Raw genomic sequence first — 47820 nt, forward strand, 5'->3', positions numbered from 1 at the left:
CTACTCGCTACTCGCTACTCCCTAAAGCATATCAACGGCTTTTTCTATCGCCGCTACGAGCTTTTCGACATCATCCATGTTGTTGTAAATACCAAATGAAATTCGAACCGTTCCTTTCACATTAAGTGCATCCATTAATGGGTGAGCACAATGATGTCCTGCACGTACCGCGATACCTTGCTGATCCAAAAGCGTCGCAATGTCTTGATGGTGAACGCCATCCATAACAAACGTAATCACACTAGAATTTGGTTTGTAACCAAGGATCTGGATGTCGTCCAACTGGATGAGGGCTTGATAGGTTTTCTGTTGTAGCTGGTGGATGTGCTCCTCGACATCTTGTTGTACAAAACCACTTAACCATTCTATTGCGGTGCTTAGTGCTATGGCTCCTGCCACATTTGGCGTGCCCGCTTCGAATTTGCCAGGCAGTTCTGAAAAAGTAGTGCCAGAGAAAGAGACGCGCTCGACCATTTTGCCACCACCATGCCAAGGTGGCATCGCTTCTAACAATTCAAGCTTGCCGTAAAGCACACCGATGCCCGCAGGGGCATAGAGCTTGTGTCCAGAGAATACGTAGAAATCCGCACCTAAAGATGAAACATCTACGGGTTCATGAACGATACCTTGTGCACCATCCACCACCACAATCGCATTCATCTGGTGGGCTTTTTCGATCACTTGCTCAATCGGCTGACGTGAGCCCGTGACGTTGGTTATCTGAGCTAATGCAACAATCTTGGTTTGTTCATTTAAAAGTGCATCAAACGCAGTGAGGTCAAGTTCACAATCCGATGTCATCGGTACTTTAACGACTTTAGCACCGGTTTGCTCTGCGACAATTTGCCAAGGCACGATGTTGGCGTGATGCTCCATTTCGCTGACTAAGATCTCATCGCCGGGCTTAAGGGTGCTTCTGGCGTAGGTTTGAGCAATTAAATTGAGCGCTTCGGTTGCACCGCGAGTCCAGATGATCTCTTTTGAAGACGAAGCACCAATAAACTGGGCGACCTTGTCTCTAGCGGCTTCAAATTGACTGGTAGCATGGGCAGTTAAGCTATGGCTACCACGGTGCACATTGGCATTCTGCTTCGAGTAATATTGGCTAATGGCATCAATAACCACCTGAGGCTTCTGTGTCGTCGCCGCGCTGTCTAAGTAAATCAACGGTTGTTGATTGATGGTTTGGGATAGCGCAGGAAACTGCTCTCGGATGTGATTGATATCAAACATCTGTTCTTACCTAAATCTTGAAAGTGGGTGCCAGCGTTATGCTTAGCGGTATTGTTATTTTATCGCGACTTGTTGACCGTTGCTGACTAATCTTGATGATTCCAGCTATTTTCTTGCTCTTTGACTTGAGCAAACAGCTTTTGGTTAACAGGAACCTTTATGCCGTGCTTAAGTGCTGTCTTGATTAGATGGCCGCTAATGAAGTCGACCTCTGTCTTGCGTTGGTAAAACATATCCTGCTTCATGGATGAGTTGTTCTGCGCCGTGGCTTGGATGACCTGCTTGACACTTGCTTCTAATCCGTCGAATGAACAAGCGATCTCTTCGGCTTGCATAACTTGTGTTAGCTCTTCAACGATAGAACTTAAAATACCCTCAAACCTTTGGTCTGCAAGTTCACCATTCTTGATTTGTTCCAACCCTGTCAGTGGATTGATAGCACAATTGATGGCGAGTTTAGCCCAAAGCGCGGTTTCTATTTGTGGGTTCCAACTCACAGCGGGGAGAGCATCATCCAATACATCAACCAAAAACGTGCACTGTTGACCCGTTTGGTTAAAAGCACCCAATTGGGTGTGGCCTAACCCTGTATGAGATACATGATTACGGCTGGGTTTGAATGCGGCTTGAGTCGTGGTCGCCAATACAACGGGGTAACCATCGACTTGAGTAGCAATATTATCGACCGCGCCCATTCCGTTGTGCATGAACATAAGAATGGTGTCAGGGTCGAGATATTGAAGTAACGGAGTGGTGGCTTCTTTTACTTGCCAAGCCTTGACCGTGACGATCACTAAGTCACTCGCAGATAGCTTTTCGATATTGTTGTTACTGAAGGAGAGTGAGGTTTGCTCATCAAGTGATAGGTCTATAGATGTGTCAGAAGAACGACTCCAAAAAGAGACATTATGACCAGCTTGAAGTAGTTTTATGGCCCACAAAGAACCAATCGCTCCGGGTCCAACAATCGTGATGTTCACAGCAATACCGAGATAAGAAAGTGATGCTGCAAGGATAGCGAGGCATTAAATGAAAGCAATAAAAAATGGCACCCGAGGGTGCCATTTAGGAAACTTTTCTTAGAAGTTCGATTAGAACTTGTAAGTTACTGCAACGTAGTGACCTACGCCAGAAGAGTCAGCTTGTGAAGAAGCATCCCATGGTAGGTCTGCGCCATCTTTAAAGCCGTATACATCGCTGTATAGTTTCAGGCCGTAACCAACTGCGAAACGATCTGAGTGCCAGTAGATACCGTTGAACATTGCGCCGCCGTTGCTTACTTGAGCGTACTCATCTTTCATGCCGAATTGGTAATCAATGTAACCTTGGTAAGAGATGAATGAACCGTTCTCGAAGAAGTAGAAAGGTTTGAACCAGTTAGTCGAGATTTGGAAACCGTTCCAATCTTTAACACCTGAATCGTATGTACCGTAAAGGTTTAGACCCATTTTACCGAACCATGGAACCATTACGTCAGAACCTAGACCAACTTTCTGAGTGTTAACACCACCGTTGTTACCATCCCACTCGAAAAGAGTTGAAAGGTATAGCTCTTCAACTGGACCGAAAGAAAGATCTTTACCAGTTAGGCCGTCAAGAGACATACGAGGAGCAAACTTCATGAAGATTTTGCCATCTTTGTCTGCTTTGTCGCTGCTTGAGTCTGATGTTAGGTTAAATACATCAACATAGCCGTAAAGGTCGAAGATTCCAGAGCGACCACCAAATTCCATCTCTAGGTAATCATGAGTAGATTCGTAAGGACCTTTCTCGTTGATTGCACCCATGATGTTGAACTGCATCCACTTGTAATCGTTTTTGTGGATGTCGCCGTCAGAATAATCTGCTGCCATTACTGGAGCAGAAGTTGCTGCAAGTAGGCCAAGAGTTAAAAGTGATTTACGCATAATGGAACTCTCTATGTTTGAAATAAGTAACCCGCTAATCCGTGCGTGTTTATATGTCCGAATGCCGAGCATCATAGCGATTTTGTTCTCAAATAAAAGTGAGACGGAGTGAAAATTGCAATTATTATAGTGAGGTTGATCACACTAACGATCTAAATGATGGAACTTTACGGTGGCAATGCATCCTGATGCACCTCTAATTCTATTGATTTTGTGAAATTCGATTATTTTGTGGATAAATAGGCGAAATACTGCGCTAAGCAAACGATTCTACTAATTAGAGTGATATGCATATCAAAATCAACAGTATTCTTTTCTAAGCGTTTTCTCTTAAAAAATGACTCATTCAAACCACCTCTTAATCTCGTCTTTGATCTATTTTTGACCAACAGCGTAGTGGAGTTGGAATCAATTGATGGACAACTCATGTGATGACTGCCTAGGGATTTGAACCTAGCTACTTTTTGAATCACGGAGAATTAAAGACAGTTCACTGCACTAGATTTTGCAATACTTTTTAAAGATTAGTTATTGGACTAATCATTTGTGTGACGAACTGGTCTAACTTTTTTGGAGAGAAGACCGATGAAATATTCACCTATACTCGCTGTAGCGATATCAGCCCTTTTCATTGTTGGGTGTGATGATGACGATGAACCAACAACTCAACTACAAGCTGTACATGCATCGCCAGATGCGCCTTTAGCTAACGTTTTAGTCAATAGCCAGGCTCGTTGGAGCGGTGTCGATTATGCTCAGGCATCCGGATACGCCTCAGTAGATCAAGGACAGACAACTCTTCAAGTCGATGTTCAACTCCCAGGTGACGCTGTTGCTACTGTTATTTCTCCAAGCCAATTCGATTTAAGCGGTGAATTAGATTACACCGTGATGGTTGTAGGCGACGCCGATGGATCCAACAATCCTGTAGAGGCTTTGGTTGTTACTCGCCCTGCTGCAGGAACGGCAACAAGTTCTAGTTTAGATGTGCAAGTGGTTCACGCTGCTACAGGTGTCGGCGATGTAAACTTGTATGTCACAGGTCCTAGCGATCCATTGGGTGCACCGTTGGGGACGTTGGCTTATAAAGATTTTACCGATGTGCTTAATATTCCAGCAGGGCAATACCGAGTGAGATTAGAAACCGTGAGCGGCAATGCTATTGCTTTTGACTCCGGAGAAATAACTCTGTCTGGCGGTAGCGAGCTAACGATCGCGGCTGTGCCAAGAGCTGACTCCAATAGCACTTCCCCAGTAAAATTGATGGTAATGGACGGTTCGGGCTCATCTTTAATCTACGATATGGCAGAAACGGCAGAAGTAAGAGTCGGTCATCTCGTTGATGGCGCCCCAGATGTAGATGTTTTTGTCAACGGAGCTGCATTTGCACCTCTTGCTGATTTGATGTTTAAAGAGATCCGCGGTTTTATCGATTTAGCCGCAGGAAGTTATGACATTGACATCTTTGCTGATGGCACTACAACCAATGCACTGATTGATGCAGATGGAGTCGCGGTATTTGCTGGTATGGATTACAGCATCTATGCAGTAGGGACGGTAACTCCACTGAGTTTGGAACCATTGGTTATTCCTGAAAACCGTCGTCCGGTTGCGACCAGCGCAGTGCTAAACATTACCCACGCCGCTGCTAACCCAATAGCGGCTTCGGTGGATATTTACTTAACAGAAAACGCGGGGATCTCTGGTAGCACTCCGGCGCTAAGTGATGTGAAATTCAGAGATTATGCGAATGGCATTTATGTTGCGGCGGGGTCTTACTTTGTGACGATTACTGTAGCGGGTCAGCCGTCAGTTGTGGCTATCGACTCTGCGCCCGCAACCTTAGCTGATGGTGTGGTGTATCAAGTCGTGGCGATTGATGATTCGATGGGTACGGGTTTTAACCTAATTGTCAGTGAAACAACAGACTAGATCTGAAGACAGAACGTAGAAGAGGGTAGATCAATGCTACCCTCTTCTTATTTGTTTTCTTTGACTCTATTCTTGGTTAGTTTTGGCTTTCTCTAATAAATCCGTGAAAAAGTGGCGTAACGAGTAGAGCATGATCAAACTTGGAATCACCATAAGTGCGGTCAGTATAAAGAAGGTTGACCAATCATTGAGGTAATCGACCAATTCACCACTAAATGAAGCCAGTGTTGTTCGACCGAAGTTACCCAAGGATGCGAGTAATGCATATTGGGTTGCAGAGAAGGCCTGCCCAGTTAATAACGTTAAGAAAGAGACAAAAGCTACTGTTGAAAAGGCGGTCGTGAAGTTATCGACAATAATCGTTGCCAAGAACAGTGTTTCACTTGGGCCTGCTTGAGCGATCCATGCAAACATTAGATTACTGGCTGCCATGGCAACACCGCCAATCATCAGTCCGCGTACAATGCCGAATTTTACATTGAAGACGCTGCCTACCAAAGTGAAGAATATGGTTGCGCCCCAACCAATTAACTTCGAATAGTGGCCGATCTGTTCGTTACTGAAACCTATCTCTTTATAGAAGGTGATCGACATGCGACCTAGGAAGGCTTCACCTATCTTAAATAGGAATACGAACAGCAGTAGGGTGATGGCAACTTGAACTCCGTTTCGTTTGAAGAAGTCATAAAACGGTTCTAACACGGTAACACTGAACCAAGCCACGACTTTCGAACCGACAACCTTATTGTGGCGTTGCTGAGCCTGTTCTTGTAGGGCTTCGCGTTGTGTATTTGGCTCTCCGACAAAAAGAGTAAACAGCATTAGTACGATAACGACGCCTGCCATTCCGTAATACACGCCATTCCAACCGATTGAGTCTGCGTTAATAAAGGCAAGGTAGCCTGGTAGAGAATACCCCGTCCACCAACCAATTACGGCCATTGCAGAAGCTTGCGGCAGTTTTGATGCTTCGGATTTTGGGAAGGTATCAATACGAAATGCATCAATCGCGATGTCTTGCGTGGCTGAGGCAATGGCAATAGCGAGCGCCAACATTGAAGTAAACGCCAAGTTCTCTGCGGGATTGACGCCTGCGATGAATAAGGTACCGATTAAAACAATGGATTGGCAGAAAAAGATCCAACTGCGTCGCTGGCCGAGTATTGCGTGAAGCACCGGCAGTTTTACTCGGTCTACCAATGGTGCCCATAGAAAGTTAATCGCATACACGGCAAACACACTGCCAAAGTAGCCGATGGCAGCACGCGTTAAACCTGCATCTTTTAGCCAACCAGACATATTGGATCCAATAAGAACCCATGGGAAGCCACTCGAACAGCCGAGCATAAACACCCAAAGTAGGCGTTTATCTAGGTAGCTGCGGAAAGTCTGCATCCAAGAAAGAGAGGGAGTGCCTGATGACATAGGGCGTCCTTGTGTAGAAAAACGCCCTTAAGAAATAAGGGCGTTAGATTGGATTACTTAAGAAGGGTCACTTTAGTGATGACGATTGGGTCAACTGGTATGTCTGACATGCGGCCCATTCGCTTGGTTGGAATCGTTGCCATCTTTTGAACAACATCAAAACCTTCAGTTACTTTGCCGAATACAGCGTAGCCTGGGTTGCTACCTTTTGCGTTCAAGAAGTCATTATCAGAGAAGTTAATGAAGAACTGACGAGTTGCAGAATCTGGCGCATTAGTACGAGCCATCGCGATTGTTGCTGTATCGTTCTTCAAGCCATTGCTGCCTTCATTCTTGATAGGAGCGTAAGTTGCTTGTTGATTCATCTCTTGATCGAAGCCGCCACCTTGAGCCATAAAGCCAGGAATAACACGGTGGAAGATAGTGCCTTCGTAGCTGCCGTCAGCAACGTATTTTAGGAAGTTCTCCGCACTAACCGGTGCTTGTTCTTGGTTAAGCTCAATAGTGAAGTCGCCTAATGTTGTTTCCACGTTTACTTTAGGACCAGCCCAAACGCTCACGCTCACTAGCATTAATGCGATAGAAGATAAAATACGACCCATTAGAAACGTTCCTTCATGTAAGTTTGTAGCTCTTGGTCGTTAGCGATCTCAGTAAGAACCAAGTTGATCACGTCATTAAGAACCATAGAGATGTCGTCGTTAGATGCACTCAATGCACCAGTGCGTGTTGCAGTGCCGTTGAATGTTTTAACTAGTTTGCCTTCAGGCGTTTCAGCGGTAACTTCAAGCGTTACTTTACCGTCCATTTTGTTTTCCATAATGGTGTGCTCTACGGTAACGAGTGCTTCTTGAATCTCTAAAACAATCGAGTTTTCACTGTTTACGCTCGCACGAAAACCTTGAGACTCTAACTGCTGTGCAACAGCATTTTCTAGAGAAATACGCATGTTTTGCTTAGCGTGAATTGGCTGAATGTTTGAACGGCCACTATCAACCAATGCAACATATTGAGCGGCACGAATATCTTTACTGGTTAGTGTGTATGTTTTGCCTTGTACAAGGTTGCTTGAGCTTAGTGAAGCTTCTGGCATTACATTGATCTGTTCTTGCTGAGGGGCTGAACATGCTGTCAAAGCCATAATAGAAGCAGCCAAAATCAGTTTTTTCATTCCTTTATCCTTTCTAAATTCACACCAGAAGCTCGGTATCTTAAATTCTTGTGAAGTCGTTTCTGCTTATTTATTAAAATTCGCAGGTTCTCTTGTTGCTTGTAATATCTCAAATTTTTGGTTTAGTTCAAGCGTTTCAACGTTAGCTTCACCAAATAGTCTTGCTAGTTTGACATCGTATCCGAGGTGTCGGTTGCCAATAACAATTAATTTGCCTCCATTGCTTAGAACATGCTTTGCATCACAGAACATTTGCCACGCAATGTGATCCGTAATCGCTTGTTGCTGATGGAATGGAGGATTACACATCACTAAGTAGGTGCTGTTTTTCTTGAAGCCATCTAAACAGTTGTTGGCGATGAACTGGAAGTTGCCTTCTTCACCAAGGTTATCTTTGACGTTTTGGCGCGCCGATTCCACCGCCATAAAGCTTTCATCCACACAGGTGATACGGGCTTGTGGGTTCAATTGCCCTGCTTTTACACTCAATACACCGTTGCCACAACCAAGATCGATGATATGACGTAGCTCAGGATCTTGAGGGATGTGCTCTAGCATATAGCGAGCGCCTTGATCGAGTGCTTCCCCTGAGTAAACATTTGGTAAATTTTTCAGGCGGATATCTTCACCGTCTACATCCCATTCAACAAAAGGCTCTACCGTTTGAATTGGCTGGCAGTTTGGATACGAGAATACTAAGCGGTGTTTTTTCTTCGCTAGTGATGTTTTGGTTTCGCCTAGGTATTTTTCGAACAGGTTAAGCGTAGAGGTGTGAATCTCTTTTACCTTGTTGACGCCGATCACTTGGCAGCCTTCAGGCAATGCCTGGCGTAGCTGACTCAATTGCCAGATTAGGTGACGATTTGTTTTTGGCAGCTGCATGATCACAAGATCGATACCGTGTGGGATATCATCCATCGTGTTCAAGAAGTTCACTCGGTTACTTTGATTGCGCTGCAAGTTTTTCAGGGCACCACGGTGAGAGATAAATGAGTCGCTCATCATAGTGACATCATGATCTTTCGAGAACCAAGCGGATAGGGCACCGAAGCTGTCGTTCATGATCAGGATGTGTTTGCCAGGTTCGAGGTTCATCTCTTCAACATGACTGATCAGGTATTCGTCGCCCGCATCCCAAGCTTGAAGGGTTTCATTTGAACGTTTCGGGAAACGATGTAAGGTTAAAGTTCTATCGTGAAGGGTAAGTTCGGTTTTCATTGCTTGAGATACTTATGTAAGAAATAACAAAGATATTGTCTCAAATGCAGGCTGAACAAGATAGAAAAAACTCAAGCAAACCTACGCCATTCGCTATCAAATACTCAGACAGTCGACCGCTTAGGGTTTATACTCATCCCACGGATAATGCCAATACGTTATTAAGGAATCACAATGATCCAAGAAGTTATCGAAACAAAATTGCACAATGAGTTTTCACCAAGTCATTTAAACGTGGTCAATGAGAGCTATATGCACAATGTTCCGGCTGGTTCTGAGAGTCATTTCAAAGTGATTGTTGTCAGCGATGTGTTTGAAGGTTTGCGTCTTATTGCTCGTCATCGAGCGGTAAATAAAGCTCTTTCAGAAGAGCTAGCGAATAATATTCACGCACTGTCCATTCACACTTATACAAAAGATGAATGGATGAAGCAGCTCGATAACGTGCCAGACAGCCCTATGTGTATGGGTGGTGGCAAGTAACACAGCGAGCATATTGACAAAAGGTGGTGATGCCGCCTTTTTTGTCGCCAAACCTATGTGTTTTTCGTTGTTATATCACTCAAACTGATGGCAATTTGAACGACTAAAAATACCTACAATGAGTAATGTTTTTATTAACAGTGTTTCAACATAACTCGTAAAATAATAGTTTGTGACAGAGTATTAATCTCTTGTTTAAAACACGTTTCAAAAGCCATTTTATCTGTGCGGCTCGTCAAATTTATACATATTTGAGAGTCCATATGCTTCAAATTTCACCAAATAAACGCGGTATTCAAGTTATTGGTCATGGCATCAAGTTGTCAAAAAATGCTAGAATACGGCACCTGATAAATCTCACATAATATTTGTGATGAGTTTATTAATGTAATGTTGCGATTTTGGTATCTCGAATTTACCAAAACCGGACACTGTAATGTCGTGTCTAAGGGCGATTTTAAAACGTCCTGAATTTACGCAATTAAAAGAATCTTTTTCCCGATAAAGTAGTGCAAGTGCGTATGATTACAATAAAGAAGGGTTTGGATCTTCCTATCGCAGGAACTCCATCCCAGGTGATTAATGATGGTAAGTCCATCACTAAAGTCGCCTTGCTTGGCGAAGAGTACGTTGGTATGCGTCCTACGATGCATGCTCGCGTTGGTGATGAAGTCAAGAAAGGCCAAGTTCTTTTTGCAGATAAAAAGAACCCAGGTGTTGTATTTACTTCTCCAGCAAGCGGTAAAGTTATTGAAGTGAACCGTGGTGCTAAGCGTGTTCTTCAATCAGTAGTGATTGAAGTAGCAGGCAATGAGCAAATCACGTTCAATAGCTATGAAGCTAACCAACTAGCAAGTCTTGACCGTGAAACGGTTAAAGCTCAGTTAGTTGAGTCTGGCGCATGGACCGCTTTGCGAACTCGTCCGTTCAGCAAGGTTCCAGCAGTTGATTCTGAAACTCAGGCTATTTTCGTTACTGCTATGGATACTAATCCGCTAGCAGCTGAGCCAGAATTAATCATTAACGAGCAGTCTGATGCTTTCGTTGCTGGTTTAGATCTTCTTTCAACTCTGACTAACGGTAAAGTGTACGTTTGTAAAAAAGGTACTAGCTTACCTCGTTCAGCTCAGTCTAACGTTGAAGAACATGTTTTTGATGGCCCACACCCTGCAGGTCTTGCAGGCACGCATATGCATTACCTATACCCGGTAAATGCACAAAATGTAGCGTGGAGCATTAACTACCAAGACGTTATCGCATTCGGTAAGTTGTTCCTTACTGGTGAGATTTACTCTGAGCGTGTTGTTTCTCTGGCTGGTCCAGTAGTTAATAACCCACGCCTAGTTCGTACTCAAATTGGTGCTAGCCTTGAAGAGTTGACGGACAGCGAGTTGATGCCAGGTGAAGTTCGCCTGATCTCAGGTTCAGTATTATCTGGTGTTCACGCTTCAGGTCCACATGCTTACCTTGGCCGTTACCATCAACAGGTTTCGGTTCTTCGTGAAGGTCGTGATAAAGAGCTATTTGGCTGGGCTATGCCTGGTAAGAACAAGTTCTCTGTTACTCGTTCATTCCTTGGTCACCTGTTTAAAGGTCAGTTGTTCAACATGACAACGACAACAAACGGTAGTGATCGCTCTATGGTTCCAATTGGTAACTACGAGAAAGTAATGCCATTAGATATGGAGCCTACTTTGCTGCTTCGCGATCTATGTGCTGGCGACGTTGATAGTGCACAAGCACTTGGTGCGCTAGAGCTAGATGAAGAAGATTTAGCACTGTGTACCTTTGTATGTCCTGGTAAGTACGAGTACGGTCAGTTACTTCGTGAATGCCTAGATACAATTGTGAAGGAAGGGTAATTTTCATGGGCCTTAAAAAGTTTATTGAAGACATCGAGCATCATTTTGAACCAGGTGGTAAACACGAAACGTGGTTTGCGCTTTACGAAGCTGCAGCAACACTTTTCTACACACCAGGTACAGTTACAAAGAAAAGCTCGCATGTCCGTGATAGCGTTGACTTAAAACGTATCATGATCATGGTTTGGCTTGCGGTATTCCCAGCAATGTTCTGGGGTATGTACAACGCAGGTGGTCAAGCTATTGCAGCACTAAACCACATGTATTCAGGTGCAGAACTAGTTTCTATCATTGATGGTAACTGGCACTACTGGCTAACCGAAATGCTTGGAGCCTCCTTAGGAGCCGATGCAGGTGTTGGCAGCAAGATGCTCTTGGGTGCGACTTACTTCTTACCTATCTACGCGACGGTCTTTATCGTTGGTGGTTTCTGGGAAGTACTGTTCTGTATGGTGCGTAAGCACGAAGTTAACGAAGGTTTCTTTGTTACTTCTATCTTGTTCGCGCTTATTGTTCCGCCAACACTTCCTCTATGGCAAGCAGCACTAGGTATTACCTTCGGTGTTGTAGTCGCTAAAGAGATCTTCGGTGGTACGGGTCGTAACTTCCTAAACCCTGCACTTGCTGGCCGTGCGTTCCTATTCTTTGCATACCCTGCTCAGATTTCTGGTGACGTAGTTTGGACTGCAGCTGATGGTTTCTCTGGTGCAACAGCGCTTAGCCAATGGGCTCAAGGCGGTGGTAGCGCGCTAATGAACACGGTATCTGGTGAGACGATCACTTGGATGGACGCATTCATTGGTAACATTCCAGGTTCTATCGGTGAAGTATCAACGCTTGCACTTATGATCGGTGCTGCAATGATCGTATACATGGGCATTGCTTCATGGCGCATCATTGCTGGTGTTATGATCGGTATGATTGCTGTATCAACATTGTTTAATGTGATCGGTTCTGACACTAACGCAATGTTCAGCATGCCTTGGCACTGGCACCTAGTTCTAGGTGGCTTCGCATTTGGTATGTTCTTCATGGCAACAGACCCTGTATCAGCGTCATTTACCAATGGTGGTAAGTGGTGGTACGGCATCCTAATCGGCGCAATGTGTGTAATGATTCGTGTAGTTAACCCTGCATACCCAGAAGGCATGATGCTTGCGATCCTATTCGCAAACCTATTTGCTCCTCTGTTTGACCACGTTGTAATCGAGAAGAACATTAAGCGGAGACTAGCGCGCTATGGCAAGTAATAACGATAGCATTAAAAAGACGCTGTTTGTTGTTATCGCATTGAGCTTAGTGTGCTCAATCATCGTTTCAACAGCTGCAGTTGTTCTTAAACCTAAGCAACAAGCTAACGCAGTTCTGGATCAGCAAACTAAGATCCTTGAAGTTGCGGGCATTGAACTTGCGGGTAATATCCCTGAACTGTACGCAGAGAACATTGAACCTCGTCTAGTTGATTTCGCTACTGGCGATTTCGTTGACGGCGATGCTGCTGCATACGACCAACGTAAAGCGGCAAAAGATCCAGCTCAGTCAATCAAGCTTTCAGCTGAAGATGACATCGCTAAGATCCTTCGTCGTGCTAACACGGGTACTGTATACCTTGTGAAAGATGGCGCTGAAACTTCTAAAGTTATCATCCCTGTTCACGGTAACGGTCTATGGTCAATGATGTACGCATTCGTTGCGGTAGAAACTGATGGCAACACAGTTTCTGGTATCACTTACTACGAGCAAGGTGAAACTCCTGGACTTGGTGGTGAAGTTGAGAACCCATCTTGGCGCGCTCAATTCGTTGGTAAGAAATTATTCGACGAAAACCACAAACCTGCTATTCAGGTTGTTAAAGGTGGCGCTCCTCAAGGTTCTGAGCACGGTGTAGATGGCCTTTCTGGTGCAACACTGACTAGCGTTGGTGTTCAACATACATTTGACTTCTGGTTAGGTGATATGGGCTTTGGTCCGTTCCTAGCAAAAGTTCGTGACGGAGGTCTGAACTAATGTCTAGTGCAAAAGAAATTAAAAAGAGCATCTTAGCGCCGGTGTTGGACAACAACCCAATCGCGCTACAGGTTCTTGGTGTGTGTTCTGCTCTTGCGGTAACCACTAAGCTAGAAACAGCATTTGTTATGACTATCGCGGTAATGTTCGTTACTGCTCTGTCTAACTTCTTCGTTTCTTTGATCCGTAACCACATTCCTAACAGTGTGCGTATCATCGTTCAGATGGCAATTATCGCATCACTAGTAATCGTGGTAGACCAAGTGCTTAAAGCATACCTATACGATATATCTAAGCAGCTATCTGTATTCGTAGGCCTAATCATTACTAACTGTATTGTAATGGGTCGTGCTGAAGCATTCGCAATGAAGTCTGCGCCAATCCCATCTCTAATCGATGGTCTTGGTAACGGTCTTGGTTACGGTTTCGTTCTTATCACTGTTGGTTTCTTCCGTGAGCTTCTAGGCTCTGGCAAACTATTTGGTATGGAAGTACTACCTCTAGTGAGCAACGGTGGTTGGTATCAGCCAAACGGCTTGATGCTTCTAGCACCTTCTGCATTCTTCCTAATTGGTTTCTTGATTTGGGCAATTCGTGTGTTCAAACCAGAACAAGTAGAAGCGAAGGGGTAAGGTAGTCATGGAACATTATATTAGTCTGCTAGTTAAATCGATTTTCATCGAAAACATGGCGCTTTCTTTCTTCCTAGGTATGTGTACATTCCTAGCGGTATCTAAGAAAGTTAAAACTTCTTTTGGTCTTGGTGTTGCGGTAGTTGTAGTACTTACAATCGCTGTTCCTGTAAACAACCTTGTTTACACACACATCCTGAAAGAAAACGCGCTTGTTGAAGGTGTCGATTTAAGTTTCCTTAACTTCATCGCATTCATCGGTGTTATCGCGGCACTTGTACAAATCCTAGAGATGGTTCTAGACCGTTTCTTCCCACCTTTGTACAACGCACTAGGTATCTTCCTTCCACTGATCACAGTTAACTGTGCAATCTTTGGTGGTGTATCTTTCATGGTAACTCGTGACTACAACTTTGCTGAATCTGTTGTTTACGGCTTCGGTTCTGGTGTGGGTTGGATGTTAGCTATCGTTGCTCTTGCGGGTATCCGTGAGAAGATGAAGTACTCTGACGTACCTCCAGGTCTTCGTGGCCTTGGTATCACGTTCATTACTGTTGGTCTGATGGCGTTAGGCTTTATGTCTTTCTCTGGTGTTCAACTGTAGGGTAAGCACCCAGTAATAAGGAATAACAAATGTTTAGTATTATTCTTGGCGTAGCGATGTTTACCATTATTGTACTGGCTCTAGTACTAGTGATTCTTTTCGCTAAGTCTAAGTTAGTACCATCAGGTGACATCACTATTTCAGTAAACGGCGACCCTGAAAAGGCGATCGTTACTCAACCTGGTAGCAAGCTACTTGGTGCCCTGGCTGGCGCTGGTATCTTCGTATCTTCTGCTTGTGGTGGCGGTGGCTCTTGTGGTCAGTGTCGTGTAAAAGTTAAGTCTGGTGGTGGCGACATCCTTCCAACTGAACTTGATCACATCACAAAAGGTGAAGCTCGCGAAGGCGAACGTCTTGCATGTCAAGTTGCTATGAAAACTGACATGGAGATTGAACTAGACGAAGATATCTTTGGTGTTAAAAAGTGGGAATGTACTGTTATCTCGAATAACAACGAAGCTACTTTCATCAAAGAACTTGCTCTAGCGATCCCTGAAGGTGAAGAAGTTCCGTTCCGCGCGGGTGGTTACATTCAGATTGAAGCTGAACCACATCACGTGAAATACGCAGATTACGATATTCCTGAGGAATACCGTGGTGACTGGGATAAGTTCAACTTGTTCCGTTATGAGTCTATCGTTAAAGAGCATTCGATCCGTGCTTACTCTATGGCTTCATACCCAGAAGAGAAAGGCATCATCAAGCTTAACGTGCGTATCGCAACTCCGCCGCCAAACAACCCTGACGTAGCTCCTGGTGTTATGTCTTCATACATCTGGTCTCTTAAAGAAGGCGACAAATGTACTATTTCTGGTCCATTTGGTGAGTTCTTTGCTAAAGACACAGACAATGAAATGGTATTCATCGGTGGTGGTGCAGGTATGGCGCCTATGCGTTCTCATATCTTCGACCAACTTAAGCGTCTTAAGTCTACTCGTAAGATGTCTTACTGGTATGGCGCGCGTTCTAAGCGTGAGATGTTCTACATTGAAGATTTCGATGGCCTAGCGGCTGCAAACGAAAACTTCGTGTGGCACTGTGCACTGTCTGATCCTCAACCAGAGGACAACTGGGACGGTTACACTGGTTTCATCCACAACGTACTGTACGAAAACTACCTGAAGGATCACGAAGCTCCTGAAGATTGTGAGTACTACATGTGTGGTCCACCGATGATGAACGCTGCTGTTATCGGCATGCTGAAAGATCTTGGTGTAGAAGATGAAAACATCCTACTAGATGACTTCGGTGGTTAATCCACTTAAGTGATTGATATTATGGCTGACTCCTACGAGTCAGCCATTTGTTTTTCTAAGACAGCTTTTGACAACATACTGGCTTATATAAGAAAGAGTAAGGCATTCAAAATACCTATTTTTTACTCTTATTTTTCCTTATATAAATCCTCAACATTAGACAGGAGTAAGCAAGTGAGAATTTGGCTTGTTGCATTAACTTCTTTGATTTTTCTTGCGGGCTGTGAGCAGTCAAGAGAGCAAGTGCATTTGAGTGGCCCAACGATGGGCACGAGTTACAATATTAAATACATCAATGGTGATGAATTTCCTGAGTCTAATGAAGTTCATACAGAGATCGATCGTCTACTTGAAGAAGTAAACGACCAGATGTCGACTTACCGTGAAGATTCCGAATTAAGCCGTTTCAACCAGCATAAAGGTGCGGATGCGTTCGAAGTATCTGAGCAAACAGCGACGGTTGTGAAAGAAGCGATTCGTTTGAACGGTCTTACTGAAGGAGCTCTGGATGTAACGGTTGGTCCGTTAGTTAACTTATGGGGTTTTGGTCCTGAAGCTCGTCCTGAAGTTGTGCCATCAGATGAAGAGCTGGCGGCTCGCAAGGCTAAGATTGGTATCCATCATCTTAGTGTTGAAGGCAACATGTTGAAGAAAGACCTACCTAACCTGTATGTCGATCTATCCACGATTGCAAAAGGTTGGGGTGTTGACGTCGTCGCTGACTACCTTGATTCTATCGGTATTCACAACTACATGGTTGAAGTTGGTGGCGAAATTCGTCTGAAAGGTTTAAACCGTGAGAACGTGGGCTGGCGTATCGCGATTGAGAAACCAAGCGTTGATGAGCGTAATATCCAAGAGATCATCGAGCCGGGTGATATGGCTATCGCAACCTCTGGTGATTACCGTAACTATTTTGAACGTGATGGTGTTCGTTACTCACACATCATCAACCCTGAAACAGGAAAGCCTCTTCACCATAAAGTGGTTTCTGTGACTGTTTTAAACCCGTCTTCAATGACTGCAGACGGCTTATCTACGGGCCTTATGGTCTTAGGTGAGGAAAAAGGAATGGAAGTCGCAAACCAACATAACATCCCAGTGTTCATGGTGGTAAAAACAGCAGATGGCTTTAAAGAAATTGCTTCTGAAGCATTTAAGCCATACTTAGGTAAATAAGGTAAGCGAGATAATTATGAATACATTTCTGATTACATTTGGTGTTTTTCTTGCAGTAATCGCAGCGATGTCAATTGGCTACATTATCCAAAAGAAAGTTGTGAAAGGTAGCTGTGGCGGTTTAGGTGCTGTTGGTATTGATAAAGTATGTAACTGCCCTGAACCTTGTGACGCGCGTAAGAAGCGTGAAGCACGTGAAGCTTACCGTGAAGAGAAGCTGGCTGAGCGTCAACAAAAAGAAGCGGCTTGGAGTAAAGACCGTATCGCTTAATTGGTGACAGTCATAGGGGATAGAGTTATCTATGCCCTCAAATTGAAAAGCTCAAGATTATCGTCTTGAGCTTTTTTAGTTTTGAGGTCTAGCAATTAATCTTGGTATACCAAAAATGGAAACAGAGGCGAATGACTATTGTTCGATTTGCATGCTGTTACGCGCAAACACTAGTTGGTTTCTACCTTGCTCTTTTGCCGTATAAAGAAGCTCATCAGCGGCTTTGATCTGCTCATCTAGCTTCGCGTCTAAATCGGTTACGCCGATACTGATACTGACCTTGATTCTTTGAGAGTCATGCTCAACAACATGGCTTTCAATGGCTTCTCTCATGGACTCTAAGTTGTCAACAAAGCTCTCAAACGAACCACACGACTGAATACAAAATTCTTCGCCACCGAAGCGTACAGCAACATCATCTTTAAAATGGTCTTTGATGATCTTGCCGACTTCCACGAGGACTGCATCACCACCATCGTGACCGTAGGTGTCGTTCACTTTCTTGAAGAAGTCGATATCCATCATGGCTATACTGCGCTGCTCACAACCTTTACATGTTTGATTGAACAGGTAACGACGGTTCCATAAGCCAGTAAGAGCATCCTCGTTGGCATGTCGAAATAGCTCGTTGGCCGCTTCTTTCATATCAAGCAGTTGATGGATACGGCAAAAAAATTCTTCTTGGTTAAAAGGCTTGTAAAGGAAGTCGTTAGCCCCCGCTTTAAGGAATCGAGCTGTCATGGTGCGATCATCGCTGCCTGATAACCCTAGAATAGCCAACTGGTTTCTGTCGTGATCGCGTCGTATCTCACGGATCATCGCTATACCGTCTTTCTTCGGCATATCATGGTCTGTAACAACGAACGTAATATCGGGATCGTTATGAAGGAGCTTTAATGCTTGTTCGCCATCTTCGGCTTGGATAGTTTGGATATATTGGTGTTCTAGAAGTTGAGCTATGTAACGGCGAACGACCGCTGAATCATCGACAACCAATGCTTTGTGATGGCGATTATTCGAAATTCTTTGAACCAGGGGAAGTAGGTAGCTTACTGATGACATACTGTCTTTAAGTATGTAATCGATAACGCCTTTGGCTAGGACTTGCTCTCGCAGTTGATTGTCGAACATCCCGGTCAGGACAATGATTTTCTGTTGATAGCCTAAGACGAGATCAATGATCTCACCGTCTTGCCCGTCAGGTAAGCAGTAATCTAATACGGCACACAAGAAATCCGTCTCTTGTTCCAAGATGTTTTTTGCTTCTGCAATCGATTCAGCAACTGCTACCTCATAACCGCTATTTTTCAGCTGTTGGTACAGGTAGTTGCGAAATGCTCGGCTATCTTCCACTACTAGTATTTTTTCACTCACAAGCGATCCCTACTTATAGACTAAATACTCGTTAACAATAGTATCAGAAGAGCTCATGGCTATTGAAGAGAAACCTCTTTAGCTGGACTCGAGATCGTTTTAAATCTGATAATAATTGGATTATACTGTTTATAGATACAGTTGTAAGGTCGAGTGATTCCTAGATGTGTAGCGCGGGTGAAGAGAAAGTAAGAAAAATAATTCATGTTGATATGGATTGTTTTTACGCTGCTGTAGAAATGCGTGATAACCCTGCTTACCGAAATCGCCCGTTAGCTGTTGGTGGGCATGAAAAGCAACGCGGTGTTTTGAGTACCTGTAATTACGAAGCCCGCAAGTTTGGTGTTCGCTCTGCAATGCCTACCGGAAAAGCCCTGCAGCTTTGTCCTAATCTATTGGTTGTGCCGGGAAGAATGTCGGTCTATGTCGAGATATCTAAAAAGATCCGCGAAATCTTCTCTCGATACACATCAATCATTGAACCTCTTTCTTTGGATGAAGCTTTCCTTGATGTCACCGATTCTAAGCGGTGTCATGGTTCAGCAACACTTATTGCCGAGTCTATTCGCCGTGATATCTGGAACGAACTGAACCTGACAGCTTCTGCAGGAATTGCACCGATTAAATTCTTGGCGAAAGTGGCCTCGGATCTGAATAAGCCCAATGGTCAGTTTGTTATCCCTCCACAAGACGTGCAATCAGTGATCGATGAGCTACCACTTGAAAAGATTCCCGGTGTTGGCAAGGTGAGCATTGAAAAGCTGCATCAAGCAGGTTTCTTTACTTGTAAGGATATTAAAGAGTCTGACTATCGAGACCTGCTACTCAAGTTTGGCCGTCAAGGTGCATCACTCTGGAAGCGCAGTCATGGCATTGATGATCGAGAAGTTATCATCGAGCGCGAGCGAAAATCGGTAGGCGTAGAGCGCACCTTCACTCAAAATATTTCAACTTACGCTGAATGTTGGCAGGTAATCGAAGACAAGTTATTTCCTGAACTCGAGACTCGCTTAGAAAAGGCTAGTCCAAGCAAAGCGATCATCAAGCAGGGCATTAAGCTCAAGTTCGCCGACTTTCAACAAACCACGATTGAGCACATCCACGCCTCTCTCGATCGTGAACACTTCAAAGAGCTGCTTAGTGAAATACTGAAAAGACAACAAGGGCGAGAGATACGCCTACTTGGTTTAAGTGTAATGCTGCAACCCAAAGACCAAATGCGTCAGTTGAGCTTCTTTTAAAGATAATGAGTGAGATGAATACCGACTACGCTTCATAGCCTAGTCGGTTTTTTATAAGTAAGAATTACCTAGGAAGTTGTTTTACTCGCGCTAAGGTATCACTGAACGGTTGCTGCTCTAGCTTGCCGTAACCGACCATTTTACTGGCTTTGAGTTTGGTTGACAGCGGGGTGGCGATTCCACATAAGAAGCGAGTAATTGCCTCATCGGTAATCAGTTGTTGGCTGTTGGAAATGAACTCATTTATCCATGCCATCACCGTCTCATCATCGACAGGTTCAACATCAACGGTTGGTAAGATTGCTACTTTTCCTCGGCATACAGAGCAGTGACCGCAGTTTGTTGGTGCTTTATCATCGGCAAAATAACTCGCAAGGCGTGAGCTTAGGCAAGTATCCGCCTCAAAGAAGTTCAGCATCTGGTTAAGACGGTTTATCTCGCTGTTTTCTTTTGCTTTAAACAACTGAGTAAGGCGCTCTGACAGTTGCATCATATCTTCAGAGGTATTGTGGATAGCGTAGACATCGGTGATCTGCTTGCTTTCTAGTTCAATCCAACCTTGTTCATTGAAGTAGTCGATAGCTGCAATCACACGCTGACGATCGGCTTGGAAGTGTGTCCAAAGCGCATCGAAGTCGACTTGGCACCACACTCTTGCTTGAGGAGAGCATTGGAAAATCGCTTCGACAAATTGACGACGTTCACTTTGAAATTGCTCTGTGATCTGCTGTTTCGGACGAATGAACTTAAATTTGTAGTCTGCGAAGTAGCTGTACTTGGGCTCAATCACACCTTCAATTTCGAGATACACCAGTAGTGTTTTTAGCGGTAACTGACGAATGTTGGATTCACGTGATAGTTGATTAAGCATGATCTCCCATTGATTCGAGCCAGAAGCGCCAATGTTTTGATTTTCGTAGATCTCTTTTAATACCGCTTGGATCGATATGTTGTCTGGCGTATCACCAAAAACGAAGTTCTCGAGTGTGCTTAAACCGTGTTTGTTAGCCAGTAAAATACATTCAGACGCTTGCCCATCTCGACCAGCTCTGCCGATCTCTTGTGAGTAGTTTTCGATCGATTTTGGTAAGTCAAAGTGAATCACTCGGCGAATGTTGGACTTATCCACGCCCATACCAAACGCGATAGTTGCGACGATACAGCTCACGTCATCATTCATGAATTGGTGTTGAATAGCATCTCTATTTTCAGGCTTAAGACCCGCATGGTAAGCCACTGCATTAACGCCAGCATTGCGAAGCTGCTGAGCCACCATCTCTGCCGTTTGTTGAAGGGTGACATAAACAATAGTCGGAGCGAGAGAAGCTTGGTTAACCACATTGCACAAGGTTTCTAGCTTACTGGTTTGTTCACAAGGTTGAATCGACAGATCGAGATTTTGACGATAGAAACCCGTAACCACAACGCGCTCCTCATCAATTTCAAACTTTGACTTCATATCTTGGATAACCGCTGTAGTCGCAGTGGCTGTCAGTAGTAGAACCTGAGGAATATTGAGCTGTTTTTGGTATTGAGGAAGCTTCAGGTAGTCGGGTCTGAAGTTGTGTCCCCATTCTGAAATACAGTGCGCTTCATCGACCACAAGCAGTGAGATCGACACTTGGGAGATAAACTGACGAAAGCGTTCGTTCTTCAAGCGCTCGACGGAGATCATGAGGATCTTGGTGTCACCGTTACGCACTGACTGCATAACCTGTTGTGTGGTTTGTCGGTCTTGGCTTGATTCGATTGCCGCTGCGCTAATGCCTTTACTGTGCAGGAAAGCGAGTTGGTCTTTCATCAAGGCTAACAGTGGCGATATCACCAAGGTTAAGTGCGGTAACTCTAATGCTGGTAATTGATAGCACAGCGATTTACCTGAGCCTGTCGGGAATATCGCGGCAGTCGAGTGACCAGATAGAACGTTATCAATGACTTGCTTTTGCCCATTGCGCAGTGAGTCGAATCCGAATACTTGTTTTAGCTTCTGCTCAATCATTTATGTTCTACCTGAGTTATTAAGTGTCGTATTGATGCTAAAGCGGGCGCCCATTCATGATAGCGTCGCTTGATGAATCAAATGTCTTGCACCTGATTGTACCTAATTCTATTCTGTAGCTCCTATAGAAAAGCACCCCAATAGTATGAATAAGTCTGAGCTTCGCCAAATAATCATAGAGCAACTTGAATCCCGATTACGTATCGCACAATCTGCTACTCAACGCGCTATTGATGCTGCGACAGATGAAGAGACAGTGCCTGAACATAAGTACGATACATTGGCATTAGAAGCTTCGTATCTCGCCCATGGTCAAGCGGTGAGGGTACAAGAGTGTGAAGACGATATTCAGTGTTATCGTAACTTAGTGTTGCGTGATAGTGAGAAGGTTACGGTGAGCAGTTACGTTGTGGTCATTGACGAGCATGATAAATATAAACACTTTTTTATGGGGCCGAGAGTCGGCGGACTTTCTGTCACGTGGAATGAGAATGAGATTGCCATCGTGACGGCAAATGCACCTTTTGGCCAGGCTCTAATGGGTAAAGAAGTTGGTGATGAGATTGAGTTTAAGGTCGCAGATAAACAGTTTTGCTACGAAGTTATCTCTATCGACTAACTAACTGACTAATAGATATAAAACGTTTCTCTGACAAAGGAGCATATACCAAGGGTATAGTAATCTGTCAGATTGATGAGAGGATGTTATGAAAAACAATGTATTAATTGCATCACTAACAGCGGTTATCGCTGTTGTGAGCTTGCCAACGTTTGCTGCTCAGTGTCGAGTTGATTTGAAGAATGAACTACGAATTGATGACCAAAAAGTCGAAATCCATCAAGTGAATGGTGATACGGCCGTTTTTGATGATAACAACGACCTCTATATTCATGGTGAGAAGGTTGAGCTTGATGCCGACCAACAAGCGGCGATTGAGAAATATCGCGAAAACATGAGTGAGTACTTACCTCGAGCGAAACAAATGGCCAACGATAGCTTAGCGTTAGCCAATGACGTGATTGATGATATCGCGGCTAGCCTGGATTCACCTGAGTCATTTGATAATGTAAAAGAATCAATGAAAACCTACTTTGCAGAACTGGAAGCGCGTTATTACAAAGATGGCGAATTAGTGTTGCCTGCAGAAAGCTTTGATTCGATGGCCAATGGCTGGTCTGAAGATTTCGAGAAGGCGAAAGAAATCTTTAACCAAGAATTTATCTCTAGCGCTTTTAATGCGATGTCAGAAAAAATGAAACAAGACGGTGGCCTAAACCTGACTGAACTGGCTGACAGTATGGCTGAATTAAAGCTGAAAGTTGAAGAGCGAATGAAAGAACACTCTCAACAAGTACAGGAGGAAGCGAATGAGTTCTGTGATTCACTTGATGAGATGGCAGAACAAGAGCAAGAACTGCATGAAATCATTCCGAACTTAAAAGATTACCAAGTCTTCACAATTTAATTCGAGTCTAGTGATGAATAGTAAGAGCACCGGTCGGTGCTCTTTTTGTTTGTATAAATGGAACCACACGGCGAGTATTTATCTCAATTCAATCCATTTCCTTCTTAAGCCTACTGCTTCGCTTTGTTGCTTATAATTGAACGATAAGACTGGTTTTTTGTTAATTTTGTTGTTCTAAATAGCGCATTGATTGTAAAAATCAGAGAATTGTTCATTTATTGGTTGTGCCTATCATTGCTTTTTATTACTGTACTTCTCAACTAGTTCACTGATTTTTAATGCGGGCGATATGGACCAACAATCTTCCTCTTCAAGAGAGCACTTTAGCTCTCGTTTAGGTTTTATTTTAGCAGCGGCTGGTGCAGCGGTTGGCTTGGGTAATATTTGGGGTTTCCCGACTCAAGTTGCTAGCAACGGTGGTGGCGCTTTCCTTTTAGTCTATTTGATCATGATCTTCGTGGTTGCTTTCCCTATGTTGGTGGTTGAGATGGCTATAGGCCGTCACGGCCAAGCAAACCCAGTTGATAGCATGCGATCTTTGACGACAAACCCTTTGGGTAAGAAAGTCGGTGAGTTTGTCGGTTGGGTTGGACTGAGTGTACCAAGCGCAGTGTTGGCGTTTTACAGTATTGTTGGTGGCTGGTTGATCTGTTTCTTAATTGGTGCGGTCGCGGATCTTATCGGCCTAGAAGCGATTGCTGATTGGTTTAAGGGCTTCAGTGTTGAGCGCAACGTATTTGGTACCGTCGCGTTCTATGTACTGACTATCTTGATTGTGCAGGGCGGTGTTAAGCAAGGCATCGAGAAATGGTCGACTCGTTTGATGCCTGCGCTGTTTGTTTTATTTGGCTTATTGTTTGTTTACATCATGACGCAATCTGGCGCGATGGAAGGCCTAAAACATTACCTTATTCCAGACTTTGAGAAAGTGTGGGATAGAAAACTGATTCTGGCGGCAATGGGACAGGGGTTCTTCTCACTCACTATTGGCGGTTGCTCGATGTTGGTTTATGGCTCTTACTTAAGCAAGAAAGAGAACCTACCAAAAATGGCGATGAACGTAACTCTGGTGGATACTGCTGTCGCTTTTATTGCTGGATTAGTGGTGATGCCAGCAATGTTTGTTGCGATGCAAAAAGGCGTTCAAATCTACGCTGAAGACGGCTCACTATTAAGCTCTGACACTCTAGTATTCACGGTTTTGCCGTTGATGTTTGATAGTTTAGGTGTGCTTGGACAGATCTTTGCGATTGTGTTCTTTTTACTACTAACGATTGCTGCGCTGACTTCTTCGATTTCGATGCTTGAAGGCCCGGTTGCGCTAGTGAGTGAGCGTTTCAATACTAGACGAACGCCAACAAGCTGGGTGATTGGTGGTGCTATCGCGCTGTTTAGTGTGGTGATTGTTTACAACTTTGCTGCGATGTTTGGCATGGTAGCGATGATTGCAACTCAGTATCTTCAACCAGTCGCTGCACTGATGTTCTGTGTGTTTGGTGGTTGGGTATGGAGCCGAGCTTCAAAAGTGAAAGAGCTTGAACAAGGCAGTCCTGATTTTCAACTTGGTTGGTTTGGTAAGGTTTGGCCAATGTATGTGAAGTTTGTGTGCCCAATTTTGGTAGCAACGGTTATCTGGGCATCTTTCGGTTAATGCAGAACCCTATCTGGGCTTTTTGAAATTACCTCCTCTGAACTTGAAATATTAAGCACAAAGCCACTCATAAAGAGTGGCTTTGTTGTTTTTATATAAAGCTTAGTGGCACGAAATATAAAGCTATAGCGGCACGAACAAGATAGAAAAAAGGCGCTGAACATAATATTCAGCGCCTTTGCATTGTTCGTTAAGCAATCGTGATTACTTAATTTCCATACCTTGAGCTTGCAAGTCCGCATGGTAAGAAGAACGTACAAACGGGCCACACGCTGCGTGAGTAAAGCCTAGCTCTAGAGCAATCTCTTTCAGCTCATCGAACTCAGAAGGCGGCACGTAGCGTTCTACTGGTAAGTGGTGACGGCTTGGTGCTAGGTATTGACCTAGTGTCAGCATAGTCACACCATGTTCGCGAAGGTCTTTCAGTACTTGAACGATCTCTTCTTTTGTCTCGCCAAGACCCATCATCACACCTGATTTTGTTGGGATATCAGGGTGCTGCTCTTTGAATTTCTTCAGTAGATCAAGAGACCACTTGTAGTTCGCACCTGGACGCGCTTTACGGTATAGACGTGGCGCTGTCTCTAGGTTGTGGTTGAAAACATCTGGCGGGTTGTCTTTCATTAGGTCAAGCGCAACGTCCATACGACCGCGGAAGTCTGGAACCAGTGTTTCGATACGAATATTTGGGTTGAGTTCGCGAATCTCACGGTTACAGTCAGCAAAGTGCTGAGCACCGCCGTCACGCAAGTCATCACGGTCAACTGAAGTGATTACAACGTACTTCAGTTTCATGTCTTGAATTGTTTTAGCCAGTTTCTTCGGCTCTTCAGCTTCAGGAGCAACAGGACGACCATGGGCAACATCACAGAACGGGCAGCGACGAGTACAGATAGCGCCAAGAATCATAAACGTTGCCGTACCGTGGTTGAAACACTCGGCTAGGTTAGGGCAAGACGCTTCTTCACAAACTGAGTGCAGGTTGTTTTTACGCATTGCTGATTTGATTTCTTGAATACGATGGCTGTCTGAAGGAAGTTTAATCTTCATCCATTCAGGCTTACGTAGAACTTCTTTCTGTTCAGCAGGCATATTCTTTACGGGAATTAATGCCATTTTGTCAGCGTCACGATATTTAACGCCTTTTTCCATTTGGATTGGTTTGCTCATGATTTTATGCTTCTGCTGTAATGTTACTGGTGGCTTGAATGTCTACTTGGTCATAGCCGAGTAGCTCTACGAGCTCTTGTATTAACTGTTGCTCAACGTTTTCTAGTTCACTTGGTCCGCCGAGTTGGCTTACCTGCGCCATTTCCATACCTTGGTAACCACATGGGTTAATACGTAGGAATGGAGACAGGTCCATATCGACGTTGAGTGCTAACCCGTGGAACGAGCAGCCACGTCGAATACGTAATCCAAGTGAACAGATTTTCTTGCCATCGACATAAACACCAGGAGCGTCAGGTCGGGCAGCTGAATCTATATTGTAAGCTTTCAGAGTATTGATTACGAGGTTCTCGATATGAGTAACCAAATCACGTACTCCGAATTTCTTGCGGCGGATGTTAATCAGAAAGTAAGCCACTAATTGGCCTGGGCCGTGGTAAGTCACTTGGCCACCGCGATCGCTTTGTATTACAGGGATATCACCGGCATTTAATACATGCTCAGCTTTGCCTGCTTGTCCTTGAGTGAAGACAGGGTTGTGTTCAACCAACCAAACTTGGTCTAGGTCTTCTTCCGTGCGTTCGTCTGTGAACTTATGCATGGCTTTCCATACAGGTTCGTAATCCTGACGGCCTAATTTTTTTACGATTAGCTTATTTTGCAAAGCTGCACTCCCTCAAGGATTAATAAAGTGAACGCATTATAAACGCGAAACATGATTCTAACTACAGACGGACTGCAAGGTTTTTCAACTTTCTTTGTATTTATTGAAAATTAAGTTGAATGAATTTGAGCTAGATAGGGCGCTTTAAACAAAAACAGCGGCAATAAGCCGCTGTTTTTCATGTGTAATCGGAGATTACAGAACCATACGAACGATTTCGATCTCGCCCAGTTCTTTATAAAGAGTTTCTACTTGCTCAATTGAAGTCGCAGTAATATTGATAGAAACAGAGTGGTAGTTACCTTTCGCACTTGGTTTTAGCGTTGGGCTGTAGTCACCAGGAGCATGACGCTGGATCACTTCTAGTACTAGCTCAGTCAGTTCTGGCTTAGCGTGGCCCATTACTTTGTAAGTGAATGAACAAGGGAACTCTAAGAGGTCTTTTAGTTTTGCATCAGAATTGATGTTCATGATTAGCTCCAAAAGGCTAGACTCTCGCAAATTGGCGAAATGTCGATAAAAAGCGTGTTCGGTCAACAGACACGAGTAATAAGGCGGAATATTACGTGTAAATATCACCGAACTCAAGATCAACAAAAGCCGCACATGGCGGCTTTTGGTTCGCTAATGAGTAAATCATGAACTTACTCATTAGGTTAGCTATACAACAAGCTTGGGTTTTACCTAGAACAAACCTTTTGCTTGTTTAGAATAAACCCTTGAACAGAAGAACTAGGTAGTCCCATAGACGGCTGAATAGGCTGCCTTGGTCTACATCTTCAAGTGCTAGTAGTGGGTATTCAGCAACGTCTTCACCGTCTACTTGGTAGAATAGTTTACCAACTACATCGCCTTTGCTGATTGGCGCTTCTAGCTCTTTCTCAAGAACGAAGCTTGCCTTCAGGTTCTTAGCTTGACCACGAGGTAGCGTTACGAAAGTATCTTCGTCGACACCCAGTGCAACTGTGTCCTTGCTACCCATCCAGATCTTCTCTTCTACGAAGGTTTCACCGGCTGTGTGTGGTGCCACTGTTTCAAAGAAGCGGAAGCCGTAGCTAAGCAGTTTTTTGCTTTCTGTTTTACGAGCATTCGCATTCTTGGTACCCATAACTACAGCCACTAGGCGCATTTTGCCTTCTGTCGCTGAGCTTACTAGGCTGTAACCTGCATTGCTTGTGTGGCCCGTTTTGATGCCATCAACGTTCATGCTCTTATCCCATAACAGACCGTTACGGTTGTATTGGGTGATGCCGTTGTATGTGAATTTCTTCTCTGAGTAGATACGGTACTCGTCTGGTACGTCGCGAATCAGCGCCTGACCAAGTAGCGCCATATCGTAAGGCGTTGAGTATAGGTTCGGGTTGTCTAGACCGTGCACGTTAGCAAAGTGCGTGTCTTTCATGCCGATAGAGCTTGCCCAAGCGTTCATTAGGTCAACGAATGCATCTTCAGAGCCAGCGATGTGTTCAGCCATAGCAACACATGCGTCGTTACCTGATTGAATGATGATACCGCGGTTTAATTCTTCAACTTTAACCGTAGTGCCCACTTCAACGAACATCTTAGATGAATCTGGGAAGTTTTTAGCCCAAGCATTTTCACTGATTACAACATCGTCGTTTAGGTTGATGTTGCCACGGTCGAGCTCTTGGCCGATCACGTAGCTCGTCATCATCTTGGTTAAACTTGCTGGAGAAAGCTGAGTATTCATCTCTTTCTCTGCTAGTACTTTGCCTGAATGGTAATCCATCAGAACAAAACCTTTAGCGGCGATTTGAGGAGCATCAGGAACAACAATAGGAGCGGCGAATGACGATGTAGCTATCGTTGCAGAAAGAGCAACAGAAGTAGCAAAAATCGATTTAACAAGTTTATTAGATTTAATCATTTTAAATGCAATTATTTGGTGAACTATTCATATATTAACAGAATCACTCTGTCACACCAGAGCGCTGATTACCAGAAGTAACTGTTAGATTAATTAGCGAGTTAGGGTGTGTTTTTTTATATAAGCTGACGGGTAACCCATTAGCTTAACTTGTTCTAATTTCTCTTGAGTCAGAGCATAGTCATGAAATGGCCCAATCATCAGACGGTAGTTGTCATCATTTGGCTGCAAGAACGTTGCTACTTCTAGCTTTTCGGCTAGATCTTTCGCTAACTTTTCGGTCCTATCTTCATGTGGAGATGTTGCGACTTGAATAATAAATTGCGGTAAAGCAGCCTTTTTATTTGCGTCGGTTGGCATAGCCACAGTAATGACTTCAATCTCAACATTTGCCGTGCCGGTTCTCAACACATCGAGCTTGTAAGCTGCCGCATAACTAAGGTCAATGATTCGGCCTTCATGGAATGGGCCGCGGTCATTGATACGAACAATTGTCGTTTTGTTGTTGTCAGTATTCGTCACTTTTACATAGCTTGGAATTGGCAATGTTTTGTGCGCCGCAGACATCGAATACATGTCGTAGATCTCGCCGTTCGACGTTAAGTGGCCATGAAATTTCTTACCGTACCAAGAGGCTTTGCCTTTCTCAGTAAACCCTTCGGTCTTCTTTACGATCTTGTAGTCTTCGCCACGTAAAGTGTAATCCGTGTTACCACCTAAACTATAAGGTTCATACTGAGGGTGAGCATCCTCGAGATGCTCTACTGAGATCGGTGCGTCTGGTGCAATATCTGAATCAATATCGTAGCGGCCTGTTGGCTGCTTTGAAGAACAACCATTGATTAAAATCGCTAGCCCCAAGATAGAGACTATTTTTTTGATTGGCAGTTCTTCAACCAAGGATGCTTTTTTTTGAAACGTTGTAATAGACATCGATTAGGTCGCCTTTGAGAATGCTTTTCTGTGTGTATGTATCGACATTAAAATACCAAAACCAGCCATAAGGGTAACCATTGAAGTACCGCCATAACTGACTAGAGGAAGAGGAACACCAACTACAGGTAGAATGCCACTTACCATGCCAATGTTTACAAAAATATAAACGAAGAAGCTCAGTACAATACTTCCGCCCATCATTCGACCGAATGCGGTTTGAGCTTGGCTCGCAAGCACTAAGCCACGTCCAATAATAAACAGGTAGATCGCAAGCAAGAACAAGATACCGATCATGCCCCATTCTTCGGCGATGACCGCAAAAATGAAGTCGGTGTGGCGCTCTGGAATGAATTCTAATTGAGATTGAGTGCCTTGCAGCCAACCTTTTCCTGATATACCACCCGAACCTATCGCAATCTTACTTTGAATGATGTGGTAACCCGCACCTAATGGATCTGATTCAGGATCAAAAAGGGTTCTAACACGCACTTTTTGATATTCACGCATCAAGAAGAACCATAGGATTGGGATAAATGCCCCTAATGCGATTGCCGCGCTAGCAATGATTTTCCAACTGATACCAGCCAGGAATATCACGAAGATACCAGATGCGGCGATAAGGATAGATGTACCTAGGTCAGGCTGCTTTGCGATTAGAATCGTCGGTACAAACACCATCACTAGCGAGATCGCTAATGTTTGGAATGTTGGTGGAAGTGAGCGCTTACCGATAAATCGTGCCAGCATCAAAGGCACCGCGAGCTTTAATAGCTCTGACGGTTGGAATCGAACAAAGCCGAAGTTTAACCAACGCTGGGCGCCTTTAGAGGCTTCACCAAAGAACAACACGCCCAATAGCAAGATGACACCACCTACAAATAGCAGTGGTGCCAAGGTTTCATAAGTACGAGGTGAGATTTGCGCTAGGAAGATCATCACACCTAAAGACAGAGCCATGCGCATCGCCTGGCGGTCCATCATCGCAAGGCTTTGTCCGCTTGCGCTGTACATGATCAGCAGGGCAAAGCCCATTAAAACCAGAATGCCAAGCAAAAGCGGCAGGTCGATATGCAGCCTTTCGAATAGGGCTCTATTTCGTCCAGTTGAAGGATCAAGTTTCATTATTTAATTGGCTCACTTTGATAATCTTCTGCAAGGATAATATGGTCTAAAATCCTTCTTACTACTGGGCCGCCGTTAGAAGAACCGCCACCTGCGTTCTCTAGAACGATAGTCACGACGGCTTCAGGATCTTCAAAAGGCGCGTAACCCGTAAAGAGGGCGTGATCGCGTAAGTGCTCTGCGATTTCATCCGCGTTGTACTCTTCATCTTCTTTTAAGCCGAATACCTGCGCGGTACCCGATTTACCAGCGGTTTGGTAAGACATTTTCTGGAATGAACGTCTTGCCGTGCCTTTTTTACCGTGGTTAGCCAGCCTCATACCTTCCTGAGCGATATCCCAATACTTCTTCTTAACCCCGGTTAGCGGTGGGTAAGTTTCAATGTCCGACATGATTTGTTCATCGAATGGACGACCGTTATCAATGGTTGAACGAAGTAGGTGAGGTGCGGTTACTTCACCTTCATTGACCAAAACTGATGTGGCTTTTGCAATCTGCATGGGTGTTGCAGTCCAGTAGCCCTGTCCAATACCAACTGGAATAGTATCACCTTGATACCAAGGCACACGGTGTCTGGCCATCTTCCAATCACGAGTTGGCATATTGGCTTTGCTTTCTTCGTAGATATCGATGCCAGTATAATCACCAAAGCCGAACATCATCATCCATTTGGATATGCGATCAATGCCGAGATCATAAGCAATTTGGTAAAAGAAGGTATCCACCGACTCTTCAATCGCTTTTTCTATATCCACGACACCGTGTCCCCAACGCAACCAGTCACGGAATGGTCTCGTTTTTGAGTTTGGTATCTTCCAATAGCCTGGGTCATTGCGCGTAGTGTTTGGTGTAATAACACCTTCTTGCAGAGCAGCAACAGCAATGAAGGGTTTGATCGTCGATGCTGGTGGGTAAATCCCTAGCGTGGCACGGTTAACCAAAGGGCGGTTTTTGTCTTGAAGTAGCGCGTTATAGCCTTTAGACGAGATACCATGCACGAATGCGTTTGGGTCGTAGCTTGGGCTCGATACCATGGCTAACACGCCATTGTCTTTCGGATCGAGAACGATAGCTGAACCACGGCGGCCATCAAGTAACTTATGTACGTATAGCTGTAGCTTGATATCTAAGTTAAGTACGATATCTTTGCCTGGAACCGAAGGGACAAATTTGAGGGTACGAATCACTCGTCCACGACTGTTAACTTCGACTTCTTGGTAGCCAGCTGTACCGTGCAACATATCTTCGTAATAACGCTCAATACCCAACTTACCGATATCACGTGTAGCTTGGTAATTGGCGTCTTTTTCTTCTCGCATCAAGCGCTGCATATCACGGTCATTGATGCGCGATACATAGCCTATTACGTGAGTGAGCACATCACCGTAAGGGTAGAAACGCTTCAAAGTTCCCGTAACTTCAACACCTGGGAATTTGTGTTGGTTTACAGAGAAGACGGCAACTTGTTCTTCAGACAGTTGATTAAGAATAGGTACTGATTTAAAGCGTCGTGAATTACGACGATCACGATTAAAGCGCTCGATACGCTCTGGCGGGATCTCAATTAATGCTTGCAGACGAGCAAGCGTGTCATCCATATCTTTAATTTTTTCGGGTATGATTTCTAGATTGAAAACAGGACGGTTTTCGGCAAGAAGTATACCGTTGCGATCGTAAATCAAACCACGGTTAGGGGCGATCGGAACGACCTTGATACGGTTGTCGTTAGAACGAGTTTTATAGTCTTGGTATTGATTGACCTGAATGTTGTACAGGTTAACAACCAACATCGACATCATGACTATGATCCCCGCAAACGCAACAAAAGCACGGCTAGTAAATAGTCGTGCTTCTGCTTTGTAATCGCGGATTTGGCTACGTTTACGTAACATTAACGCTTATTCTCGATGATAAGGGTGGTTAGCAGTGATGCTCCAAGCTCGATACAAGCTTTCAGCCATGATAACGCGTACTAATGGGTGAGGGAGAGTAAGCGCAGACAGAGACCAACTTTGGTCTGCGGCCGCTTTACATGCAGGTGCTAATCCTTCAGGCCCGCCAATTAGGATAGATACGTCACGTCCATCCAGCTTCCAACTTTCTAATTGCTCAGCAAGTTGAGGTGTATCCCACTTTCTACCTGGGATATCGAGCGTGACAATACGGTTGCCTTTTGGAACTGCAGCCAGCATCGCTTCACCTTCTTTTTGAAGAATGCGTGCAATATCTGCATTTTTACCGCGCTTTCCTGCAGTAATTTCAATGAGCTCTAATGGCATATCGTGAGGGAAGCGGCGTTTGTATTCTTGAAACCCTTCTTCAACCCACTTTGGCATTTTTGTGCCAACTGCGATTAACTGGATCTTCAAAGCTTAGCCCCAAAGTTTTTCTAGTTGGTACAGCTCACGATGCTCTTCTTGCATAACGTGAAGCATGCTTGTGCCCATATCTAGAACAACCCATTCACCTTCTTGCTGACCGTCCATACCTAGAGGTTGCATACCCGCTTTACGCACTTCATCAGCAACATGTTGTGCAATAGAGGCAACATGGCGTTTAGAGGTGCCAGTACAAACAATCATGTAATCAGTAACGCTTGATTTGCCTTCTACATCGATAGTTACAATCGATTCTGCTTTCATGTCGTCGGCTTTGTCTGCAAGAAAATCTTTTAGTTCTTCACGTAACACTGGGTGTTCCTTTAATCTGAATTTAGCTTTGTTTAGGGGCTGTCGACCCTAGAATATAACACGCTTTTATGCGTGGAATGGTATTGAAGCTGAAGGGATACAAAACTCTACGCTTAACTGATGAATTAGTGGCCAAGGCGACTGCTCATATTGAGTTTTTGTCATCAATTCAGCTTGAGTGAGCAACGCGAACAAAGAGTGTAATTGAGAAATCGAAACTCTTGTTAGCGCGGCGTTATAAAGAGGCTTTTTAGATTGCCAGATACGGTGTTTTTCGAAGACCTGACCAATCGGCATCTGTTTCATTTGTTGCTGCATTTGTAATAGCAGAGCAAGCTCTCGTTGTATGCTACGTAATAAAATGACGGGTTCGACACCTTCAGCTTCTAGCTGACGCAGGATTCGTTGTGCTCGGTTACCTTTGCCTGCCAATAACGCATCACTCCAATGGAATGGAGTAAAATGGTTGTGTCGACTCAGCGATTCTTCTAAGCGTACTAACGTGAGTTTTCCATCTGGGTATTGGAGAGCCAGTTTTTCTAGGCTTTGGGTGAGAGCAAATAGATTACCCTCATGCCATTGCGCCAGCATTTGAATCGCTTCAGGGTCTGGCGTTAAACCGATTTGACGGCAACGCGCTTGGACAAACTGAGGTAACCGACTGACATCTGGCGTTAGGCAACTGACCCAGTGACCCTGATTAGACAGTGCTTTAAACCATTTAGCACTTTCTTGAGCCTTGGTTAGCTTCGTGCCAATCAAGACCAACAGAATATCGCTGTGGATATGCTCTGAGATTGCCAGTAGCTCTTTGGCTATCGCAGCATTGACTCCTGATTCCGGCAGCTCAAGCTCGATGATTTGACGGCTAGAGAACAGGCTTAATGCTTGAGTACAGTCATAGACTTGATTCCAGTCCAGACTGTTATCAATAGCAAAGCGGTGACGTTCATCAAAGCCTTGCTGTTTTGCAACCTTTTGAATCGCTTCTCGGCTCTCTTGTAACAGAAGAGGCTCGTTACCGAAAATGAGGTAAACATTACTCAACTGTTTGGCAAGTTGCTCTGATAAGCGGTCAGCAAAAATACGCATCAAATAAACCTATTGTTCAGCTGATTCGACGGGCTCTGTCGTTTCAGTAGAACTTGGATCTATTTCGACGTTCTTGATGTTGTATTGTTTCTCAAGCTCTTTCACTTGAACATGTTCTAGCGCATCCAGATCCATGCTATCAGCTGCGATGTTCGCTTTTAGTCGAGCCATCTGACGAAGGATTTGACTTGTTGCAAGCTTACGCATCTCATCTTCGATCATGTCTCGTTCAACCGACTTCGCAAGTGCAGTTAGCGGGTTATCTAGGTAACTACGGGTTACGCTGGTTGAGAATGTCTTTGAGCCAAGGTCTGGGATAGTTACACGATATCTAGTGTGGAATGTCAGCTCTTTCTCTGCTGCACGAGTGTTTTGGTATAGAGACAGAGTTCGCTCACCAACACTCTCACTAATAATGTGCAGGTTAGGTGTGTTCTCTGCGGGCGATACGATTTCTACATCATTCATACGTAGCTGACCTTTCATCATACGTGTAAACGTACTGTATTGGTCGTAACTGGTCACAGAGATCTTGTTGAGTTCTTCTGGTACAGAATAGTCACCACGTAAGTGGAAACCACAGGCACTCAGTAGGCTAACGGTTAAAACAACAACAGTAACTTTCAATGAAGATAGTGAAATCAGGCGCATTATTTGATGGCTCTCATGAAGGTAGAATACTTATTTAAAGGCTTTAGTTCGTTTGAGTGGTTAGGCTCAAGTCTAAAGCGCTTAAATAAGTAGACAGGGCAATTAGCTACCCTGTCTACAGACTGCTTTTGATGAATTAAGTTCGTTAATTCTTTAGCAATTGCATTGTGCTAACGAAATTAGTTAGCAACGATGTTTAGAAGCTTACCTGGTACGAAGATAACTTTACGGATAGTTAAGCCATCTAGGAACTTCTTAGCGTTCTCATCGTTTAGACCAAGCTCACGAACTTGCTCTTCTGTTGCATCAGCAGCAACGGTTAGTTTCGCACGTAGCTTACCGTTGATCATAACAACGATAGTTTTCTCGTCTTCAACTAGCGCTTTCTCATCGAAAGTTGGCCATGTTGCTGAGTCTACGTTTGATTCACCCAGTGCAATCCACATTTCGTAAGAGATGTGTGGCGTCATTGGGTAAAGCATGCGAACAACAGCTTTTAGCGCTTCATCAAGGATTGCACGATCTTGTACAGACTCTTGAGGTGCTTTCGCTAGCTTGTTCATCAATTCCATGATCGCAGCGATTGCTGTGTTGAACGTTTGGCGACGGCCGATATCGTCCGTTACTTTCGCGATAGTCTTGTGGATATCACGGCGAAGTGCTTTTTGGTCACCAGACAGAGCAGAAGCATCAACAGATTCAGCAGCACCCTTAGAAGAGTGAGCGTGAACCAATTTCCAAACACGTTTAAGGAAGCGGTTAGCCCCTTCAACGCCAGACTCTTGCCACTCAAGCGTCATGTCTGCAGGTGATGCAAACATCATGAATAGACGTACTGTATCAGCGCCGTACTTGTCTACCATCTCTTGTGGGTCGATACCGTTGTTCTTAGACTTAGACATTTTGATCATGCCTGAGTGTTCAACTTCGCGGCCTTGGTTGTCGACTGCTTTTTCGATGCGACCTTTACCGTCACGTTCAACCGTTACGTCAGTCGGTGCAATCCACTCTTTGGTGCCTTTTTCGTTTTCGTGATAGAACGCGTCAGCCAGAACCATGCCTTGACATAGTAGTTGCTTGAACGGTTCATCAGACGTCACGTAGCCAGCATCACGTAGAAGCTTATGGAAGAAACGAGAGTAAAGCAGGTGCATACAAGCGTGCTCGATACCACCAACGTATTGGTCAACTGGTAGCCAGTAGTTTGCTTTCTCTGGATCTAGAATGTCGTCTGCTTGCGGTGAACAGTAACGTGCGTAGTACCAAGAAGACTCCATAAACGTATCGAACGTGTCAGTCTCACGTAGAGCGGGTTCGCCGTTGAATGTTGTTTCAGCCCAAGACTTGTCAGCCTTGATTGGGCTCGTTACGCCATCCATTACTACATCTTCAGGAAGAATGACTGGCAGTTGGTCTGCTGGTACTGGGTGAACTTCACCGTCTTCAGTGGTTACCATTGGGATTGGAGCGCCCCAGTAACGTTGACGAGATACACCCCAGTCACGTAGACGGAAGTTTACTGTCTTCTTACCTTTGCCTTCAGCTTCAAGCTTCGCAGCAATTGCATCGAATGCTTCTTGGAACGCAAGACCATCGAATTCACCAGAATCAAACAGTACACCTTTTTCAGTGTAAGCCGCTTCAGACACGTCTAGTTCAGAACCATCTTCAGGTTTGATTACTGGGATGATATCGATGCCGTACTTAGTTGCGAACTCGTAGTCACGTTGATCGTGAGCAGGAACCGCCATTACCGCACCTGTGCCGTAATCCATAAGTACGAAGTTTGCTACGTATACAGGAACAACACGACCGTTAAGAGGGTGGATAGCCGTTAGGCCAGTATCCATACCTTTCTTTTCCATCGTTGCGAGTTCAGCTTCAGCAACTTTAGTGTTACGACACTCTTCAACGAATGCAGCAAGCTCTAGGTTGTTCTTCGATGCTTTCTCTGCAAGAGGGTGACCTGCAGCGATACCAACGTAAGAAACACCCATTAGTGTATCTGGACGTGTTGTGTACACTTCTAATGGTGCTTCTTCGCCGTTAACAGCGAAAGATAGCTCAACACCTTCAGAGCGGCCGATCCAGTTGCGCTGCATGGTCTTAACCATTTCAGGCCAACCTTCAAGGTTGTCTAGATCGTCTAGTAGCTCTTGAGCGTACTCAGTGATTTTAATAAACCACTGTGGAATTTTCTTTTGCTCTACTGGAGTGTCACAACGCCAGCAACAACCGTCTTCTACTTGCTCATTTGCCAGTACTGTTTGGTCGTTTGGACACCAGTTCACTGAAGATGTCTTCTTGTAAACCAGGCCTTTTTCGTAAAGCTTAGTGAAGAACTCTTGTTCCCAACGGTAGTACTCTGGAGTACACGTTGCGAATTCACGGTTCCAGTCGTAACCAAAGCCTAGAAGCTTAAGCTGGTTCTTCATGTACTCAATGTTTTCGTAAGTCCATGGTGCAGGTGCTGTATTGTTTTTAACAGCGGCGTTTTCTGCAGGTAGGCCGAATGCATCCCAACCAATTGGCTGCATTACGTTTTTGCCTTGTAGACGTTGGAAACGAGATACCACATCACCGATGGTGTAGTTACGCACGTGACCCATGTGCAGTCGGCCACTTGGGTAAGGGAACATAGAAAGACAGTAGAATTTTTCTTTGTTTGGGTCTTCACTTACAACGAAAGTCTCGCTGTTATCCCAGTGTTGTTGAACCTTTTGTTCAATCTCTTGCGGGTTATATTGTTCTTGCATCGATGGTATCCGGTTATCTTGGAATTTGTGAGTTCGGTTAGAACAGAATCTTACAGATCGTCATAGAATACCTAAAGGAGCTGAGTACAACAATAGTTATACCCTTCATACTTGCAGTTACCGCTTAGTAGATTGTGTAATTTTCACTGAATTTCGCAGGGCAACTATACTTAAGAGTATGAATTGCATTTGTTTGTAAGCGGGAGTGCATTGCAGCGCATCCGTTTGCTCACTAAAAGGTTGGTTATCTTAAGGAGGTTGTTATGCCGAAGAAAAAAGCGCTCTATGAAGAAGTCGTCGAAGAGGTGATTGAAACGCTGAAGCATAGCCCTGAAGAGCTCAACAACAAAATCGAAACGTCGGGCAAGTTTGCGAAAGCAGCTAATGATATGACTAAAGATGAGCTTTCATTGATCTCTGCCTACGTGAAGTCGGACTTAAAAGAGTTTTCCGAAAGCTATGAAGAGAGTAAAAGCGGTCCATTCTATTTGATGATTGCGGACTCTATTTGGCAAGGGCTGTTGGATATTACTGATCGTACTAAGGTGGAATGGGTTGAACTGTTCCAAGACTTAGAACACCAAGGCTTGTATCAAGCGGGTGAAGTCATTGGCTTGGGAACCTTAGTATGTGACGAGTGTGGTCACCAAACCGAATATAACCACCCAACCAATATCATTCCATGCATTAAATGTGGTTCTAAAGGGTTTAGTCGTAAAGCCCTTAAACCGTAAGCTTCTGAACCATAGCGTATCAACGCAAAACCACAGCAATGAAAAAGGGTTGACCCGATCAGTCAACCCTCAAATCACTTTTCGTCGAATCTAGCTTTTTGGCTTTCTAATTACCCAACCAATCACCAAGCTGAGCATCGCCCAGATATACAGTGGCCAAGTACCTACTGTGTGATAAGGCGTTTGACCATCCGTTGAAATGAGTTCAGCTTTTAACACTGCCGTTTCAAACTGAGGTACTTGTTTGAGGATGTTGCCTTTGTAATCGGTAACTGCCGTCACACCATTGTTGGTCGAGCGAATAACTGGCTTACCAAGCTCCAGAGCACGCATCTGTGCGATTTCCATATGTTGCAGAGGGCCAATCGAACGACCAAACCACGCATCGTTAGAGAGCGTTAAAATAAAGTCAGTCTCGTCGGTTACGTTCTGTCTAACTTGATCATTAAAGATGATCTCGTAACACAACGCAGGCGCTAAGTGACGACCATTTGCCACGATGTTGGGTTGAACAAAGTCGCCACGGCTAAATGATGACATTGGCAAATTAAAGAAAGGTGCTAATGGGCGCAAGATATCTTCAAACGGCACAAACTCACCAAATGGTAACAGGTGGTGTTTATGGTAGCGTTCGTCTGGATCGTAGCTGTACTCACCATATGGATTCACGCCGATAGAAAGAACACTGTTGTAGTATTTCTTATCTTCAGACTGATTCAGTACACCGGTAATGATCGAGCTGTTGTTCATCTTCGCTGCGCTATCCAAGTTACGTAGGAAAGATGGGATCTCAACTTCGAATGCTGGAATAGCGGCTTCAGGCCAGATGATGATGTCCGCTCCCCAATTTTCTCTGCTTAGGTCGGTGTACTTCATCATGGTTGGCCAGCGATGACTCGGCAGCCATTTGCTGTCTTGATCGACGTTGCCTTGGATTAAGACGACTGACGTGGTTTTTTCAGGGTTCGGCGTGACCCAGTCGATGTTGCGAATACCAAAGCCTGCACTAAATACGACGGCGGGAATGAGAGCGATGCTCCAAGCTCGGTTAACAATCGCATAAGTGAATGCAGAGGCTGAAACAATGATCGCTAAAGTTACTAGATCTACGCCGCCAATCGGTGCAAATGAACCTAATGGCGAATCGATTTGGCTGTAGCCTAACCAAAGCCAAGGGAAGCCCGTCATTACCCATCCACGCAGCCAATCGCTGACTAACCACAATGCAGGAGCTGCGAGGAAAAAGCGGCTTAGGTTATTGGCAGGGAAGAATTTATTCAAACCCCAGGTAAATAGTCCTGAATAAACGGCTAGGTAGCCAACAAGCAATGCCATCAAAAATAGGTTGGCTGCCAGTGGCATGCCGCCAAAACCATCAATGCTGACGTATACCCAGCTGATACCTGTGGTGAATTGACCTAAACCCCATGCGTAGCCAATCCAAAGCGCACTTTTAGGAGAGCGGTTGTGGATCAGTAACAGCAACAAAGCTGGGCTGAGAATAGCAAGAGGCCATATAGAGTATGGAGCGAATGAAAGGGTGGTTATAGCGCCAACAAAAACGGCCGCAAGCGGCCGTAATAGGCGATGAATAAAGGTATTAGTCATCTAATTTCTGTCATCTCTTTAGAGAGAAGTTGTTATTCTTCGATAGTCGGAAGAGGCTGTTCGTCAGGAATGGTTACCTGTAGCTGAATCACACGACGGTTATCTGCTGATGTTATTTTGAAATGGTAGTTTTCGATTTCTACAATTTCGCCACGAACCGGCAGGTGGCCGAGTGCTGTCATAACCATGCCGCCTACCGTATCCACTTCGTCGTCACTAAAGGCAGTGTTAAAAGTATCGTTGAACTCTTCAATAGTGGTTAAAGCTTTTACAGAGAAGGTATGCTTACTCAGCTTACGAATATCTAGCTCTTCTTCATCGTCGAACTCGTCTTCAATTTCACCAACGATTTCTTCGAGGATATCTTCAATGGTTACCAGGCCAGAAACTCCACCAAACTCATCGACAACGATAGACATGTGGTAACGCTCTTCTTGGAACTCCTTAAGCAGGCGATCAACTCGCTTACTTTCAGGAACAACCACGACAGGGCGAATCACTTGTTCGATATCAAATGGAGCACTTTCTGAACCCAAATACTTAAGTAGGTCCTTCGCTAATAGAATGCCTTCAACATGGTCTTTATCTTCACTGATCACTGGGTAGCGAGAGTGTTGAGCATCAGTAATGAGCGCAATCAATGTATCTAGATCATCTGTGCGTTCAACTGTAACCATTTGAGAGCGAGGCAGCATGATATCGCGTACTCGCATCTCTGAAATTTCCATAACACCCTCGAGCATGTCGCGTGTGTCGTGGTCAATTAGGTCATTAATTTCTGAGTCGCGGATTACATCTACGAGCTCTTGGCGATCTTTTACTTCACCTTGAAATAGTTGGCCTAGGCGTTCAAAGAAGGACTTTCTACTCGGACCTTCAGATTTTTTACTTCCCTCAGAAGTGGGGGGGTTACCTTCGTTCATGATTTCTCAAAAAATAACGCTATCAGAAGTGTGATAGCACACATCACAACTCAGATTCCTGAAAATTACAGGTTCGATGAGTCATTGTTTCTCTGCAATCTATGTCACTAGAATCGATTTACTTTTCTAGAATATATGGGTCTTCAAACCCCATAGCTTGCATGATTTCTGTCTCGAGTGACTCCATCTCTTCAGCTTCATCATCTTCGATATGATCATAACCTAGCAGATGCAGACTGCCATGTACAACCATATGAGCCCAGTGTGCTAGCAGAGGCTTATTTTGCTCTTCTGCTTCTTTTTCGACAACTTGGCGACAGATAATGAGGTCACCTAGAAGATCTAACTCGATCCCAGGAGGAGCCTCGAATGGGAAAGATAGCACGTTAGTTGGCTTGTCTTTACCACGATATTCATGATTTAGCTGGTGGCTTTCTTCTGTATCTACGATACGGATAGTAAGCTCAGCGCTCTTTTGAAACTGAGGTATGGTCTTGTCCAACCAAAGCTGAATGTCCTGCTCTGTTGGAAGACCTTGCTCATTTTCGACCGCTAATTGTAGGTCTAGTTCAATAGACATCTATTTATCACCTTGTTCTGCAATCACAGAACTATTTTGTGTTGCTAATTGTGTCGTAACCGCTTGCTGAGCCTCAAGAAGTTTTGCTTCACGCTCTTCACGTTTACGTTTTTCAAACTCTTTGCGCTCTTTCTGGTCTTTCGCTTCCCATTTCTCGTAAGCGTTAACAATACGCGCAACCACAGGGTGGCGGACCACGTCTTCCGACATAAAGAAGTTGAAGCTGATGTCATCGACTTCACTTAGAACTTCGGTCGCATGACGCAAGCCAGATTTGGCACCACGAGGTAAATCGATTTGAGTGATATCACCTGTGATTACCGCTCGCGAGTTGAAGCCAATACGAGTTAGGAACATCTTCATCTGTTCAACAGTTGTGTTCTGGCTCTCATCAAGAATGATAAACGCGTCATTCAGTGTACGACCACGCATGTACGCAAGAGGTGCAACCTCAATCACGTTACGCTCAATCAGCTTCTCAACACGTTCAAAGCCCAGCATTTCAAAAAGCGCATCGTAAAGAGGACGCAAGTATGGGTCGACTTTTTGGCTTAAGTCACCAGGTAGGAAACCAAGCTTCTCACCGGCTTCAACAGCAGGGCGCGTCAATAGAATGCGACGAATCTCTTGGCGTTCAAGTGCATCAACTGCTGCTGCAACGGCTAAATAGGTTTTACCTGTACCTGCTGGCCCAATACCAAAGGTGATGTCATGGGTGACCATGTTCATTAGGTACTGTGCTTGGTTTGGCGTACGAGGTTTGATGACGCCTTTTTTAGTCTTAATGGTCACTTCTTTGCCGTAGTCGATTTCAGACTCGACGTGTTGCTCCAAAATGCCTGACTCGGTGATCGCCAGATGTATTTGCTCTGGTTCGATATCGATTATGTTGCCTTTAACTGGAGCCGTTTCAACATAGAGGTGTTTGATGATGTCTAAAGCTGCGGCTGTAGTGTGAGGCTTACCAACAATGGTGAAAAAGTTGCTACGGTAATTAATCTCAACGCCCAGACGACGCTCAAGATGCTTGATGTTGTCGTCAAATGGTCCGCATAAACTTGCCAAGCGCTTGTTGTCTGCTGGTTCTAGATTTATCTCTAAGGTAACGATTTTATTGCTCAAATTAGCCTCTCATTTTGTGCCACTCACTCTTAAATAAAACAAAGAGCAAAAAGCCCGATTTAGACCGGGCTTCTGATGGTGATATCCCTATTTCTAAGATGGTCACTTAGTTAGGTAATTTCAAGCTTTGTGTTTGCGCTTTGTGCTCAAACAGTTGTATTGCCTATGGCGTAAATGTCGCTACACCTAGCTCGTCTTCACGTTTTGTTTTTTCCATCATTTCTGCTGGAGTCATAACAACGCGTAGACCCATGTCTTTTTCTGTGCGAACTAGCTCACCACGTAGTGAGTTGGTGTAAACCTCAGTGATCTTCACATCTACGAATTGACCGATTAGGTCTGCAGAACCTTCGAAGTTCACAACACGGCTGTTTTCTGTACGGCCGCGAAGTTCCATTAGGTTCTTTCTTGATGGGCCTTCAACAAGGATACGTTGCTCTGTGCCTAACATTAGACGAGAGAAACGCATAGCTTGTGTGTTTACCGTTTGCTGCAGTTCGTACAGACGATCTTTCTTCTCTTGTGCTGGTACATCACATGGGTAATCTGCCGCTGGCGTACCTGGACGTGGAGAGAAAACAAAGCTGAAGCTCATATCGAAATCAACGTCTTTAATTAGCTTCATTGTATCTTGGAAGTCTTGCTTAGACTCACCAGGGAAACCAACAATAAAGTCAGAGCTGATTTGAATGTCAGGGCGAGCTTTACGCAGTTTACGGATAATAGATTTGTACTCGATAGCCGTATGTGGGCGCTTCATCATCGTAAGAATACGGTCACTACCACTTTGTACTGGTAGGTGAAGGAAGCTCACTAGCTCTGGTGTGTCTTTGTAAACTTCAATGATGTCGTCACCAAACTCAAGCGGGTGGCTTGTTGTGAAACGAATACGGTCGATACCGTCGATAGAAGCAACAAGACGAAGCAGTTCTGCGAATGAACAGATATCGCCTTCGTGTGTTGGACCGCGGTATGCGTTTACGTTTTGACCTAGCAGGTTAACTTCACGTACGCCTTGCTCTGCAAGTTGAGCAACTTCGAAAAGTACATCATCCATTGGACGGCTAACTTCTTCGCCACGTGTGTATGGTACAACGCAGTAAGTACAGTATTTAGAACAACCTTCCATGATAGAAACGAACGCCGTCGCGCCTTCAGCTTTTGGCTCTGGCAGGTTATCGAACTTTTCGATCTCTGGGAAAGAGATATCCATTACTGGCTTTTCGTTAGACAGTGATGATTTAATCATCTCTGGCAAACGGTGTAATGTTTGTGGGCCAAAGATAACGTCTACGTAAGGTGCACGTTGACGAATGTGATCACCTTCTTGAGTCGCTACACAGCCACCCACACCGATCACCACACCTTCTTTTTTATCTTTAAGCGTTTTCCAACGACCAAGCTGGTGGAATACTTTTTCTTGCGCTTTTTCGCGGATAGAACAAGTATTCAATAGTAGTACGTCTGCTTCCTCAGGTACTTCAGTTAGCTCATAGCCATTTGCAGCGTTAAGCAGGTCGGCCATTTTTGATGAATCATATTCATTCATCTGACAGCCCCAAGTTTTAATTAGCAGTTTCTTACTCATTATATGTTCGCTCGATCGTTAGTTTAATTTAAGGGAGCAAATCGCCCATTATTCATCCGCTAGCCCCGTTTGTCATAATTCGGTATTCAATTTTATGACAGGCTCTAGCGGCAAGCGGCGTATTGTACTGGTTTCAAAACCGACTGACTAGTAGTCTGAACAAATCTCTTATGTAGTGGTTTTTATTATCGTTAACGCCATATGCCATAAGGGATAACCCTTTTTTCGAATAAGGTTTTTGGTTACAAGTTAGTTATGAAAAAGTACAATCAAAAACAGTCAAAGAATCAAACTGATAAGTACGAAATATGAACAGTTACGATATTGTAGTAGTCGGTGGCGGCATGGTTGGCGCAGCAACAGCAATCGGTTTTGCAAAGCAAGGTCTGAGTGTTGCGGTGATCGAAGGTTTTGCCCCACAAGCTTTTGATGAATCGCAAGCGATGGACATTCGTGTGTCAGCGATTTCTCAAGCATCGGTCGATTTGCTTGAAAATCTTGGTGCATGGCAAAGTATTGCAGCAATGCGAGTGTGTTCTTATAAACGTTTAGAGACGTGGGAGCACCCAGAGTGTCGTACTCGATTTGATGCTGCCTCACTAGACCTTCCTCGTTTGGGCTATATCGTTGAGAACAGACTCATTCAATTAGGTTTATGGTCTCAATTTGATGCCTACGACAATCTCGAACTGTTATGCCCAGAAAAGCTCGATGTGATTGAGTTTGGTGAAATCAATATCGTAAAGCTTCAATCAGGGGCTGAGTTGTCTGCGAAGTGGGTGGTTGGTGCTGATGGTGCGAATTCAGCCGTTCGCCAACAAGCTGGAATTGGCATCACGGCTTGGGATTATCGACAACACTGTATGCTTATCAATGTAGAAACAGAACAACCTCAGCAAGATATTACTTGGCAGCAATTTCTACCAAGTGGCCCTCGTTCATTTTTGCCTTTGTGTTCTCTAACCTCTGACGGTCAAGAAGTCGGGCTGGGCTCGTTAGTTTGGTATGATTCTCCACTGCGTATTAAGCAACTGTCAGCAATGGCCCCTGAAAAACTACGTAACGAAGTACTTACTCACTTTCCTAAAGAGTTAGGTGATATCAAAGTCTTGAATTCGGGTTCTTTTCCTCTGACACGACGTCATGCTCAATCATACTCGAAGAATAACTGTATTTTGGTCGGAGACTCTGCGCATACCATCAACCCTTTGGCTGGGCAGGGTGTTAACTTAGGCTTCAAAGATGTATCAGTACTGCTGGATGTCACCAAAGAAAAGGGTGAATTGAACCAGTCTGTAGCAAGACGCTATGAAGTGATAAGAAGAGGCGACAATCTAATGATGCAAAGTGGCATGGATTTCTTCTACAAGACATTCAGCAACGACATTGGCCCACTGAAATTTGTACGTAATGCTGCTCTAAAACTAGCTGAAAATTCAGGCCCGATTAAAGCTCAAGTATTGAAATACGCTTTGGGTCTCTAATTGAGCGTTTAAGACTGCTTATGAAAAGAAGGAGAGCGAATGCTCTCCTTTTTTGTATCAGATGACTACTATCGCTGTTGCGTCACACAAACCGGTGCATCGATCTCTAAAGAGTACCCTGTATAAACCAAAGACCCATCTTCATTATCTCGCTTGAATGAGGTGATGTTGTTGGAGTGCTGGTTGGCGGCGATAAGCCATTTCCCATCGTTCGTTATATGGAAGTCTCTTGGGAATTTGCCTTCAGTGTCGTAGCTATCAATGAAAGTCAGCCTTTGAGTCTCAGAGTCGATTTTGAAGCTACTGATTCTTGATTGGTGTCGACATGACACATAAAGGAATTGCTCATCAGGCGATAGCTTAATCGCAGCTGCGGCTTCTCCCTTCTCCATATTAGGCAATGCATCAATCTCTTCCACTACATTCCAAATGCCTAAAACCTTTTCCAAAGTCAGCAACGTTTCAGAGAGTTCACAGACCACATAGGCTCTGTCTTCAGCTTTGTTAAAGATTAAATGACGAGGTCCATTGCCGGCGGGCACCTTAATAGACTGCATTGGCTCATCAAGGAACTCTTCTTGCTCTTCATCAAAGCAATAGAAGTTGATGCGATCGGTGCCGAGATCGACAGTCACAAACTGTGGTGAGTTTTGTAAGAACAGGCATTGATGGGCGTGTGGGCTAGTTTGTCTCTCTTTGTTTGGCCCGGAACCAACCATCTGGATTGTTTTGAGTCGTTTATCGATGCTGCCGTTGATACTTAAGCTAAAAATATCGAATGTGCCTGATGAGTATTGCGACGTGATAGCAAACTTATTGTGTGGATCTATCGCGACGTGACAAGGGTGATCTCCCGAGATGAGGCTTGTATTGTGTGTTAGCTGTGAATCAACATTAGGTATATGAATGAGCTGGGGCTGTTTTTGCTGGTCCACTTCCGATGCAGTATAGATCCCAGTCTTTGTTACAGTAATAAAAGAGGGGTTAGTACATTTGATGATCAGCTCTAGAGGTAATAGTTTTCCTGTTTCTAGATCTAACTGAGTTTGATAAACACCTTGGCTTTTACTTGGTGTATCTGTGTAGCAACCGATCGTTAAGGGGAGGGGTTTCATAGGCTAGTCATACTCAATTAGAAAATGGAGCTGACATTGTCTTATAAAATCGTATTAAAAGTGAGGTTATAGAAGAGAATACTTGGTGACTTGGCTAGCAGATTTGCATATTCCAGATAAAACAAAACCCAGCTAAAAAGCTGGGTTCTATTTAATGATGGTGCGGTCGGAGAGACTTGAACTCTCACACCTCTCGGCGCCAGAACCTAAATCTGGTGCGTCTACCAATTCCGCCACGACCGCAGCAAATCTTTATAGTCATACTGAATATTGGTGATTCAATAAAACGTTGTATAAGTGGTGGCTACTGCGGGATTTGAACCTGCGACCCCATCATTATGAGTGATGTGCTCTAACCAACTGAGCTAAGTAGCCATAATAAATCTAATAGATTCACTATTTTTTCTCTAATGAAAGAGAAATAATGGTGCGGTCGGAGAGACTTGAACTCTCACACCTCTCGGCGCCAGAACCTAAATCTGGTGCGTCTACCAATTCCGCCACGACCGCAGCAAAGCTTTTACTCTAGCGAAGAGTATAGTTAAGAAGACTTATGGTTTGTCTAAGTAACGTTGTAATGGCTGGGCTACCTGGATTCGAACCAGGGAATGCTGGCATCAAAAGCCAGTGCCTTACCGCTTGGCGATAGCCCAACAATGAATGGTCATCTAATGAAAGAAACACATTCTAAATAATGGTGCGGTCGGAGAGACTTGAACTCTCACACCTCTCGGCGCCAGAACCTAAATCTGGTGCGTCTACCAATTCCGCCACGACCGCAGCAAA

43 protein-coding genes and 5 tRNA genes are annotated in these 47820 nt (G+C 44.4%); 16 read left to right on the forward strand and 32 right to left on the reverse strand.

Annotation, left to right across the window (positions count from 1 at the left end; all coding sequences use genetic code 11):
* Positions 1-21: 21 nt before the first annotated feature.
* From csdA to AB4384_RS02305, 3 genes are all read right to left on the reverse strand, one after another.
* Positions 22-1233 carry a cysteine desulfurase CsdA gene (gene csdA, locus AB4384_RS02295; RefSeq protein ID WP_372128804.1) on the reverse strand — a complete coding sequence of 404 codons (1212 nt, stop codon included), beginning with the start codon at positions 1231-1233 and terminating at the stop codon, positions 22-24.
* A gap of 86 nt (positions 1234-1319) precedes the next feature.
* On the reverse strand, positions 1320-2213 hold the full coding sequence (panE, locus tag AB4384_RS02300) for a 2-dehydropantoate 2-reductase (protein WP_372128806.1): 894 nt from the start codon (positions 2211-2213) through the stop codon (positions 1320-1322).
* Positions 2214-2324: 111 nt separating this feature from the next.
* Complete coding sequence (locus tag AB4384_RS02305) at positions 2325-3140, reverse strand: outer membrane protein OmpK (RefSeq protein ID WP_137001984.1); 816 nt, start codon at positions 3138-3140, stop codon at positions 2325-2327.
* Positions 3141-3725: 585 nt separating this feature from the next.
* On the opposite strand from AB4384_RS02305, the gene AB4384_RS02310 reads away from it, so the two are divergent.
* On the forward strand, positions 3726-5072 hold the full coding sequence (locus tag AB4384_RS02310; protein WP_372128809.1) for a DUF4397 domain-containing protein: 1347 nt from the start codon (positions 3726-3728) through the stop codon (positions 5070-5072).
* Between the two features lie 66 nt (positions 5073-5138).
* Here the strand turns inward: AB4384_RS02310 and AB4384_RS02315 are convergent, their stop codons facing one another.
* The 4 genes from AB4384_RS02315 to AB4384_RS02330 form a co-directional block, all read right to left on the reverse strand.
* The gene (locus tag AB4384_RS02315; protein WP_372128811.1) at positions 5139-6497 is read right to left on the reverse strand and encodes an AmpG family muropeptide MFS transporter; all 1359 of its coding nucleotides are present in this window, start codon (positions 6495-6497) and stop codon (positions 5139-5141) included.
* Positions 6498-6550: 53 nt separating this feature from the next.
* Positions 6551-7099 carry a peptidylprolyl isomerase gene (locus tag AB4384_RS02320; protein WP_017059906.1) on the reverse strand — a complete coding sequence of 183 codons (549 nt, stop codon included), beginning with the start codon at positions 7097-7099 and terminating at the stop codon, positions 6551-6553.
* Positions 7099-7668, reverse strand: coding sequence for a YajG family lipoprotein (locus AB4384_RS02325; protein WP_372128812.1), 570 nt, complete (start codon positions 7666-7668; stop codon positions 7099-7101). Before AB4384_RS02325 ends, AB4384_RS02320 begins: the two co-directional genes overlap by 1 nt.
* 66 nt (positions 7669-7734) lie before the next feature.
* Complete coding sequence (locus tag AB4384_RS02330) at positions 7735-8886, reverse strand: methyltransferase (RefSeq protein ID WP_372128814.1); 1152 nt, start codon at positions 8884-8886, stop codon at positions 7735-7737.
* 174 nt (positions 8887-9060) lie between these two features.
* Here AB4384_RS02330 and bolA point away from each other — a divergent pair, with 174 nt between their 5' ends.
* From bolA to nqrM, 9 genes are all read left to right on the forward strand, one after another.
* Complete coding sequence (gene bolA, locus AB4384_RS02335; RefSeq protein ID WP_017064186.1) at positions 9061-9369, forward strand: transcriptional regulator BolA; 309 nt, start codon at positions 9061-9063, stop codon at positions 9367-9369.
* 521 nt (positions 9370-9890) lie between these two features.
* Positions 9891-11231, forward strand: a complete 1341-nt coding sequence (locus tag AB4384_RS02340; protein WP_137001981.1) for a Na(+)-translocating NADH-quinone reductase subunit A — start codon at positions 9891-9893, stop codon at positions 11229-11231.
* Positions 11232-11236: 5 nt separating this feature from the next.
* Complete coding sequence (locus AB4384_RS02345) at positions 11237-12481, forward strand: NADH:ubiquinone reductase (Na(+)-transporting) subunit B (RefSeq protein WP_137001980.1); 1245 nt, start codon at positions 11237-11239, stop codon at positions 12479-12481.
* Complete coding sequence (locus tag AB4384_RS02350; protein WP_017059911.1) at positions 12471-13238, forward strand: Na(+)-translocating NADH-quinone reductase subunit C; 768 nt, start codon at positions 12471-12473, stop codon at positions 13236-13238. The genes AB4384_RS02345 and AB4384_RS02350 overlap by 11 nt, the downstream gene beginning before the upstream one ends.
* Entirely contained in the window at positions 13238-13870 is a 633-nt protein-coding gene (locus AB4384_RS02355; RefSeq protein ID WP_008223083.1) for an NADH:ubiquinone reductase (Na(+)-transporting) subunit D, read from the forward strand. The genes AB4384_RS02350 and AB4384_RS02355 overlap by 1 nt, the downstream gene beginning before the upstream one ends.
* A 7-nt stretch (positions 13871-13877) precedes the next feature.
* Positions 13878-14474, forward strand: a complete 597-nt coding sequence (nqrE, locus tag AB4384_RS02360) for an NADH:ubiquinone reductase (Na(+)-transporting) subunit E (RefSeq protein ID WP_009848375.1) — start codon at positions 13878-13880, stop codon at positions 14472-14474.
* A gap of 29 nt (positions 14475-14503) precedes the next feature.
* A complete protein-coding gene (nqrF, locus tag AB4384_RS02365; RefSeq protein ID WP_017059912.1) occupies positions 14504-15730 on the forward strand; it encodes an NADH:ubiquinone reductase (Na(+)-transporting) subunit F in 1227 nt (408 codons plus the stop codon).
* 174 nt (positions 15731-15904) lie between these two features.
* A complete protein-coding gene (locus tag AB4384_RS02370) occupies positions 15905-16909 on the forward strand; it encodes an FAD:protein FMN transferase (protein ID WP_017059913.1) in 1005 nt (334 codons plus the stop codon).
* Between the two features lie 16 nt (positions 16910-16925).
* On the forward strand, positions 16926-17180 hold the full coding sequence (nqrM, locus tag AB4384_RS02375) for a (Na+)-NQR maturation NqrM (RefSeq protein WP_009848378.1): 255 nt from the start codon (positions 16926-16928) through the stop codon (positions 17178-17180).
* 135 nt (positions 17181-17315) lie between these two features.
* Here nqrM and AB4384_RS02380 read toward each other — a convergent pair whose 3' ends face one another.
* A complete protein-coding gene (locus AB4384_RS02380; protein WP_017071276.1) occupies positions 17316-18554 on the reverse strand; it encodes a response regulator in 1239 nt (412 codons plus the stop codon).
* Positions 18555-18718: 164 nt separating this feature from the next.
* On the opposite strand from AB4384_RS02380, the gene dinB reads away from it, so the two are divergent.
* Positions 18719-19795: a DNA polymerase IV gene (gene dinB / locus AB4384_RS02385; protein WP_017071277.1), complete on the forward strand. Its 1077-nt coding sequence runs from the start codon at positions 18719-18721 to the stop codon at positions 19793-19795.
* A 64-nt stretch (positions 19796-19859) separates the two neighbouring features.
* Here dinB and AB4384_RS02390 read toward each other — a convergent pair whose 3' ends face one another.
* Positions 19860-21794 carry an ATP-dependent DNA helicase RecQ gene (locus tag AB4384_RS02390; RefSeq protein WP_372128816.1) on the reverse strand — a complete coding sequence of 645 codons (1935 nt, stop codon included), beginning with the start codon at positions 21792-21794 and terminating at the stop codon, positions 19860-19862.
* A gap of 145 nt (positions 21795-21939) precedes the next feature.
* Here AB4384_RS02390 and AB4384_RS02395 point away from each other — a divergent pair, with 145 nt between their 5' ends.
* The 3 genes from AB4384_RS02395 to AB4384_RS02405 all read left to right on the forward strand — a co-directional run bounded on the left by AB4384_RS02395 (position 21940) and on the right by AB4384_RS02405 (position 24911).
* Positions 21940-22413, forward strand: coding sequence for a GreA/GreB family elongation factor (locus AB4384_RS02395; RefSeq protein WP_372128819.1), 474 nt, complete (start codon positions 21940-21942; stop codon positions 22411-22413).
* A gap of 88 nt (positions 22414-22501) precedes the next feature.
* Entirely contained in the window at positions 22502-23260 is a 759-nt protein-coding gene (locus AB4384_RS02400; protein WP_017059918.1) for a YggN family protein, read from the forward strand.
* Positions 23261-23549: 289 nt separating this feature from the next.
* Positions 23550-24911 (forward strand): sodium-dependent transporter, encoded by a 1362-nt coding sequence (locus AB4384_RS02405; RefSeq protein WP_017059919.1) that lies wholly within the window; start codon positions 23550-23552, stop codon positions 24909-24911.
* 204 nt (positions 24912-25115) lie between these two features.
* Here AB4384_RS02405 and lipA read toward each other — a convergent pair whose 3' ends face one another.
* The 12 genes from lipA to leuS all read right to left on the reverse strand — a co-directional run bounded on the left by lipA (position 25116) and on the right by leuS (position 37880).
* Positions 25116-26081, reverse strand: coding sequence for a lipoyl synthase (lipA, locus tag AB4384_RS02410; RefSeq protein WP_017064177.1), 966 nt, complete (start codon positions 26079-26081; stop codon positions 25116-25118).
* Positions 26082-26085: 4 nt separating this feature from the next.
* Positions 26086-26745 (reverse strand): lipoyl(octanoyl) transferase LipB, encoded by a 660-nt coding sequence (lipB, locus tag AB4384_RS02415; protein ID WP_017068510.1) that lies wholly within the window; start codon positions 26743-26745, stop codon positions 26086-26088.
* 195 nt (positions 26746-26940) lie between these two features.
* On the reverse strand, positions 26941-27219 hold the full coding sequence (gene ybeD / locus AB4384_RS02420) for a DUF493 family protein YbeD (protein ID WP_026084358.1): 279 nt from the start codon (positions 27217-27219) through the stop codon (positions 26941-26943).
* Positions 27220-27451: 232 nt separating this feature from the next.
* Entirely contained in the window at positions 27452-28633 is a 1182-nt protein-coding gene (locus tag AB4384_RS02425) for a serine hydrolase (RefSeq protein WP_017068508.1), read from the reverse strand.
* Positions 28634-28726: 93 nt separating this feature from the next.
* Positions 28727-29566: a septal ring lytic transglycosylase RlpA family protein gene (locus AB4384_RS02430; protein ID WP_048615264.1), complete on the reverse strand. Its 840-nt coding sequence runs from the start codon at positions 29564-29566 to the stop codon at positions 28727-28729.
* A gap of 3 nt (positions 29567-29569) precedes the next feature.
* Positions 29570-30691: a rod shape-determining protein RodA gene (rodA, locus tag AB4384_RS02435; protein WP_017062334.1), complete on the reverse strand. Its 1122-nt coding sequence runs from the start codon at positions 30689-30691 to the stop codon at positions 29570-29572.
* Positions 30691-32583: a penicillin-binding protein 2 gene (gene mrdA, locus AB4384_RS02440; RefSeq protein WP_017068507.1), complete on the reverse strand. Its 1893-nt coding sequence runs from the start codon at positions 32581-32583 to the stop codon at positions 30691-30693. Before mrdA ends, rodA begins: the two co-directional genes overlap by 1 nt.
* Positions 32584-32589: 6 nt before the next feature.
* Positions 32590-33060: a 23S rRNA (pseudouridine(1915)-N(3))-methyltransferase RlmH gene (gene rlmH, locus AB4384_RS02445; RefSeq protein WP_017068506.1), complete on the reverse strand. Its 471-nt coding sequence runs from the start codon at positions 33058-33060 to the stop codon at positions 32590-32592.
* Positions 33061-33063: 3 nt separating this feature from the next.
* Positions 33064-33381, reverse strand: a complete 318-nt coding sequence (gene rsfS, locus AB4384_RS02450) for a ribosome silencing factor (RefSeq protein WP_004735247.1) — start codon at positions 33379-33381, stop codon at positions 33064-33066.
* Positions 33382-33447: 66 nt separating this feature from the next.
* Positions 33448-34473, reverse strand: a complete 1026-nt coding sequence (gene holA / locus AB4384_RS02455; protein WP_017071280.1) for a DNA polymerase III subunit delta — start codon at positions 34471-34473, stop codon at positions 33448-33450.
* Between the two features lie 9 nt (positions 34474-34482).
* Entirely contained in the window at positions 34483-35124 is a 642-nt protein-coding gene (lptE, locus tag AB4384_RS02460) for an LPS assembly lipoprotein LptE (protein ID WP_372128822.1), read from the reverse strand.
* A gap of 179 nt (positions 35125-35303) precedes the next feature.
* Complete coding sequence (gene leuS / locus AB4384_RS02465; RefSeq protein WP_372128824.1) at positions 35304-37880, reverse strand: leucine--tRNA ligase; 2577 nt, start codon at positions 37878-37880, stop codon at positions 35304-35306.
* A 263-nt stretch (positions 37881-38143) separates the two neighbouring features.
* On the opposite strand from leuS, the gene AB4384_RS02470 reads away from it, so the two are divergent.
* The gene (locus tag AB4384_RS02470; protein ID WP_017062329.1) at positions 38144-38614 is read left to right on the forward strand and encodes a zinc ribbon-containing protein; all 471 of its coding nucleotides are present in this window, start codon (positions 38144-38146) and stop codon (positions 38612-38614) included.
* A gap of 90 nt (positions 38615-38704) precedes the next feature.
* On the opposite strand, the gene lnt is transcribed toward AB4384_RS02470, so the two are convergent.
* The 5 genes from lnt to miaB form a co-directional block, all read right to left on the reverse strand.
* Positions 38705-40222, reverse strand: coding sequence for an apolipoprotein N-acyltransferase (lnt, locus tag AB4384_RS02475; RefSeq protein ID WP_102394094.1), 1518 nt, complete (start codon positions 40220-40222; stop codon positions 38705-38707).
* Between the two features lie 32 nt (positions 40223-40254).
* The gene (gene corC / locus AB4384_RS02480) at positions 40255-41145 is read right to left on the reverse strand and encodes a CNNM family magnesium/cobalt transport protein CorC (RefSeq protein WP_012603382.1); all 891 of its coding nucleotides are present in this window, start codon (positions 41143-41145) and stop codon (positions 40255-40257) included.
* 118 nt (positions 41146-41263) lie between these two features.
* Complete coding sequence (ybeY, locus tag AB4384_RS02485) at positions 41264-41725, reverse strand: rRNA maturation RNase YbeY (RefSeq protein WP_061033215.1); 462 nt, start codon at positions 41723-41725, stop codon at positions 41264-41266.
* Positions 41726-42847 carry a PhoH family protein gene (locus AB4384_RS02490; protein WP_372128826.1) on the reverse strand — a complete coding sequence of 374 codons (1122 nt, stop codon included), beginning with the start codon at positions 42845-42847 and terminating at the stop codon, positions 41726-41728.
* Between the two features lie 163 nt (positions 42848-43010).
* Positions 43011-44435, reverse strand: coding sequence for a tRNA (N6-isopentenyl adenosine(37)-C2)-methylthiotransferase MiaB (gene miaB / locus AB4384_RS02495; RefSeq protein WP_065584439.1), 1425 nt, complete (start codon positions 44433-44435; stop codon positions 43011-43013).
* Between the two features lie 308 nt (positions 44436-44743).
* Here miaB and AB4384_RS02500 point away from each other — a divergent pair, with 308 nt between their 5' ends.
* A complete protein-coding gene (locus AB4384_RS02500; RefSeq protein WP_102333782.1) occupies positions 44744-45919 on the forward strand; it encodes a 2-octaprenyl-3-methyl-6-methoxy-1,4-benzoquinol hydroxylase in 1176 nt (391 codons plus the stop codon).
* Between the two features lie 68 nt (positions 45920-45987).
* On the opposite strand, the gene AB4384_RS02505 is transcribed toward AB4384_RS02500, so the two are convergent.
* From AB4384_RS02505 to AB4384_RS02530, 6 genes are all read right to left on the reverse strand, one after another.
* Positions 45988-47034 carry a lactonase family protein gene (locus tag AB4384_RS02505; RefSeq protein WP_017071286.1) on the reverse strand — a complete coding sequence of 349 codons (1047 nt, stop codon included), beginning with the start codon at positions 47032-47034 and terminating at the stop codon, positions 45988-45990.
* A gap of 158 nt (positions 47035-47192) precedes the next feature.
* Positions 47193-47277, reverse strand: a tRNA-Leu gene (locus AB4384_RS02510).
* A 55-nt stretch (positions 47278-47332) separates the two neighbouring features.
* Positions 47333-47409 (reverse strand) — tRNA-Met (locus AB4384_RS02515).
* A 50-nt stretch (positions 47410-47459) separates the two neighbouring features.
* Positions 47460-47544 (reverse strand) — tRNA-Leu (locus AB4384_RS02520).
* A 68-nt stretch (positions 47545-47612) separates the two neighbouring features.
* Positions 47613-47687 (reverse strand) — tRNA-Gln (locus AB4384_RS02525).
* A 42-nt stretch (positions 47688-47729) separates the two neighbouring features.
* Positions 47730-47814 (reverse strand) — tRNA-Leu (locus AB4384_RS02530).
* Positions 47815-47820: the final 6 nt, after the last annotated feature.

The organism is Vibrio sp. 10N.261.51.A4 (assembly GCF_041471945.1).
GTDB lineage: Bacteria > Pseudomonadota > Gammaproteobacteria > Enterobacterales > Vibrionaceae > Vibrio > Vibrio crassostreae_C.

Coding starts and splice junctions, on each gene's coding strand:
- AB4384_RS02500 (WP_102333782.1), top strand. CDS start 44,744: ATGAACAGTTACGATATTGTAGTAGTCGGTGGCGGCATGGTTGGCGCA.
- lnt (WP_102394094.1), bottom strand. CDS start 40,222: ATGACTAATACCTTTATTCATCGCCTATTACGGCCGCTTGCGGCCGTT.
- AB4384_RS02355 (WP_008223083.1), top strand. CDS start 13,238: ATGTCTAGTGCAAAAGAAATTAAAAAGAGCATCTTAGCGCCGGTGTTG.
- nqrF (WP_017059912.1), top strand. CDS start 14,504: ATGTTTAGTATTATTCTTGGCGTAGCGATGTTTACCATTATTGTACTG.
- lipA (WP_017064177.1), bottom strand. CDS start 26,081: ATGAGCAAACCAATCCAAATGGAAAAAGGCGTTAAATATCGTGACGCT.
- AB4384_RS02305 (WP_137001984.1), bottom strand. CDS start 3,140: ATGCGTAAATCACTTTTAACTCTTGGCCTACTTGCAGCAACTTCTGCT.
- miaB (WP_065584439.1), bottom strand. CDS start 44,435: ATGAGTAAGAAACTGCTAATTAAAACTTGGGGCTGTCAGATGAATGAA.
- AB4384_RS02470 (WP_017062329.1), top strand. CDS start 38,144: ATGCCGAAGAAAAAAGCGCTCTATGAAGAAGTCGTCGAAGAGGTGATT.
- AB4384_RS02400 (WP_017059918.1), top strand. CDS start 22,502: ATGAAAAACAATGTATTAATTGCATCACTAACAGCGGTTATCGCTGTT.
- nqrE (WP_009848375.1), top strand. CDS start 13,878: ATGGAACATTATATTAGTCTGCTAGTTAAATCGATTTTCATCGAAAAC.
- rodA (WP_017062334.1), bottom strand. CDS start 30,691: ATGAAACTTGATCCTTCAACTGGACGAAATAGAGCCCTATTCGAAAGG.
- mrdA (WP_017068507.1), bottom strand. CDS start 32,583: ATGTTACGTAAACGTAGCCAAATCCGCGATTACAAAGCAGAAGCACGA.
- AB4384_RS02345 (WP_137001980.1), top strand. CDS start 11,237: ATGGGCCTTAAAAAGTTTATTGAAGACATCGAGCATCATTTTGAACCA.
- AB4384_RS02405 (WP_017059919.1), top strand. CDS start 23,550: ATGGACCAACAATCTTCCTCTTCAAGAGAGCACTTTAGCTCTCGTTTA.
- AB4384_RS02315 (WP_372128811.1), bottom strand. CDS start 6,497: ATGTCATCAGGCACTCCCTCTCTTTCTTGGATGCAGACTTTCCGCAGC.
- AB4384_RS02390 (WP_372128816.1), bottom strand. CDS start 21,794: ATGATTGAGCAGAAGCTAAAACAAGTATTCGGATTCGACTCACTGCGC.
- ybeY (WP_061033215.1), bottom strand. CDS start 41,725: ATGTCTATTGAACTAGACCTACAATTAGCGGTCGAAAATGAGCAAGGT.
- AB4384_RS02325 (WP_372128812.1), bottom strand. CDS start 7,668: ATGAAAAAACTGATTTTGGCTGCTTCTATTATGGCTTTGACAGCATGT.
- AB4384_RS02430 (WP_048615264.1), bottom strand. CDS start 29,566: ATGTCTATTACAACGTTTCAAAAAAAAGCATCCTTGGTTGAAGAACTG.
- bolA (WP_017064186.1), top strand. CDS start 9,061: ATGATCCAAGAAGTTATCGAAACAAAATTGCACAATGAGTTTTCACCA.
- AB4384_RS02310 (WP_372128809.1), top strand. CDS start 3,726: ATGAAATATTCACCTATACTCGCTGTAGCGATATCAGCCCTTTTCATT.
- AB4384_RS02395 (WP_372128819.1), top strand. CDS start 21,940: ATGAATAAGTCTGAGCTTCGCCAAATAATCATAGAGCAACTTGAATCC.
- nqrM (WP_009848378.1), top strand. CDS start 16,926: ATGAATACATTTCTGATTACATTTGGTGTTTTTCTTGCAGTAATCGCA.
- AB4384_RS02505 (WP_017071286.1), bottom strand. CDS start 47,034: ATGAAACCCCTCCCCTTAACGATCGGTTGCTACACAGATACACCAAGT.
- leuS (WP_372128824.1), bottom strand. CDS start 37,880: ATGCAAGAACAATATAACCCGCAAGAGATTGAACAAAAGGTTCAACAA.
- AB4384_RS02350 (WP_017059911.1), top strand. CDS start 12,471: ATGGCAAGTAATAACGATAGCATTAAAAAGACGCTGTTTGTTGTTATC.
- corC (WP_012603382.1), bottom strand. CDS start 41,145: ATGAACGAAGGTAACCCCCCCACTTCTGAGGGAAGTAAAAAATCTGAA.
- holA (WP_017071280.1), bottom strand. CDS start 34,473: ATGCGTATTTTTGCTGACCGCTTATCAGAGCAACTTGCCAAACAGTTG.
- AB4384_RS02320 (WP_017059906.1), bottom strand. CDS start 7,099: ATGGGTCGTATTTTATCTTCTATCGCATTAATGCTAGTGAGCGTGAGC.
- AB4384_RS02340 (WP_137001981.1), top strand. CDS start 9,891: ATGATTACAATAAAGAAGGGTTTGGATCTTCCTATCGCAGGAACTCCA.
- lptE (WP_372128822.1), bottom strand. CDS start 35,124: ATGCGCCTGATTTCACTATCTTCATTGAAAGTTACTGTTGTTGTTTTA.
- csdA (WP_372128804.1), bottom strand. CDS start 1,233: ATGTTTGATATCAATCACATCCGAGAGCAGTTTCCTGCGCTATCCCAA.
- AB4384_RS02425 (WP_017068508.1), bottom strand. CDS start 28,633: ATGATTAAATCTAATAAACTTGTTAAATCGATTTTTGCTACTTCTGTT.
- dinB (WP_017071277.1), top strand. CDS start 18,719: ATGTGTAGCGCGGGTGAAGAGAAAGTAAGAAAAATAATTCATGTTGAT.
- AB4384_RS02330 (WP_372128814.1), bottom strand. CDS start 8,886: ATGAAAACCGAACTTACCCTTCACGATAGAACTTTAACCTTACATCGT.